Source organism: Mameliella sp. LZ-28 (assembly GCF_012274245.1).
Taxonomy (GTDB): domain Bacteria; phylum Pseudomonadota; class Alphaproteobacteria; order Rhodobacterales; family Rhodobacteraceae; genus Antarctobacter; species Antarctobacter albus.
This window is the reverse complement of the sequence record NZ_JAANYX010000038.1, coordinates 55,926-111,154: the sequence shown is the minus strand read 5'-3', so window position 1 is coordinate 111,154 and position 55,229 is coordinate 55,926. Positions and strand designations below refer to the sequence as shown.

Annotated in this window: 52 protein-coding genes and 1 riboswitch (2 of these 53 cut by a window edge); of the genes, 30 read left to right on the top strand and 22 right to left on the bottom strand. The window is 65.1% G+C overall.

The window, feature by feature from the left end:
* Both G9Q80_RS27185 and G9Q80_RS27180 read left to right on the top strand, forming a co-directional pair.
* Window positions 1-145 carry the final stretch of a flagellar hook capping FlgD N-terminal domain-containing protein gene (locus tag G9Q80_RS27185; protein ID WP_043142948.1) on the top strand. It extends 530 nt beyond the left edge of the window, so 145 of the gene's 675 nt are visible here — the last part of the coding sequence; its start codon lies beyond the left edge, outside the window; it ends in the stop codon at window positions 143-145.
* Between the two features lie 406 nt (window positions 146-551).
* Window positions 552-737, top strand: a complete 186-nt coding sequence (locus tag G9Q80_RS27180; RefSeq protein ID WP_043142951.1) for a hypothetical protein — start codon at window positions 552-554, stop codon at window positions 735-737.
* A gap of 110 nt (window positions 738-847) precedes the next feature.
* Here G9Q80_RS27180 and ubiB read toward each other — a convergent pair whose 3' ends face one another.
* Both ubiB and ubiE read right to left on the bottom strand, forming a co-directional pair.
* Window positions 848-2,380, bottom strand: a complete 1,533-nt coding sequence (ubiB, locus tag G9Q80_RS27175; RefSeq protein ID WP_088715938.1) for a 2-polyprenylphenol 6-hydroxylase — start codon at window positions 2,378-2,380, stop codon at window positions 848-850.
* A 1-nt stretch (window position 2,381) separates the two neighbouring features.
* On the bottom strand, window positions 2,382-3,134 hold the full coding sequence (gene ubiE, locus G9Q80_RS27170) for a bifunctional demethylmenaquinone methyltransferase/2-methoxy-6-polyprenyl-1,4-benzoquinol methylase UbiE (RefSeq protein WP_074622504.1): 753 nt from the start codon (window positions 3,132-3,134) through the stop codon (window positions 2,382-2,384).
* A 76-nt stretch (window positions 3,135-3,210) separates the two neighbouring features.
* On the opposite strand from ubiE, the gene mutM reads away from it, so the two are divergent.
* The 12 genes from mutM to G9Q80_RS27110 all read left to right on the top strand — a co-directional run bounded on the left by mutM (window position 3,211) and on the right by G9Q80_RS27110 (window position 16,349).
* Window positions 3,211-4,062: a bifunctional DNA-formamidopyrimidine glycosylase/DNA-(apurinic or apyrimidinic site) lyase gene (gene mutM / locus G9Q80_RS27165; RefSeq protein ID WP_088715937.1), complete on the top strand. Its 852-nt coding sequence runs from the start codon at window positions 3,211-3,213 to the stop codon at window positions 4,060-4,062.
* 64 nt (window positions 4,063-4,126) lie between these two features.
* Window positions 4,127-4,903 (top strand): enoyl-CoA hydratase, encoded by a 777-nt coding sequence (locus tag G9Q80_RS27160; protein WP_088715936.1) that lies wholly within the window; start codon window positions 4,127-4,129, stop codon window positions 4,901-4,903.
* A 206-nt stretch (window positions 4,904-5,109) separates the two neighbouring features.
* A complete protein-coding gene (rpsT, locus tag G9Q80_RS27155) occupies window positions 5,110-5,373 on the top strand; it encodes a 30S ribosomal protein S20 (protein WP_043143140.1) in 264 nt (87 codons plus the stop codon).
* A gap of 483 nt (window positions 5,374-5,856) precedes the next feature.
* A complete protein-coding gene (dnaA, locus tag G9Q80_RS27150) occupies window positions 5,857-7,233 on the top strand; it encodes a chromosomal replication initiator protein DnaA (RefSeq protein ID WP_069211196.1) in 1,377 nt (458 codons plus the stop codon).
* A gap of 153 nt (window positions 7,234-7,386) precedes the next feature.
* Window positions 7,387-8,505, top strand: coding sequence for a DNA polymerase III subunit beta (gene dnaN, locus G9Q80_RS27145; protein WP_043142965.1), 1,119 nt, complete (start codon window positions 7,387-7,389; stop codon window positions 8,503-8,505).
* Window positions 8,506-8,542: 37 nt separating this feature from the next.
* Window positions 8,543-9,646 carry a DNA replication/repair protein RecF gene (gene recF, locus G9Q80_RS27140; protein ID WP_088715935.1) on the top strand — a complete coding sequence of 368 codons (1,104 nt, stop codon included), beginning with the start codon at window positions 8,543-8,545 and terminating at the stop codon, window positions 9,644-9,646.
* On the top strand, window positions 9,639-10,160 hold the full coding sequence (locus G9Q80_RS27135) for a GNAT family N-acetyltransferase (RefSeq protein ID WP_088715934.1): 522 nt from the start codon (window positions 9,639-9,641) through the stop codon (window positions 10,158-10,160). The genes recF and G9Q80_RS27135 overlap by 8 nt, the downstream gene beginning before the upstream one ends.
* A 48-nt stretch (window positions 10,161-10,208) precedes the next feature.
* Window positions 10,209-11,018: a nucleotidyltransferase domain-containing protein gene (locus G9Q80_RS27130; RefSeq protein ID WP_088715933.1), complete on the top strand. Its 810-nt coding sequence runs from the start codon at window positions 10,209-10,211 to the stop codon at window positions 11,016-11,018.
* 84 nt (window positions 11,019-11,102) lie between these two features.
* A complete protein-coding gene (gene gyrB / locus G9Q80_RS27125) occupies window positions 11,103-13,520 on the top strand; it encodes a DNA topoisomerase (ATP-hydrolyzing) subunit B (protein WP_043142970.1) in 2,418 nt (805 codons plus the stop codon).
* 242 nt (window positions 13,521-13,762) lie between these two features.
* Window positions 13,763-14,776 (top strand): ABC transporter substrate-binding protein, encoded by a 1,014-nt coding sequence (locus tag G9Q80_RS27120; protein ID WP_198544026.1) that lies wholly within the window; start codon window positions 13,763-13,765, stop codon window positions 14,774-14,776.
* A 26-nt stretch (window positions 14,777-14,802) separates the two neighbouring features.
* Entirely contained in the window at window positions 14,803-15,579 is a 777-nt protein-coding gene (locus G9Q80_RS27115; RefSeq protein ID WP_232788248.1) for an ABC transporter ATP-binding protein, read from the top strand.
* Complete coding sequence (locus tag G9Q80_RS27110) at window positions 15,576-16,349, top strand: ABC transporter permease (protein ID WP_043142976.1); 774 nt, start codon at window positions 15,576-15,578, stop codon at window positions 16,347-16,349. Before G9Q80_RS27115 ends, G9Q80_RS27110 begins: the two co-directional genes overlap by 4 nt.
* Window positions 16,350-16,355: 6 nt before the next feature.
* Here the strand turns inward: G9Q80_RS27110 and G9Q80_RS27105 are convergent, their stop codons facing one another.
* Entirely contained in the window at window positions 16,356-16,799 is a 444-nt protein-coding gene (locus G9Q80_RS27105; protein ID WP_157903858.1) for a rhodanese-like domain-containing protein, read from the bottom strand.
* Between the two features lie 222 nt (window positions 16,800-17,021).
* Between G9Q80_RS27105 and G9Q80_RS27100 the strand changes: the two genes are divergently transcribed.
* The gene (locus G9Q80_RS27100) at window positions 17,022-19,223 is read left to right on the top strand and encodes an NADP-dependent isocitrate dehydrogenase (protein WP_088715930.1); all 2,202 of its coding nucleotides are present in this window, start codon (window positions 17,022-17,024) and stop codon (window positions 19,221-19,223) included.
* Between the two features lie 69 nt (window positions 19,224-19,292).
* Here G9Q80_RS27100 and G9Q80_RS27095 read toward each other — a convergent pair whose 3' ends face one another.
* The 7 genes from G9Q80_RS27095 to G9Q80_RS27065 all read right to left on the bottom strand — a co-directional run bounded on the left by G9Q80_RS27095 (window position 19,293) and on the right by G9Q80_RS27065 (window position 26,673).
* Window positions 19,293-19,679, bottom strand: a complete 387-nt coding sequence (locus tag G9Q80_RS27095; RefSeq protein WP_088715929.1) for a Na+/H+ antiporter subunit G — start codon at window positions 19,677-19,679, stop codon at window positions 19,293-19,295.
* 11 nt (window positions 19,680-19,690) lie between these two features.
* Entirely contained in the window at window positions 19,691-19,960 is a 270-nt protein-coding gene (locus G9Q80_RS27090; protein ID WP_043142987.1) for a K+/H+ antiporter subunit F, read from the bottom strand.
* Window positions 19,957-20,448 (bottom strand): Na+/H+ antiporter subunit E, encoded by a 492-nt coding sequence (locus G9Q80_RS27085; RefSeq protein ID WP_088715928.1) that lies wholly within the window; start codon window positions 20,446-20,448, stop codon window positions 19,957-19,959. The genes G9Q80_RS27090 and G9Q80_RS27085 overlap by 4 nt, the downstream gene beginning before the upstream one ends.
* A 3-nt stretch (window positions 20,449-20,451) precedes the next feature.
* The gene (locus tag G9Q80_RS27080) at window positions 20,452-22,050 is read right to left on the bottom strand and encodes a monovalent cation/H+ antiporter subunit D (protein ID WP_088715927.1); all 1,599 of its coding nucleotides are present in this window, start codon (window positions 22,048-22,050) and stop codon (window positions 20,452-20,454) included.
* Window positions 22,047-22,397 carry a Na+/H+ antiporter subunit C gene (locus G9Q80_RS27075; RefSeq protein WP_043142992.1) on the bottom strand — a complete coding sequence of 117 codons (351 nt, stop codon included), beginning with the start codon at window positions 22,395-22,397 and terminating at the stop codon, window positions 22,047-22,049. Before G9Q80_RS27075 ends, G9Q80_RS27080 begins: the two co-directional genes overlap by 4 nt.
* Before the next feature lies 1 nt (window position 22,398).
* Window positions 22,399-25,263: a monovalent cation/H+ antiporter subunit A gene (locus G9Q80_RS27070; protein ID WP_088715926.1), complete on the bottom strand. Its 2,865-nt coding sequence runs from the start codon at window positions 25,261-25,263 to the stop codon at window positions 22,399-22,401.
* Window positions 25,264-25,644: 381 nt separating this feature from the next.
* Window positions 25,645-26,673, bottom strand: a complete 1,029-nt coding sequence (locus G9Q80_RS27065; RefSeq protein ID WP_088715925.1) for an NAD-dependent epimerase/dehydratase family protein — start codon at window positions 26,671-26,673, stop codon at window positions 25,645-25,647.
* 98 nt (window positions 26,674-26,771) lie between these two features.
* Between G9Q80_RS27065 and G9Q80_RS27060 the strand changes: the two genes are divergently transcribed.
* The 6 genes from G9Q80_RS27060 (at window position 26,772) to G9Q80_RS27035 (ending at window position 32,360) form a co-directional block, all read left to right on the top strand.
* A complete protein-coding gene (locus G9Q80_RS27060; protein WP_069211207.1) occupies window positions 26,772-27,518 on the top strand; it encodes an HpcH/HpaI aldolase family protein in 747 nt (248 codons plus the stop codon).
* 111 nt (window positions 27,519-27,629) lie between these two features.
* A complete protein-coding gene (gene modA / locus G9Q80_RS27055; RefSeq protein ID WP_088715924.1) occupies window positions 27,630-28,373 on the top strand; it encodes a molybdate ABC transporter substrate-binding protein in 744 nt (247 codons plus the stop codon).
* 4 nt (window positions 28,374-28,377) lie between these two features.
* Window positions 28,378-29,070, top strand: coding sequence for a molybdate ABC transporter permease subunit (gene modB / locus G9Q80_RS27050; RefSeq protein ID WP_043143002.1), 693 nt, complete (start codon window positions 28,378-28,380; stop codon window positions 29,068-29,070).
* Entirely contained in the window at window positions 29,070-30,143 is a 1,074-nt protein-coding gene (gene modC, locus G9Q80_RS27045; RefSeq protein WP_088715998.1) for a molybdenum ABC transporter ATP-binding protein, read from the top strand. The genes modB and modC overlap by 1 nt, the downstream gene beginning before the upstream one ends.
* A 31-nt stretch (window positions 30,144-30,174) precedes the next feature.
* Entirely contained in the window at window positions 30,175-30,840 is a 666-nt protein-coding gene (locus tag G9Q80_RS27040) for an SDR family NAD(P)-dependent oxidoreductase (protein ID WP_088715996.1), read from the top strand.
* The gene (locus G9Q80_RS27035; protein ID WP_184757176.1) at window positions 30,837-32,360 is read left to right on the top strand and encodes a cryptochrome/photolyase family protein; all 1,524 of its coding nucleotides are present in this window, start codon (window positions 30,837-30,839) and stop codon (window positions 32,358-32,360) included. The genes G9Q80_RS27040 and G9Q80_RS27035 overlap by 4 nt, the downstream gene beginning before the upstream one ends.
* 117 nt (window positions 32,361-32,477) lie before the next feature.
* Here G9Q80_RS27035 and G9Q80_RS27030 read toward each other — a convergent pair whose 3' ends face one another.
* The 4 genes from G9Q80_RS27030 to G9Q80_RS27015 all read right to left on the bottom strand — a co-directional run bounded on the left by G9Q80_RS27030 (window position 32,478) and on the right by G9Q80_RS27015 (window position 37,471).
* Window positions 32,478-32,936, bottom strand: coding sequence for a DsrE family protein (locus G9Q80_RS27030; protein ID WP_088715923.1), 459 nt, complete (start codon window positions 32,934-32,936; stop codon window positions 32,478-32,480).
* Between the two features lie 126 nt (window positions 32,937-33,062).
* Window positions 33,063-34,370 (bottom strand): PhnD/SsuA/transferrin family substrate-binding protein, encoded by a 1,308-nt coding sequence (locus G9Q80_RS28525; RefSeq protein WP_088715922.1) that lies wholly within the window; start codon window positions 34,368-34,370, stop codon window positions 33,063-33,065.
* Complete coding sequence (locus G9Q80_RS27020; RefSeq protein ID WP_043143008.1) at window positions 34,367-35,800, bottom strand: MORN repeat-containing protein; 1,434 nt, start codon at window positions 35,798-35,800, stop codon at window positions 34,367-34,369. Before G9Q80_RS27020 ends, G9Q80_RS28525 begins: the two co-directional genes overlap by 4 nt.
* Window positions 35,801-35,947: 147 nt before the next feature.
* Complete coding sequence (locus tag G9Q80_RS27015; protein WP_088715921.1) at window positions 35,948-37,471, bottom strand: MORN repeat-containing protein; 1,524 nt, start codon at window positions 37,469-37,471, stop codon at window positions 35,948-35,950.
* A gap of 142 nt (window positions 37,472-37,613) precedes the next feature.
* Between G9Q80_RS27015 and G9Q80_RS27010 the strand changes: the two genes are divergently transcribed.
* Complete coding sequence (locus G9Q80_RS27010) at window positions 37,614-39,272, top strand: NAD+ synthase (protein ID WP_088715920.1); 1,659 nt, start codon at window positions 37,614-37,616, stop codon at window positions 39,270-39,272.
* Between the two features lie 6 nt (window positions 39,273-39,278).
* Here the strand turns inward: G9Q80_RS27010 and G9Q80_RS27005 are convergent, their stop codons facing one another.
* The 3 genes from G9Q80_RS27005 to G9Q80_RS26995 are packed head-to-tail and all read right to left on the bottom strand — an operon-like array spanning window position 39,279 to window position 41,133.
* Window positions 39,279-39,662 carry a metallopeptidase family protein gene (locus G9Q80_RS27005; protein WP_088715919.1) on the bottom strand — a complete coding sequence of 128 codons (384 nt, stop codon included), beginning with the start codon at window positions 39,660-39,662 and terminating at the stop codon, window positions 39,279-39,281.
* Window positions 39,659-40,192, bottom strand: coding sequence for an RNA 2',3'-cyclic phosphodiesterase (gene thpR, locus G9Q80_RS27000; protein WP_083342279.1), 534 nt, complete (start codon window positions 40,190-40,192; stop codon window positions 39,659-39,661). Before thpR ends, G9Q80_RS27005 begins: the two co-directional genes overlap by 4 nt.
* Window positions 40,192-41,133 carry a 1-phosphofructokinase family hexose kinase gene (locus G9Q80_RS26995; protein ID WP_088715918.1) on the bottom strand — a complete coding sequence of 314 codons (942 nt, stop codon included), beginning with the start codon at window positions 41,131-41,133 and terminating at the stop codon, window positions 40,192-40,194. The genes thpR and G9Q80_RS26995 overlap by 1 nt, the downstream gene beginning before the upstream one ends.
* 159 nt (window positions 41,134-41,292) lie before the next feature.
* Here G9Q80_RS26995 and gltX point away from each other — a divergent pair, with 159 nt between their 5' ends.
* The gene (gene gltX / locus G9Q80_RS26990; protein WP_088715917.1) at window positions 41,293-42,627 is read left to right on the top strand and encodes a glutamate--tRNA ligase; all 1,335 of its coding nucleotides are present in this window, start codon (window positions 41,293-41,295) and stop codon (window positions 42,625-42,627) included.
* Window positions 42,628-42,736: 109 nt separating this feature from the next.
* Here the strand turns inward: gltX and G9Q80_RS26985 are convergent, their stop codons facing one another.
* Window positions 42,737-43,303: a gamma-glutamylcyclotransferase gene (locus G9Q80_RS26985; RefSeq protein WP_088670059.1), complete on the bottom strand. Its 567-nt coding sequence runs from the start codon at window positions 43,301-43,303 to the stop codon at window positions 42,737-42,739.
* Window positions 43,304-43,396: 93 nt separating this feature from the next.
* Here G9Q80_RS26985 and G9Q80_RS26980 point away from each other — a divergent pair, with 93 nt between their 5' ends.
* The 5 genes from G9Q80_RS26980 (at window position 43,397) to gcvP (ending at window position 48,971) form a co-directional block, all read left to right on the top strand.
* Entirely contained in the window at window positions 43,397-43,873 is a 477-nt protein-coding gene (locus G9Q80_RS26980; protein ID WP_052244537.1) for an RrF2 family transcriptional regulator, read from the top strand.
* Between the two features lie 103 nt (window positions 43,874-43,976).
* A riboswitch (glycine riboswitch) is annotated at window positions 43,977-44,057 on the top strand.
* Between the two features lie 68 nt (window positions 44,058-44,125).
* Window positions 44,126-45,256, top strand: a complete 1,131-nt coding sequence (gene gcvT, locus G9Q80_RS26975; RefSeq protein ID WP_088715916.1) for a glycine cleavage system aminomethyltransferase GcvT — start codon at window positions 44,126-44,128, stop codon at window positions 45,254-45,256.
* A 15-nt stretch (window positions 45,257-45,271) separates the two neighbouring features.
* On the top strand, window positions 45,272-45,631 hold the full coding sequence (gene gcvH, locus G9Q80_RS26970; RefSeq protein ID WP_043143024.1) for a glycine cleavage system protein GcvH: 360 nt from the start codon (window positions 45,272-45,274) through the stop codon (window positions 45,629-45,631).
* A 144-nt stretch (window positions 45,632-45,775) separates the two neighbouring features.
* Window positions 45,776-46,108 carry a hypothetical protein gene (locus G9Q80_RS26965; protein WP_133066168.1) on the top strand — a complete coding sequence of 111 codons (333 nt, stop codon included), beginning with the start codon at window positions 45,776-45,778 and terminating at the stop codon, window positions 46,106-46,108.
* Window positions 46,109-46,124: 16 nt separating this feature from the next.
* Window positions 46,125-48,971 carry an aminomethyl-transferring glycine dehydrogenase gene (gcvP, locus tag G9Q80_RS26960; RefSeq protein ID WP_088715915.1) on the top strand — a complete coding sequence of 949 codons (2,847 nt, stop codon included), beginning with the start codon at window positions 46,125-46,127 and terminating at the stop codon, window positions 48,969-48,971.
* Window positions 48,972-49,038: 67 nt separating this feature from the next.
* Here gcvP and G9Q80_RS26955 read toward each other — a convergent pair whose 3' ends face one another.
* On the bottom strand, window positions 49,039-49,647 hold the full coding sequence (locus G9Q80_RS26955; RefSeq protein WP_088715914.1) for a glutathione S-transferase family protein: 609 nt from the start codon (window positions 49,645-49,647) through the stop codon (window positions 49,039-49,041).
* 64 nt (window positions 49,648-49,711) lie between these two features.
* Between G9Q80_RS26955 and G9Q80_RS26950 the strand changes: the two genes are divergently transcribed.
* On the top strand, window positions 49,712-50,401 hold the full coding sequence (locus G9Q80_RS26950) for a helix-turn-helix transcriptional regulator (protein WP_088715913.1): 690 nt from the start codon (window positions 49,712-49,714) through the stop codon (window positions 50,399-50,401).
* Between the two features lie 8 nt (window positions 50,402-50,409).
* Here the strand turns inward: G9Q80_RS26950 and G9Q80_RS26945 are convergent, their stop codons facing one another.
* The 3 genes from G9Q80_RS26945 to G9Q80_RS26935 all read right to left on the bottom strand — a co-directional run bounded on the left by G9Q80_RS26945 (window position 50,410) and on the right by G9Q80_RS26935 (window position 54,644).
* A complete protein-coding gene (locus G9Q80_RS26945; RefSeq protein WP_069211221.1) occupies window positions 50,410-51,354 on the bottom strand; it encodes an inositol monophosphatase family protein in 945 nt (314 codons plus the stop codon).
* Window positions 51,355-51,438: 84 nt separating this feature from the next.
* Window positions 51,439-53,955: an ABC transporter permease gene (locus G9Q80_RS26940; protein ID WP_088715912.1), complete on the bottom strand. Its 2,517-nt coding sequence runs from the start codon at window positions 53,953-53,955 to the stop codon at window positions 51,439-51,441.
* Complete coding sequence (locus tag G9Q80_RS26935) at window positions 53,952-54,644, bottom strand: ABC transporter ATP-binding protein (RefSeq protein WP_088715911.1); 693 nt, start codon at window positions 54,642-54,644, stop codon at window positions 53,952-53,954. The genes G9Q80_RS26940 and G9Q80_RS26935 overlap by 4 nt, the downstream gene beginning before the upstream one ends.
* A 15-nt stretch (window positions 54,645-54,659) precedes the next feature.
* Between G9Q80_RS26935 and G9Q80_RS26930 the strand changes: the two genes are divergently transcribed.
* Window positions 54,660-55,229, top strand: the 5' portion of a protein-coding gene (locus G9Q80_RS26930; RefSeq protein WP_074622474.1) for an arylesterase. The gene runs 102 nt beyond the window's last position; 570 of the gene's 672 nt are visible here — the first part of the coding sequence; the start codon lies at window positions 54,660-54,662; its stop codon lies off the right edge, out of view.

Sequence of the window (55,229 nt, the reverse complement as noted above, 5' to 3'; positions counted from 1 at the left end):
GGCCAAGCTCGATACCATCGTGGCCCAGGCCTACAGCCGGGTGGCTGAGGTGAGGCAGGATGGTGAAACGCTTGTTCTTCGCATGGCGGATGGTACGGAACTTGACCCCGGGCAGATCGACGGATTGCGCGCGCCGATGAATTGACCGACGCCCTCATGGCGTCGGTTCAGCGCCGCATGGAAGACTGCTGCACTGCGACGGGCCAAGACCGTTCTCGGCCGTCTGCATGTGAATTGGGCGGTCTTTACGGCAACATCTGGCGAATCATCGCCGATCCGGGAAGTCGCCGACTATGCTGACTGTACGACAAAACCAACCACCTGAAAAAAATCAGAAAATTGTGGCGTTGATGGAAAGATGAGGTTAAGCTCAAACCAGTCGCAACGAGGCCGCTTCAGGCTGTTGTTGCTGATTTGACGCGCATTTACGCAAGTGCAGCAATGATTTCAGGTTCGTCGGTTATTTGTCATTTGAACGCGAAACGGTTTGTGTGTACGTTCACTCGTGTCGGGCGCGACGCGTCCAAGCCTGTACAGATTTGGAGAGAAACATGAAAAAGCTTTCGATCATTGCTGCCTCTGCAGCGATCGCAGCTGCAGCAGCCGCCCCGGTGGCCGCTCAGGAAAACACCCAAGACCCGTTCGTTTCCTCGGCTGGCGACGATGTTATGCCGCTCGTCGTGATCGGCGGCATTGCAGCTATCATCGCCATTGCTTCGGCTTCGGGCACCGACTGATTTCGTCGGACAGAGTTTCATGGAAAACGGCGGCCTTTGGGCCGCCGTTTTTCTTTTCCGGGTCTTTCTGGTCGATGCAGCGTCGGTCCACGCCCAACCGGTAGCCAAAGTCAGCCGAGCAACGTCCAGCTCAGAACCGCTGCAGCGCCGATCAGGACGCCGATCCCGGTCCAGCCAAAGCGTGAGGGCCAGGGATTTCGCGCCGGGGTGGCTTCGGGCTGTGATTGCCGGATAAGGGCGGCCTCTACCAGTGTAGGCAACCTTGGGCCGAAGCGGGCCATGACCAAGGCAGTTTTCCACAGATCCTTGGCCGCGGCCCGCGGGCCGATCGACTTCTTGATGTAGGCCTCGACAACCGGCTGCGCGACCTTCCAGATGTTCATGCGCGGGTCGAGCGAGCGCGCCACACCCTCGACCACCACCATCGTCCGCTGCAGGAGGATCAACTCGGTTCGGGTTTCCATTCCGAACCGCTCTGTCACCTCAAACAGGTAGGCCAGCAGCTTGCCCATCGAGATGCGCGTCGCGTCCATCCCGAAGATCGGCTCTCCGACCGCGCGCAGGGCGCGGGCGAATTCATCCACGTCGCGATCCGCGGGGACATAGCCGGCCTCGAAATGGACCTCGGCAACGCGCAGGTAATCGCGCTGGATAAAGCCGAAGAGGATCTCGGCGTAAACCCGGCGTGTATATTCATCGATATGCCCCATGATGCCGAAGTCATAGGCAATGATGTCCCCGTTCGCCGCGACCTTGAGATTCCCCTGGTGCATGTCGGCGTGAAAGAACCCGTCGCGCAAGGCGTGGTTCAGGAACAGCTGCAACACTCGTTCCGACAGGTTCACCCTGTTGTGTCCGGCGGCGTCCAGCGCGTCGTTGTCGCCCAGTGCCACGCCCTCGACCCAGCCCATCGTCATCACACGGCGTCCGGACCAGGCCCATTTGACCTCGGGCAGGGCAAAGCCCTCGTCATCCTTTGTATTGGCTTCGAACTCGCTGGCCGCCGCGGATTCCAGGCGCAGGTCCAGCTCGCCCATGACCACGCCCTCGAAATGGGCGATCACGTCCGTCGGCCGCAGGCGCCGCGAGGCGGGCGAGAGCAACTCGATCATGTTGGCGGCAAAGTAGAAGGCGTCGATGTCCTTGCGAAAGGCGCGTTCGATCCCCGGCCGCAGCACCTTGACGGCCACGGTTTCGCCAGTGTCCGCCAGTGTTGCCTTGTGCACCTGCGCGATCGAGGCCGCGGCGACGGGTTCGCTGAAGGCAGAGAAAATTTCGTCGACCGGCAGACCCAGCTCTGCTTCGACCTGCGCCTTGGCGGCCTCGACGGGGAAGGGGGGCAGCTTGTCCTGAAGGACGCGCAGCTCTTGTGCCATCTCGTCGCCGACCACGTCGGGCCGGGTCGACAGGATCTGGCCGAACTTGATGTAGGCGGGGCCCAGCGCGGTCAGTGCGCGGACCACCGGGGGCATCGCCGGATCGCCCTCGTCGCCCAGCCAGCGGAAAGGCCGGCCAAGAACGCGGGCGGCCACGCGCAGCGGCGCGGGGGCCTCCAGCGCGTCAAGAACGGCCCGCATCGCGCCGGTGCGTTCCAGGGTGGCGCCGGTGCGGATCAGGCGCCAGATGTTGTGGGGGCCGCGCACCTCAGATTTTCCAGCCGGAGTGCAGACAGGCGACACCCATCGTCAGGTTGCGGTACTTGGCATTCTCGAATCCCGCAGCCTTGACCATGTCGAGAAAGGTATCCTGGTCGGGAAAGCGGCGGATCGATTCCACCAGGTACTGATAGCTGTCGCGATCCTGCGCGATCACCTGCCCTAGGCGCGGGATGATGTTGAACGAGTACAGGTCATAGGCCCATTGCATCAGGTCGTTGGGAATCTGGGAAAACTCAAGCACCATCAGCCGTCCGCCGGGCTTCAGCACGCGGAAAGCCTCGTTCAGGGCCTCTTGCGGGCGGGTCACGTTCCGGATGCCGAAAGAGATCGTGTAGACGTCGAATGTGTTGTCGGAAAAGGGCAGGGCCATCGCGTCGCCCACCACCCAGTCGAGCGAATCGACCATCGCCTCGGCCTCGGCCCGCTTGCGGCCCTCGACCAGCATGGGTTCGGTCAGATCCAGCACCGTGGCATGTCCGCTGCCGGCGCGTTTCAGGAACCGAAAGGAGATGTCCCCGGTCCCGCCGGCCACGTCCAGCAGACGTTGGCCCGGACGCGGGGCCAGCCAATCCATCATCGCATCTTTCCAGATCCGGTGGATGCCAAAGGACATGGCGTCGTTCATCACGTCATACTTGGAGGCAACAGAGCTGAAGACCCCCTGGACCCGTCCGGCCTTCTCGCTTTCGGGCACCTCGGCATATCCGAAATGCGTCGTTTTTCCGGTCTCTTCGCTCATGGCCCTTGCCGTCCTCGATTGCATTGCTTTCTTATAGGGCGCCGCCGGGGCGATACAACGCGAAGGACCATACCCGATGCCCGAATTGCCCGAAGTCGAGACAGTCCGTCGCGGGCTGGCCCCGGTCATGGAGGGGCAGGTGATCGCACAGGCTCGCGTCAACCGCCCCGATCTGCGCTGGCCCTTCCCCGAGAACATGGCGGACCGGCTGACCGGCACCCGGGTCGAACGCTTGCGACGCCGGTCAAAATACATCCTGGCGGACTTGTCGAGCGGTGAGACGTTGCTGATTCACCTGGGCATGTCGGGGCGGATGCTGGTTTCGGGCGATCCGCTGGGCACATTCGTGCATGACCACCCGGCGCCCGAGAAACACGATCACGTCGTGTTGGACATGGGACAGGGTGCGCGTGTCACCTTCAACGATCCACGCCGCTTCGGGGCGATGGACCTGATGGACACCGCAGAGGCAGAGCGGCACCCGTTGCTGGTCAGCCTCGGCCCCGAACCGCTGGGCAACGGGTTCAGCGAATCCTACCTGTCGGGGATGCTGAAGGGGCGCAGGACGCCGATCAAATCGGCCCTGCTCGATCAGAAAATCATCGCCGGACTGGGCAACATATATGTTTGCGAGGCTCTATACCGGGCCCGCATCCACCCGGCACGCAAGGTCAACCGGATCTCCAAAGCGCGGCTAGGAGCGCTGGTTCCGATCATCCGCGAGGTGCTGCAGGATGCCATTGCCGCAGGTGGGTCGTCCCTGCGGGATTTTCGCCAAGCCGATGGAGAACTTGGATATTTCCAGCACAGTTTCGATGTCTACGGGCGTGAGGGTGCGCCCTGCCGCAGCGAGGGCTGCGCCGATACGGTGCGCCGGATCGTGCAGTCGGGGCGGTCGTCCTTCTATTGTGCAAGCTGTCAAAGATAACTTGAACCATGTGAATGAAATGCTAAGGCTTGGCCCTTGACGGAACCGGACGGAGCCCAAACACATGGCCTATGAGACGATCATCGTCGAAATAGAAGACCACGTCGCCACCATCAAACTGAACCGCCCCGATGCCATGAATGCGCTCAACTCTCACCTGCTGGGAGAGTTGTCCGAGGCGCTGGCCGAGGCGGACAAGAACGACAAGGTGCGCTGCATCATCATCACCGGCTCGGCCAAGGCCTTTGCCGCCGGTGCCGACATCAAGGAGATGTCGGAGAAAAGCTACGTCGAGATGTTCCTGTCGGACTTCTTCGGCCGCGAGGGCAACGCCATCACCTCGACCCGCAAGCCGATCATCGCGGCCGTCGCGGGCTATGCCCTGGGCGGTGGCTGCGAGCTGGCCATGATGTGTGATTTCATCATCGCCGCCGACAATGCCAAGTTCGGCCAGCCCGAAATCAACCTGGGCGTCATGCCCGGCCTGGGCGGTACCCAGCGCCTGACGCGCTTTATCGGTAAGTCCAAGGCGATGGACATGAACCTGACCGGGCGCTTCATGGATGCCGATGAGGCAGAGCGCGCCGGGCTGGTCAGCCGGGTTGTCCCCGCCAAGCAGCTGATGGAAGAGACTCGCAGCGCGGCCGAGAAAATCGCCGAAAAGTCGATGATCTCTGCCATCGCCTGCAAGGAATCGGTGAATCGGGCTTACGAGACGACACTCTCCGAAGGCCTGCTCTTCGAACGTCGCCTCTTTCACGCGCTGTTCGCGACTGACGACCAGTCCGAGGGCATGGCCGCCTTCGCTGAAAAGCGTACCGCGCAGTTCCGCGACCGCTGAGTCGCGCGCTGCCCGATTCCCCCGGGAAACGGGCAGCCGGGAAGAAAGACCTTGCCCGATGATGGGCGCTCTTGTATAGGCGCCCGTCATACATGCGCGTGATGCCCGCTTGGCAAGAATCGGTTCGGCACGGGATGCCGTTCGTCGGCGTTGCGCAATTCTTGAACACATCATCGTCGGCAGACGACAACAGCAGGATCGATCACATGGCAAACACGCCCCAGGCCAAGAAACGCGCCCGTCAGAACGAAAAACGCTTCGCCGTGAACAAGGCGCGTCGCTCGCGCATCCGCACCTATTTGCGCAAGGTCGAAGAGGCCATCGCATCGGGTGATCGCGACGCCGCAACCGCCGCCCTGAAAGCCGCCCAGCCCGAGCTGATGCGCGGTGTGACCAAGGGTGTTTTCCACAAGAACACTGCCTCGCGGAAGATTTCGCGCCTCGCATCGCGGGTCAAGGCACTGGGCTGAGCCCAATCACCATCTGGTATGCCAATGAAAGGACGCCACTATATGTGGCGTCCTTTTTGCGTCTATAACCATTTGATCACACACGGGATTCTTTTCGGCGAAAGACCGAGTCAAGCTGTAGTTTCGGTTGCCGGTTCTTCACGAAGATTGCTAATTTCAGCAGGCGAGCACGACTCGCAGGGGGGACAAGGCTGCCGGTTGCACTGCGCCGATTGGGGTGTGTGCAAACCTGTTTGTCAGGGCGTTGGGTCGCTTCTGTCAAACGATCGGGGAAAATCCCCGGCCGTGTCCAAGGAATAGACATTGCGGGTCGCTGCACAGCGCGCCGAACGGGACTGCCGGGGCGTTTTTGCGACCGAAACCAGGGGTCACTCCCTCACCTTTGCGTCTGCGCAAGGGACGGTTTCGCTGTTCCTCCTGCAAGCAAGCCCGCCGCCGACAGGCGTTCGGTGTGGGGATCGAGGAACGAGGACAAAACGGCAGATGACCGAAGAGCAATGGGGGGTCTTGCAGGACCAGATCTGCAAGGCTATCGGGCAAAACAATCATAAGACATGGATCGTACCGCTGCGTTTCGCGGGTTCGACCCCCGAAGGAACGGTGACGCTGCAGGCGCCCACCAATTTCTTCAGCACCTATGTCACGCAGAATTACGGCGACCAGCTGTTGGAGCACATCATGTCGGTGTCGCCCCGCGTGCGTCGTCTGGACATCAAGGTGGCCTCGGCGATGACCGAGACCGAGACGCGTGCCGTTGCGCAACAGGCGCCCGCCAATGCCGAGCCGGCTGCCGCGCCTCAGCCCGCGGCCCGTGGGCATCTGCCCGGCGCGCCTCTGGATGCGCGTTTCACCTTTGACACCTTTGTTGTCGGCAAGCCGAACGAGCTGGCCCATGCCGCGGCCAAGCGCGTGTCCGAAGGCGGCCCGGTCACCTTCAACCCGCTGTTCCTTTATGGTGGTGTCGGCCTTGGTAAGACTCACCTCATGCACGCGATTGCGCATGAGCTAACCCAGCGCAATCCGCACCTGGCCGTTCTATATCTTTCGGCGGAACAGTTCATGTACCGCTTCGTGCAGGCCCTGCGCGAACGCAAGATGATGGACTTCAAGGAGATGTTCCGCTCCGTCGACGTGCTGATGGTCGATGACGTTCAGTTCATCGCCGGCAAGGATTCGACCCAGGAAGAGTTCTTTCACACCTTCAATGCGCTGGTCGACCAGAACAAGCAGATCATCATCTCGGCCGACCGTGCCCCGGATGAGATCAAGGACCTGGAAAACCGCATTCGCTCGCGCCTGCAGTCCGGCCTTGTCGTGGATCTGCATCCGACGGACTACGAACTGCGCCTTGGTATCCTGCAAAGCAAGGTCGAAGGTTATCGCGCCATGCACCCGGACCTGGTGATCGACGATGGCGTTCTCGAATTCCTCGCCCACCGGATCAGCACCAACGTCCGCGTGCTCGAAGGTGCCCTGACCCGCCTGTTTGCCTTTGCCAGCCTTGTCGGCAAGCCGATCAACATGGACCTTGTGCAGGACAGCCTGGCTGATGTGCTGCGCGCCTCCGAACGCAAGATTTCGATCGACGAGATCCAGCGCAAGGTGGCCGAGCATTACAACATTCGCCTCAGCGACATGATCGGCCCCAAACGGGTGCGCAACTTTGCCCGTCCGCGGCAGGTGGCCATGTATCTCTGCAAGCAGCTGACCTCGCGGTCGCTGCCGGAAATCGGCCGCCGGTTCGGTGGGCGCGACCACACCACGGTGATGCATGGCGTCAAGCGGATCGAAGAGCTGCGCCTGCAGGATGGACAGATCGACGAGGACGTCGAGATGCTGCGCCGGGCGCTCGAAGCCTGACAGGCTGTGGAAAAAATGCGGCGCGCCGGAACTGGTGCGCCGCAACGCCTTGACGCCTAGGCAAAAGCGCAAGACAAATCGTGAAAACCGACTTGGAGTGCGGGCCGGCGCAGGCTAGGCTGCGCCCCCGGGCGTTGCGGAGAGGGTAGGGCGATGAAATTCAGCATGGAACGGGCGGCGCTCTTGCGCGCGGTCGCGCAAGCGCAATCGGTCGTGGAGCGGCGCAACACGATCCCGATCCTGGCCAACGTCCTGATCGAGGCCGAGGGCGAAAACGTCACCTTCCGCGCCACCGATCTGGACATCGAAGTGCTGGACCGTGCCGTGGCGCAGGTCGAAAAGGCCGGGGGCACCACGGTTTCCGCCGTGACGCTGCACGAAATCGTCCGCAAACTGCCCGATGGGGCGCTTGTGACACTAGCTGCCGACCCGGGTTCGGGCCGCCTGTCGGTCTCTGCGGGACGGTCGCATTTCTCGCTGGCAACCCTGCCCAAGGAAGATTTCCCGGTCATGGCGACCTCGGAATACGACTGCAATTTTTCGGCCAAGGCCGAGGTGCTGCGTCGTCTCTTCGACAAGTCGAAATTTGCCATTTCGACCGAAGAAACCCGCTATTATCTGAACGGTGTCTACATGCATGTCGCGGACACGGCGGACGGCAAATCGCTGCGCTGTGTCGCGACCGATGGCCACCGCCTGGCCCGGATCGACGCGCCCCTGCCCTCCGGTGCCGAAGAGATGCCGGGCGTCATCGTCCCGCGCAAGACCGTGGGCGAGCTGCGCAAGCTGCTGGACCAGGACGACATGGACATCGCCGTGTCGGTTTCGGAAACCAAGGTCCGGTTCGCCACGCCCGACATCACCCTGACGTCCAAGGTGATCGACGGCACCTTCCCGGATTACACCCGCGTGATTCCCAGCGGCAACACCCGCCAGCTGGAGGTGGATGCGACCGAGTTCGCCAAGGCCGTGGATCGCGTGGCCACCGTGTCCTCGGAACGCTCGCGCGCGGTCAAGATGCAGCTGGACGAGGATCGGCTGATCCTTTCCGTGAATGCGCCCGACAGCGGTGCTGCCGAGGAAGAACTGGCCGTGTCCTATGGTGATGAGCGGTTGGAAATCGGGTTCAACGCCAAGTACCTGCTGGAAATCGCCAGCCAGGTGGACCGCGAGAATGCCGTGTTCCTGTTCAACTCCTCCGGCGACCCGACCCTGATGCGCGAAGGCGGCGACGAAAGCGCGGTTTACGTCGTCATGCCGATGCGGGTCTGACGAGAGACGATTTTTCGCCGAAAAATCGTCTCGTCTCATGCCGCTCGCCCTGACCCAGCTGACCCTGTCGCATTTCCGCTCGCACCGCATGGCGCGGGTGGCGGTGGATCCGCGTCCGGTGGCGATCTTTGGCCCGAACGGCGCGGGAAAGACCAACCTGATCGAGGCGGTTTCGCTGTTCTCTCCGGGGCGCGGGATGCGCCGGGCCTCGGCCGCGGAAATGGCGCGGCGGCCCGAAAGCCTGGGATGGAAGATCTCCGGGCAGTTGACCGGCCCCGAAGGCCAGCACGAGATTGCCTTTACCTCGGAAAACGGCGGTGCGCGGCAGGTCACGATCAACGACAAGTCCGCCAGCCAGATCGCGCTGGGCCGGATCGCCCGCACCGTCTGGCTGATTCCGGCGATGGACCGGCTGTGGATCGAGGGGGCCGAGGGGCGGCGGCGGTTTCTCGACCGGCTTACGCTGTCTTTCTATCCCGATCATGCGCAGGCGTCTCTGGACTATGAAAAGGCCATGCGCGAACGCAACCGTCTGCTCAAGGAAGAGGTGCGCGATCCGCACTGGTACATCGCGCTCGAATCCCAGATGGCCCGCGCAGGGGCTTTGCTGACGTCCAACCGGCAAGAGGCCCTGGCCCGGTTGCAGGCGGCCCAGGCCGAGGCAGAGACCGCCTTTCCCGCCGCCGACCTGGAGTTGGTGCAATCCGAGGGCAGCCTGCCGCAGACAGAGGCCGACTTGCGCGATGCCCTGGCCGAAAGCCGGTTCCGCGACATGTCTGCGGGGCGCGCTCTGGTCGGCCCTCATCGCAGTGACCTTTACGGTGTGTTTGCGGCCAAGGGCGTGCCCGCGTCGGAATGTTCCACGGGTGAGCAAAAGGCCCTGTTGATCTCGCTGATCCTGTCCAATGCACGGGCTCTGGCGCAGGATTTCGGAGCCGCGCCGATCCTTTTGCTGGACGAGGTCGCGGCGCACCTGGACGCGACCCGTCGCGCCGCGCTTTACGACGAGATCTGCGGGCTGGGCGCACAGGCCTGGATGACCGGCACCGGGCCGGAACTCTTTGCCGAGCTGGGCGACCGCGCGCAGCATTTCGAGGTCACGGAAGAGGGGGGCGAAAGCCTGGTGCGGCGCCATGATTGAGGTTGTCGCGGAACATGCGTTGACCGGAGAGGACGAGGCGCAGATCGCCGCGTTGCTCCGCGCCTCTTTCCCGACGGATTTTGGCGGACGCAGCTTTTATCAGCAGCGGCCACACCTGAGGGTTGTCTGGCGCGATGGCATGATCCTGGGCCATGTCGCGCTGTTCTACCGTGCCATACGTGTCGACGGGCAGCTGATCGACGTCATCGGGCTGGGGGATGTCGCAACGGCCCCGCAGGCGCGCGGACGGGGCATTGCTACGGCCCTGTTGGACCGCGCCCTGGCCATCGGCAAGGGCAGCAACGCCCAATTCGCGCTGCTCTTCGGGGAACGCAGGCTTTATGACCGGGCCGGGTTCCGTCTTGCCGCGAACACGTACATCCGCATCGACATGACCGGCGCCCGGACCGGCGATGTCGCCCGAGTCCAAAGCCGATTTCTGCGCGTTCTTCCGCTGACCGGTGCCGCCTGGTCCGATCGCGCAGAGCTTGACCTGCTGGGACCGCTGTTCTGACGGTCGAAATCCTGTAGAAGTTGCGGGATACCCCTGTCGGAGACCCCCATGATCGACCCGGTCGATGCCAAGATGAAGGCCCTGATCCGGGCCAAGCTGGACGAGATCGCCCGCGAAGAGGCGGTGCACATCCTGCTTGCGGTGGAAAGCGGGTCGCGCGCCTGGGGCTTTCATTCGCCCGACAGCGATTACGACGTACGGTTCATCTATGCGCGCCCGATCGACTGGCACCTGAAACTGGGCAAGAAACGCGACGTGATCGAAAGGCCCATCGACGATGAGCTGGACATCTCGGGTTGGGAGCTGTCCAAGGCACTGACGCTGGCGCTGGGGTCCAACGCGGTCATTGCCGAATGGCTGCAATCCCCGGTGGTCTACGGGGCGGATGATGAGGCCGTGCAGCGCCTGTCGGATTTCGCGGCCCAGGTACTGGACCGGAAATCGGTCAGTTGGCACTATCTGTCGCTCTTGCGGCGGCAGGAGGCGCGCTTGATCGGCCCGGACGGACGGCCGCGGCTCAAGCGATTCTTCTACATCCTGCGCCCGGCCCTGGCCCTGCGCTGGATGCGGCTGACCGGGAAACCCATGCCGCCGATGGACATGGCGCGCCTCCGTGCGGGCTGTGATCTGGACCGCGAGGCCGAGGCCGCAATAGATGATCTGATCGTCGAGAAGATGGCCGCGCCCGAAAGCGCCACCTCCCACGATCCGGACCCGCACCTGACCGATCTGATCGCCGCGGAAACCGGCATGGCTGAGCAATGGCTGGCCTCTGCGAGTAGCGCGGAAAAACGCCCGCTGCGCTCGACGGCGGACGCGCTGCACCGGGATCTGACGCTGTCACGATTCCCCCTTTAGGGGATTACCAAATATTGTGTCCGTCGCGTGACAATCCCCCGCTAAACCTCTATAACTTGGGCCAAAATAACAAAGGATCAGGCGATGTCCGACCAGCCCGCGGCGCCGAGTGAGTACGGCGCCGATTCCATTAAGGTTCTCAAAGGCTTGGAGGCGGTGCGCAAACGCCCGGGCATGTATATCGGTGACACCGATGACGGCTCGGGCCTGCACCACATGGTCTACGAGGTGGTGGACAACGGCATCGACGAGGCGCTGGCCAAACATGCCGACTATGTCCATGTGAAAATCCATGCCGACAGCAGCGTGTCGGTGCGGGACAACGGGCGCGGGATTCCCGTCGACATCCACTCGGAAGAGGGGGTTTCGGCGGCCGAGGTCATCATGACCCAGCTGCACGCCGGCGGGAAGTTCGACCAGAACTCCTACAAGGTGTCGGGCGGTCTGCACGGCGTCGGCGTTTCGGTCGTCAACGCGTTGTCCGTCTGGCTGGAGCTGCGCATCTGGCGCAACGGCAAGGAGCACTTTGCCAAGTTCGAGCACGGCGAGACCACCGAGCACCTGCGCGTTGTCGGCGATGCCGAGGGCGAGACCGGGACAGAGGTCCGCTTCCTGGCCTCTACCGACACGTTTTCCAACCTCGATTACAGTTTCGAGACCCTGGAAAAGCGCCTGCGCGAACTGGCTTTCCTGAACTCCGGCGTGCGTATCATCCTGGAAGATGAGCGCCCCGCCGAACCGATCAAGACCGAGCTGCACTACGAGGGTGGCGTGCGCGAGTTCGTCAAGTATCTCGACCGGTCCAAGCAGGCCGTGATGACAGAGCCGGTCTACATGGAAGGTGAAAAGGACGGCATCGGGGTCGAGGTCGCTATGTGGTGGAACGACAGCTACCACGAGACGGTGCTGCCCTTCACCAACAACATCCCGCAACGGGACGGCGGCACGCACCTGGCCGGGTTCCGTGGCGCGCTGACCCGCACAATCCAGAAATACGCCCAGGAGTCGGGCATCGCGAAGCGCGAGAAGGTGAATTTCACCGGCGACGACGCCCGCGAAGGGCTGACCGCGGTGCTGTCGGTCAAGGTGCCGGATCCCAAGTTCAGCTCGCAAACCAAGGACAAGCTGGTCAGCTCCGAAGTGCGCCCGGCGGTCGAGGGGCTGATGAACGAGAAACTGGCCGAATGGTTCGAAGAGAACCCGCAGCAGGCCAAGCAGATCGTCGGCAAGATCATCGAGGCCGCGCTGGCCCGAGAGGCGGCGCGCAAGGCCCGAGAGTTGACCCGGCGCAAGACCGCGATGGACGTCAGCTTCAACGCGGCCAAGCTGAAGGACTGTTCCGAAAAGGATGCCTCCAAGACCGAACTGTTCCTGGTCGAGGGGGATTCAGCCGGTGGATCGGCACAGACCGGGCGCGACCGGCGCAACCAGGCCATCCTGCCCCTGCGCGGCAAGATCCTGAACGTGGAACGCGCGCGCTTCGACCGGATGCTGGGCAGCCAGGAGATCGGCAACCTCGTGATGGCCTTGGGCACCGGGATCGGGCGGGATGAGTTCGACGTCTCGAAGCTGCGCTACCACAAGATCATCATCATGACCGACGCCGACGTCGATGGCGCGCATATCCGGACGCTGTTGCTGACCTTCTTCTATCGGCAGATGCCGGAGCTGATCGAGGGCGGATACCTCTACATCGCGCAGCCGCCTCTGTATAAGGTCGCGCGCGGCAAGTCCGAGGTCTATCTCAAGGACCAGACCGCGCTGGACGACTACCTGATCCAGCAGGGGATCGAGAATGCCCAGCTGAACCTCAGTTCGGGCGAGGTGATCGTGGGCCAGGACCTTGTCCGCGTGGTCGAGGAAGCACGCCAGCTGAAGCGCGTTCTGGATGCCTTTCCCACCCATTACCCGCGCCATATCCTGGAACAGGCCGCCATCGCAGGCGCCTTTGTCCCGGGCGCCGTGGATGCCGACCTGCAAGGCGTGGCCGACAAGGTCGCTGCCCGGCTGGACCTGATCGCGCTGGAATACGAACGTGGCTGGAACGGTCGGATTACCCAGGACAAGGGCATTCGCCTGGCGCGTATCCTGCGCGGTGTCGAGGAGGTTCGCACGCTGGACGGCCCGATGCTGCGCTCGGGCGAGGCGCGCAAGACCGGCAGCTTTACCGAGAGCCTGCAGCACATCTATGGCACACCGTCCACGCTGGAACGCAAGGATCGCCGCCAGTTGATCCACGGACCGCTCGACCTGCTCAAGGCCATCCTTGACGAGGGCGAAAAGGGCCTGACCCTGCAGCGTTACAAGGGTCTGGGGGAAATGAACCCTGATCAGTTGTGGGAAACCACGCTGGATCCGGATGCACGGACGCTGTTGCAGGTCACGATCGACGACATGGCCGAAGCGGATGACCTGTTCACCAAGCTGATGGGTGATGTCGTGGAGCCGCGCCGAGAGTTCATTCAGCAAAATGCTCTGACGGTCGAGAACCTCGATTTCTGAGGTTTCCTTGCCTCCGGACCGGGGAATCACCCTGGTCCGGAGCGATGCTCAAACCCATAAACGACCAAAAATGAACATTTTGTTCAAACTGGACCACCCACGAGACGGCGAACCCTATGATTATTGGCTTTGTAAAGCCTTGTAGCAACCGGTTTTGCCTATAAAACAGCTAATTGTGGGGCAACCGTGCATCTTTAACGTGGCCGGGATCACAACACCGATCCGCACAGGAGAGCCACGAAATGACCCGTTCACAGTTCAACCGCCGCACATTCCTGGGGGCATCCGCAGCCGGCATGGCCTATCTGTCGGCCGGAGGACCGGCGGCGGCTCAGGACCGGACGTTCCGGTTTATCACGCCCTTCAGCTTTTCCCTGTCCTTTGCCTCGGTCCTCTACGGTGACGCGGCCGGGTATTATGCCGACGAAGGACTGGACATGCAGATCCAGGCGGGCAAAGGCGCGGCCATGGCCGCCCAGATGGTGCTGGCGGACCAGATGGATTCCGGCCGGACCGGCGGCACCAACTACATCCTGTCGCGGGTCAACAACGGCGCGCCTCTGATCTCGATCGCGACCATCGCCCAGCTTTCGCCCTTCTTCCTGATCTCGTCGTCGGAAAACCCCGTCAATGCCGTGACCGATCTTCCGGGCCGTACGGTGGGTATGGCCTCGCTGGGCGGTTCGATGGAAGGCACGCTGGATCTGCTCATGCTCAGCGGCGGCGCCTCGCCGGATACCGTCGAAAAGGTGAAGGTTGCGGACACCGCGGCATCTTTCGCTCTGATCGAGGCGGGCCGTGCCGGTGCCTTCATCGGCAACACTTCGTCGATGATCAAGGCCAAGGCGGCGCGCGACAACGTCGTGGCAATCCCGATGGATGACGGTATGCCCGGGCAGGTCTACGTCGGCCGCCCCGACGACGTCGAGGCGAACGTGGACAAATACGCAGCATTCCTGAAAGGGACCCATCGCGCCGCACTGGAAATCGCGCAGTCCGACGATCTTGAACCGATCCTCAAGGCCATCGGCGACGCGCATAGCGTCCGGGGGCTGGACGATGTCGAGGTCGCCAAGCTCGACCTGGCCACAAACGCCCAGAACTGGGTCGCCAAGGGTGAGGAAAACCTCCTGCGCAACATCCCCGAGGTCTGGGAAAACGCCGTCAACCTTCTCGGCTCTGCCGGAATGATCGAAGGCAACCCCGATCCCAAGTCGCTTTACACGAACGCGGCGCTCGACAAGGCTATCGGGTGATGCCCTTTGACGCGAGACAGGACAGGATGGAAATCAATGTTTCCGGTCTGACCAAGGTGTTCGGTGACGGCCCCAGTGCCGTCACCGCCATCAAGGATGCCGACCTGACTATGGAACGGGGCGAATTCGTCTCGCTCCTCGGGCCGTCCGGTTGCGGCAAGACCACGCTCTTGCGCATCGTCGCGGGACTGGAATCGCCGACCGAAGGTACCGTTGAAATCCGCGGAAACGCGGTCTGGAACGGCACTCGCCGGTCTGCCGCAGCAACGCGGCCCGTGTCGATGATGTTCCAGGAGGCACGGCTGTTCCCCTGGTTCACCGTGGTCGAGAATGTCGCCCTGCCATTGCGGATCGCGGGCGTCGGCCGCAAGGAGCGCCTCGTACGCGCAACCGCGATCTGCGAGACCGTCGGCCTGAAGGAGTTTCTCCATCACCGGCCCAATGCGCTGTCCGGCGGGATGCGTCAGCGGGCCTCTCTGGCGCGTGCGCTGGTGACGGAACCGCAACTCTTGCTGCTGGACGAACCCTTTGGCGCGCTCGATGCCATGACGCGCGACGCGCTCAACATCGAGTTGATGGATGTCTGCGCCCGGGCCAACGTGACGACGATCCTCGTCACGCACTCGATCTCTGAAGCCGCCTTCCTGTCGGATCGCGTGGTTGTCCTGGCGCCGCGTCCGGCACGGATCACGGCGATGATCGAGATGCCGTTCGACCGCCCGCGCGGCTTGGAACTCCAACAGTCGATGGCATTCCAGAACATGGTCGGCGAATTGCGCCAAAAGCTGAGTGAGGGCGAATGATGTCGGAACGCACGCTCAAGATCGCACTGCCCGCGATTTCCGTCTGCCTCTTTCTGGTTGGCTGGTCCTTTTACGTTCGCACAGCGGAAGTGTCTGCTTTCGTTCTGCCACCGCCTGAGGCCATCCTCGTGGCACTGATAGAAATGGTGCAGACGCGCGAACTTTGGGACCATGCGCTTGTGACCGTGACAGAGGCGGTTTCCGGCTTCCTGATCGCCGTGGGCCTTGGCATCAGCCTGGGGTTCATCATGGCGCGGGTTCCTCCGGTGGAATGGGCGGCCAAGCCCTTTATCGTGCTGCTGCAGCTGATCCCCAAGATCGCGCTGGCGCCGCTGTTCATCCTGTGGTTCGGATTTGGGCTGGAATCCAAGATCGTCATCGCGGCGGCCCTGGCCTTTTTCCCGGTCTTTTCCAACGCGCTGCAGGCGTTCAAGTCGGTCGAACCGGGGGACAAGGACGTCTTCACCATCCTGCAGGCAAACCCGGTGCAACGGTTCTACCTGCTCGACGTGCCCTCTGCCCTGCCGGTGATCCTGACCGGGACAGAGGTCGCCGTGGTGCTGGCGATGATTGGCGCCATCGTGGGTGAGTTCATCGGCGGGAACGAAGGCTTGGGCTACCTGGCCGTGGCGCACCTGCAGAACCTCGCGGTCCCCGAGCTTTTTGCCGTCATTGTCATCCTGGCGATGGTCGGCCTGCTGCTCTACACGTTGATCGGCCGTTTGCGGCAGAGCTTTTCGGCCTGGCACGTCTCGTCCGAGACGGCCTGAGCCATATCAGCAGACGGGGCAGCCCATCTTTCGGGTGGGCGCCACCACCTGCGCCTGGCCTTCGCGGGCCAGGCGGATCATCCCCCCGGCCACGTCGATGACCTCTCGGTCGATATGATCGGCCAAGGCCCTTGCGGCGCGGCTGGACCTGTTGCCGGACCGGCAGACGATCAGGATTTCATCCGCCTTTTCCAGATCCTTGCCCAAGGCCGATACGAACTCTTCCGCAGACCGCCAGGAATGCAGGCGTGCGCCCGGCAAAACCCCGGTGTCCTTCCACTCGTCAGGTTCCCGTATATCCACCACGAGCCGCCCGTCGCGTGGGGCAAGATCCGCCACAGGGCGGGCTTCGGACACCGCCTTGCTGTCACCGCTGCTGCGGGCCCAAAGGCCAAAGGCGAGGGAGGAAAACAGGATGGTCAGGCCGGCGATGGTTGTGCGTCGGGACATGTCGATCTCATACATATCTTAATTTATAGATATGATATGGCCCAAATCCGATAAAGTCCAAGCCTGTTGGACCAATCACGCTGACCCAAGGTCTGACACATGGCCGCAGGCAGGGCCTTTCCCGGCAATGCGGCACTGTATACGGCTGCATACTGTAGACGCGCCCCTCTGCTTCGCCTATGGAGGGGCCAACCGTCACCTCTGCTGAGAAAGGCCGGACACATGTCTGATTCCACTCCCGACATCATCTACACCAAGGTCGACGAAGCACCCGAGCTGGCCTCGGCCTCTCTGCTTCCGATCATCCAGAAATTCGCCGCCGCCGCTGGCGTTTCCGTGGGCACCAAGGACATCAGCCTGGCCGGCCGGATCATCGCCACCTTCCCCGAGGTTCTGACAGAAGACCAGCGCCAGTCCGACGACCTGGCCGCATTGGGCGAACTGGTGAAAAAGCCCGAGGCGAACGTCATCAAGCTGCCGAACATCTCGGCCTCGGAACCGCAACTTGTCGCCGCGGTCAAGGAACTGCAGTCGCAGGGTTACGCGCTGCCCGACTACCCCTATTCCCCGTCCACCGACGAGGAAAAGGCCGTTCGCGCAAAGTATGACACCATCAAGGGCTCCGCCGTGAACCCGGTGCTGCGCGAAGGCAACTCGGACCGCCGCGCCGCCGCGGCCGTCAAGAAATTTGCGCAGAACAACCCGCACCGGATGGGGGACTGGACCGCCGACAGCAAGACGCGCGTCGCCTCGATGCCCGGCGATGACTTCTTTGCCAACGAGGTGTCCGCCACGCTGCCCAAGGCCGCGACCGCGAAGATCGTCCTCGAGACCGCCGCAGGTGAGACCGTTCTGAAAGAGGGCGTGTCCTACCCCGAGGGCACCGTCGTCGACGCGACCTTCATGTCGGCCGCCGTACTGGATGATTTCCTGGCGCAGGAGATCGAGAAGGTGAAGGCCGACGGCACGCTGTTTTCGCTGCACATGAAGGCCACGATGATGAAGGTCTCTGACCCGATCATCTTTGGCCACGCGGTCAAGGCATGGTTGGCACCGGTGTTCGAAAAATACGGTGACGAGATGAAGGCGCTGGGCGTGAACCCGAACGCCGGCATGGGCGACCTGCTGAACCGTGTGAAGGACAATGCCGAGATCATGGCGGCCATCGAGGCCGTGCGCGCCGAGCGTCCCCCGATGTACATGGTCGACAGCGACAAGGGCATCACCAACCTGCATGTTCCGTCCGACGTCATCATCGACGCGTCCATGCCCGCGCTGATCCGCGCCGGCGGCAAGGGCTGGGGCCCGGATGGCAAGGAACACGACACCACCTGCGTGATCCCCGACAACTGCTATGCACCGGTCTATGACGAGGCGATCGAGTTCTTCAAAGCCAACGGCAAGCTGAACCCGGCCACCGCCGGCACGGTGCAGAACTTGGGTCTGATGGCGCAGAAGGCCGAAGAATACGGCAGCCACCCGACCACCTTCGAGATTCCGGAAGACGGCACCGTCAAGATGGTCCTCGACGACGGCACCGTGCTGCATTCGCACGCCGTCAAGGCGGGTGACATCTGGCGGTCGGCCTCGGCCCGCAAGGCGCCGATCGAGGACTGGGTGAACCTGGCCATCGAACGGCAGAAGGCGACGGGCTATCGCGCGATCTTCTGGCTGGACGCAACCCGCGCGCATGACGCCGAGCTGATCGCCTACGTCAAGCCGATCCTCGAAGCGAAGGGCGTGGCCGACAAGTTCGAGATCATGGCCCCGCGTGAGGCAACCCGGGCCAGCCTTGAAACCATCACCAAGGGCGAGAACACCATCGCCATCACCGGCAACGTGCTGCGCGACTACCTGACCGACCTCTTCCCGATCCTCGAACTGGCGACCTCGGCCAAGATGCTGTCCATCGTCAAGCTGATGAACGGCGGCGGCCTGTTCGAGACGGGTGCCGGCGGTTCTGCCCCGAAGCACGTCCAGCAGCTGCAGGCGGAAAACCACCTGCGTTGGGACTCGCTGGGCGAGTTCTGCGCGCTGGGTGAAAGCTTCAAGTTCCTGGCCGATGCGCGTGACAATGCCAAGGCGCGCGTGCTGGGCGATGCGGTGGAAACCGCGACGCAGGGGATCCTGGACAACGACCGCAGCCCGTCGCGCAAGGTGGGTGAGCCCGACAACCGCGACAGCCACTACTGGTTCGCGCGCTACTGGGCCGAGGCGCTTGCGGCACAAGATGACGATGCCGAGCTGGCCGCGCATTTCGCACCCATCGCCAAGGCCTTGGCCGATGGCGAAGCAGCGATCACCGGTGAACTGGCGGCGGCGCAGGGCAGCGCGGCGGACCTGGGCGGCTACTACCACGGTGATCCGGCCAAAACCGCATCCGTGATGCGCCCCTCGGCTACGCTGAACGCGATCATCGGCTAAGGCACTGACATGTAAAATGAAAACGCCCGACGGAGCGATCCGGCGGGCGTTTTTCTTTGCGCGATGCGGTCAGGACTGAGGCCGATCCGCGTCCTGTGGATCCTGTTCCGGCGGATCGTCGTAGATCGACCAGTCATGCTCGCCTCCGGTCGGGGGCAGGTCGCTGCGCCGCAGCCCCATCAGGATATGCGTCTGCGCGATGAACAGGGCCGTGACCGGTGCGGTCAGGAACAGGAAAAGGGTGATCAGCAACTCGTGAAAGGACAGGTCGTCCTTGACCAGCAGGAAATACAGCATCGAGGCGATGAGAACGCCCCCCACGCCCAGCGTCGTGGCCTTGGTGGGCGCGTGCAGCCGCTGCATCGTGTCGTTCAGTTTCAACAGGCCCAGCGACCCGACAAGGCCAAAGATCCCCGCGATAATGAGGAAGGCCGAAACAAGGACTTCTGCAAACATGGGCTTCCTCCCTACTCGATGATGTCGCCGCGCAAGAGAAAGCGGCAATAGGCGACGGTGGACACGAAACCGACCATCGCGACCAGCATCGAGGCTTCGAAATAGATGGCTGTGCCCTGCAGGATTCCGTAGAGGACCAGCAGTGCGATGATGTTGATGACCATCGTGTCCAGGGCAAGAACCCGGTCGGCCTGTCCCGGTCCGGTAACGATGCGCCAGAGGTTGAACAAGAGCCCGAGGCCGAAACAGCCGATCGCGAAATACAAAGCGTAGGTGATCATCCGAAAATCTCCTTCAGCCGGGCTTCGTAGCGCGTCTTGATCTCATCCCGGACGCCGTCGGGATCGTCGGTGTGCAGGCAATGCACCAACAGCGACGTCCCGTCCGAGGACAGCAGCGCGGACACGGTGCCGGGGGTCATGGTGATGGTGCCGGCCAGAACGGTGATCGCCTCGGGCGAGGTCAGGTCCAGCGGGACGACGACCCATTGCGAATGGATCTTCGCGCGCGGCTTGAACAGGATGATCAGGGCCACCTGGATATTGGCGACGATGATGTCCCAGATCACCAGCAGGACATAGGGCACCGTCATGACGGGCCGTTTCAGCCGCGGCCGACCGGGCCAGTAGGGCGAGGTCAGGATCGGGACCACGATCCCCAGGAAACCGCCCAGCAGGATATTGCCCGTGGTGACCTTGTTGACCAGCATCAACCAGACCAGCAACAGGGTCAGGCTCAGCAGAGGGTGCGGAAAGATGCGTTTCAGCATGGCTTAATGCTCCTCTTCCGCAAGGGGGTCGGCGGCGTCGTGCTGCGGATCGGCCTCGGGTTTCTCGGGCTTTTCCACCGGCGCCAGAACGGCGTCGATATAGCCCGAAGGTTCGAACAGCTGGTTTGCGGCGGCGCGCATGTAGCCCGTGGCTGGACCAGCCAGGACGGCCAGCCCCACCAGCAGCGCCAGCAGCATCATGACCGGTGCCAGTTCGGTCCCCCGTGCGGGGGCAGGCGGCGGGTCGGACTGGATCGCCTCTGTGCCCTCGGGCACTTTCAGCGCGGTCGACTTCCAGAAGATCATGCTGCCCGCGCGGGCAAAGCCGACGATAGTCACAAGCGAGCCGACAAGAATACCGGTCCAGGCCCAGGGCATCAGGTCCGGTTCACGCAGCGCGTCGAGGATCAACAGCTTGCCCAGGAAGCCCGACAGCGGCGGCATCCCGGCCATCGCGATTGCACAGGCAAAGAAGAGCCCGGCAAACAGCCCGTTCTGCAGAACCGGCGGGCGCGCATCCAGCACGTCCGAGCCGCGACGGCTGACCACCAGGTCCGCCAGCAGGAACAGGGCGGCCGCCGAGAAGGTGGAATGTACGAGGTAGTAAAGCGCGGTTTCGGTCGCATAGGCATCGACCGGTGCCACCGCCAGCATCATCGTCCCCATCGACCCGATCACCGAGAAGGAGAGCAGGGGCATCAGCCGCCGCGCGGCCAGCACCCCCAGCGCGCCCAGCGTCAGGGTGACCATCGCAGCAGGGAACAGCCAGGTCGTCACCACGTCCTTGGTCGGCTCCGCCCCGGGATGGAATGCCAGCGTGTGCAGGCGGATGATCGCGTAGGCGCCGACCTTGGTCATGATCGCGAACAGCGCCGCGACCGGGGCAGGGGCGTTGGAATAGGTGCCCGGCAGCCAGAACTGCACCGGGAACAACGCCGCCTTGATCATGAAGACGATCAGCAACAGCACCGCCGCAACGCGCACCATGCCCGAATCCTCTGCCGCGATCTGCGGCACCTTCACGGCAAGATCGGCCATGTTCAGCGTGCCGGTCGTGGCGTACATCGTGCCCAGCGCGAACAGGAACAGCGTCGATCCGGCGAGGTTCATGACAACGTATTGCAGACCCGCCTGCATCCGCACCTTGCCGCCCGAATGCACCATCAGGCCATAAGAGGCGATCAGCAGAACCTCGAAGAAGACGAACAGGTTGAAGGCGTCGCCGGTCAGGAAGGCGCCGCAGATGCCCATTAGCTGGAACTGGTAGAGCGCGTGGAAATGGCGCCCCTTCGCGTCCCACCCCGTCGCGATGCTGTGCCAGAGCACGATCAGCGCCAGCGAGGCGGTCAGCAGCACCATCATGGCCGACAGCCGGTCCAGCACCAGCACGATGCCAAAGGGCGCGGGCCAGTCGCCAAGGCGATAGACATGGGTGCCGCCATCGGCGGCCCAGAACGCCAACCCCAGGGCAATGACGAAGAGGGCCACGGTAGAGGCCGCCGAGGCGACCCGGGCCAGCACGATGTCGTGCCGCATCACGTAGCCGATGAGCGGCGCCATCATGGCAGGCAGAACGACGGGGGCGATGATCCAGTGACTCATGCCGCGTCGTCCTTCTCTTCGGCGTCTTTCATGTCGATGCTGTCATCCCCGGCCTCCAGGTAGGCGCCGAGGGCGAACATCACCAGCACCGCCGTCATCCCGAACGAGATCACGATCGCCGTCAGAACCAGCGCCTGGGGCAGCGGATCGGTATAGGGGACATCGGCGTATTTGTTCAGGATCGGCGGCGCGTTGATGGCCAGCCGCCCGGTCGAGACCAGGAAGATGTTGACCGCGTAGCTGAGCAGGGACAGCCCGAGGATCACCGGGAAGGCGCGCAGCCGCAGGATCAGGTAGACCCCGCCCGCCGTCAGCACGCCGATGGCGCTTGCGACAAGCAATTCCATGTCACGCCTTTCCTTTCTCGACCATCTTGCGCGGGCGAGATGGGTCATAGTCCATTGGTTCGGGATTGACGGTTTCGCCCGCGTGGCGCGCCATCCGGCTGAGGCTGTAGAGCATCAGCATCACGGCCCCCAACACGCAGAGGAACACGCCAAGGTCAAAGAGCGCGGCGGTGGCCAGCTCGAACTCCTCGATCGGGGGCAGGTGGACATAGCCGAAGGCCGAGGTCAGGAAGGGTGTCCCCGAGAGCCAGGCGCCCATGCCGGTCAGCCCGGCGATCACGACGCCCCAGCCGATCATCGCGTGATATTCGAACTGTTGCCGTCGCGAGGTCCATCCGAAACCGGACGCCATGTACTGCATCAACAGCGCGATAGAGAACACCAGCCCGGCGACAAAGCCACCGCCCGGCTGGTTGTGACCACGCAGGAAGATGTAGACGCCGACCATCAGCGCGATGGGCATCATCACGCGGGTTGCGATCACCATCATCAGCGGATGGCGGTCATGCGACCGGTCGAAGTTGTAGCCGGAGTTGCGCAGTCTTGCGCCCGCCGGGCCACTCAACAGTGCCTCCATCAGGGCAAAGATCACCAGGCCCGCGATGCCCAGGACGATAATCTCGCCGTAGGTGTCGTAGCCCCGGAAATCCACCAGGATCACGTTGACGACGTTGGTGCCGCCACCGCCCTTGTAGGAGTTGGCCAAGTGGAAGTCCGAGATCGAGCTGAAGTCCCGTGTCATGAAGGCAAAGGACAGCGCGGCGACGCCGACACCGGCGGCCACGGCGATCACCCCGTCCAGCGCACGGCGTCCGGCGGTGTTTTCCTGCGGCGTGGTCTTGGGCAGGAAGTGCAGCGCCAGGAGCAGCAGCATGATCGTCACCGTCTCGACCGAGATCTGCGTCAGCGCAAGGTCGGGGGCCGAGATGTAGATGAACCCGGCCGAGATCATCAGCCCGATGACCCCCAGCACCACCAGCGCGCGGTAGCGCATGTGGTGCTGCATGACGATGACCGCCGTGGCGCAGACCAAAAGGACCCAGCCCACCGCGACAACCGGCGGGATCGGCAGCAGGTCGCGCGTGGCGGGGGCAATCTCGCCTCGCAGGAAGGCGGCGTAACCGACCGCCACCGTGGCGGCAGTGAAGATCGCCAGGTACCGGCTGATCGATCCGTCGTGCAACGTGTCCGAAATGGCGCGGGACAGGCGCACGCAGCCCGCGATCACCGCGTCGAAGACAGCCTTGGCGTAGAAGGGCCCGGCCTTGATCCAGGCGGCATCCAGCGGGCGGTGCAGCAGCAGCAGAACGGCGCCCCCGGCAACGGCGGCAATCGACATGTAAAGCGCCGGTGTCATGCCGTGCCAGATCTTGAGATGGGCATGGGTTTCATGCCCCGTGACAGCGGTCGCGGCCATGTTCACCACGTCCTCGGCCAGGAAGGGCGCGATACCGATCAGCACCACAAAGATGCACAGAAAGGCCGGCGAGAGCCACATGCCGGCGGGCGGATCATGCGGCTTGTGGGGATAGTCGTCGCGCACCGGGCCGCCAAAGACGTGAAAGATGAACCGAAGCGAATAGGCGACAGAGAAAAGCGCCCCAAAGGTGGCCAGCGCGGGCACGATCCAGGGGTTTTCCCACCAGTAGGTGTGGCTTGCTTCCTCCAGCATCATTTCCTTGGACAGGAAGCCGTTGAACAGCGGGATACCGGCCATCGACAGGGCGGCAACCGTTCCGATGACGGCGGTGATCGGCATCAGTTTTGCAAGGCCCCCCAACCGCTTGATGTCGCGGGTGTGCGCCTCGTGGTCGATGATGCCGGCGGTCATGAAGAGCGCCGCCTTGAAGGTCAGGTGATTGAGGATGTGGAACACTGCCGCAATCGCCGCGGCCTCTGTGCCAAAGCCCAGCAGCATGGTCAGCAGGCCCAGGTGCGACACGGTCGAGAAGGCCAGCAGACCCTTGAGGTCGTCCTTGAACAGCGCGATCACCGCTGCGATGACCATCGTGACCAGCCCCGTGGTCGCCACGGCGTAGAACCACAGTTCCGTGCCCGACAGCGCGGGCCACATGCGGGCCATCAGGAAAACCCCGGCCTTCACCATCGTGGCCGAGTGCAGGTAGGCCGAGACCGGTGTCGGCGCGGCCATCGCGTGCGGCAACCAGAAGTGGAAGGGGAACTGCGCCGACTTGGTGAAGGCCCCCAGCAGGATCAGGATCACGGCGGGCGTGTACCAGTCCGACGCCTTGATCGCGTCCCCGGCGGCCAGGATGTCGGTCAGGTTGTAGCTGCCCGCGATATTGCCCAGGATCAGCATCCCGCCGATCATCGCCAGACCCCCGGCGCCGGTCACCGTCAGTGCCATCCGGGCGCCCTGGCGGCCTTCGGGCAGGTGTTTCCAGTAACCGATCAACAGGAAGGAGGACAGCGAGGTCAGCTCCCAGAAGATAAGCAAAAGCAGGATATTGTCCGAAATCACGATGCCCAGCATCGCGCCCTGGAACAGCAGCAAATAGGTATAGAACTGCCCCACCGGATCCTCTCCGGACAGGTAGTAGCGCGCGTATAGCGTGATCAGCAGGCCGACGCCCAGGATCATGCAGGCGAACATCAGACCCAGACCGTCGAGGAAAAAGGCAACCTCGAGCCCCATTTGAGGCAGCCAGGGGATCGACATGGTGTAGACCGTGCCCTCCATCACGCCGGGGGCCAGCGTGCCCAGCATGACCAGCGCAAGCACGGTCGGCACGGCGGTGAAGGTGGCGGTGGCGGTTCGGCCGGCCCGGATCATGATGCCGGGCACAAGAGCGCCCAGGAAGGGCAGCAGCGCGATGATGGGCAGAAGACTGCTCTGGGTGGTCATTCGCGTCTCCGCAGGGTCAGGAAATTGACGTTTTTTCCGAAAAGACCGCGAAGATTGCAATGATTATTCCAGAAAAAGGAACCATTGCCGCGGATACAGAACGGGGTCGGCGCGGCCTCAGAGGCCGGAGGCAGGGCACCACGGATCACGCAGGCCACACGGACAGAAGCGGAACAACCTCGACACCCCCCAAGAGAGGCCGTTGTTCGATCTGATCCCCTGTTGCGGCACTCTGCGGCCCGTCCCCCCGTGTCTTCCGCCCCTGGCGGTTCCCGACCCTTATTGTGGGCCAAGAGCGCCCCGGTGCAAGGTCAAAGATGACGATTTCCATCATGTTTCCGGCTTTTGACCGGGATACGCGCCGCCCTTTGGTGTTCCGTGTCAGGCGGACTCGGTGCTGTTGCGCAGGTAGTAGTCGCGATACCAGGCGACGAACTTCGCCACGCCCTCGCGCACCGAGGTGCGGGGGCTGTAGCCGGTCAGGGTCTGTAACAACGTGGCATCCGCCCAGGTCGCGGGCACGTCGCCGGGTTGCATCGGCATCAGGTTGCGGGTCGCGTTCAGGCCCGTGGCCTCTTCGATGGCCTCGATGAACTCGGTCAGCTGCACGGGTTCGGAATTGCCGATGTTCACGACACGAAAGGGGGCCACCGGCGACAGGCTGTCGCCCTCGGGCACGTTCCCGTCGGCAGGCCGCTCCGGCGCCGCGTCTATCAGCAGGCGGATGCCGTCTACGAGGTCGTCGACGTAGGTAAAGTCGCGCTGCATGTCACCGAAGTTGTAGACGTCGATGGGCTGGCCCTGAAGGATGGCCCTGGTGAACTTGAACAGCGCCATGTCCGGCCGGCCCCAGGGCCCGTAGACGGTGAAAAAGCGAAACATCGTCGTCGGCACATCAAAGAGATGCGCATAGCTGTGCGCCATCGATTCGGTGCTTTTCTTCGTCGCCGCGTAAAAGGACATCTGGTAATCGGCGCGGTCGGTTTCCCGGTAGGGCATTTCGGTATTCGCGCCATAGGCCGAAGAGGTCGAGGCCAGGAGCAGGTGGCGCGGCGGATGCGCGCGGGCCGCTTCGAGGATCTCGAATGTGCCGATGATGTTCGATTCAAGGTAGGACCGGGGGTTCTCGATCGAGTAGCGCACGCCCGCCTGCGCGGCGAGATGGATCACCACCTCGGGCTTTTCCCGGGCAAAGAGGTCCGCCATGCGCCCCGGATCCTCGACCCGGCCAATCTCGGGCACGAAGTCGCCCAGAGGGGCCAGGCGCGCGTGCCGGTTCTGTTTCAGCGACACCTCGTAATAGTCGGTCAGCGCGTCCAGCCCGATCACGCGCCAGCCTTCACTCAAAAGCCGCGCGCAGCAATGATAACCGATGAAGCCGGCGGAACCGGTGACAAGAGCGGTGGGCATGACGCAGAGTCCTGAGAATTCGTGCCTGTTACGGGGAGTCGTTTGCCTGATCCCCGGCGATGCGTCTAGTGTTTGCGCGAACGGATAGAGGGACGACGATGGAACTGAAGAAAAACGCCTTCAAGGCAGGCTTGCAGGAGGGCCGCCTGCAGCGCGGCATCTGGTGTTGCATGACCGATCCGCTGGCCGCCGAGATGATGGCGACCTGCGGATACGACTGGATGCTCTTCGACTGCGAGCATTCGCCGATGGACCCGATCCGCGTGCTGCCGATGCTGCAGGCGGTGGCGCCCTATCCGGTGTCGGCCCTGGCACGGCCTGCCTCGTTGAATGCGCCCGAGATGAAACGGCTGTTGGACATCGGGGCGCAGACTTTGGTCGTGCCCTATGTACAGAACGCCGAAGAGGCCGCCGAAGCTGCGGCTGCAGTCGCCTATCCGCCCGCGGGTATCCGGGGCGTCGCGGGGATGACGCGGGCCAGCAGCTTTGGCCGGATCGCGGACTACCACGCCACTGCGCGCGACGAGTTGTGCCTGATCGTCCAGGTCGAAACGGTCGAGGCGATGGCCCAGATCGAGGCAATCGCCGCAGTGCCCGGCATCGACGGCATCTTTATCGGCCCGGCGGATCTTGCGGCCTCGATGGGGTATCCGGGCAAACCGACGCACCCCGAGGTCCAGGCGGCGGTTGTCGACGGGATCAAGCGGATCACGGCGGCGGGCAAGCCGGCGGGCACGCTGACCACCGACCCAGAGTTCGGCCAGAAGGCGATCGACGCCGGTGTGGGTTTCATCGCACAGGATCTTGACCTGGTGGCCCTGCGCAAGGGGCTGAGCCGCAGCTAGGCCGTGACGCCTGTCAGGACGCCCTGCCTGCGAGCAGGGCGCCTTTTGCCCCATCCGTAGGGAGATTGTGTGGTGACAGTCGTCGCGGCGCGTGCCAGAACCTGCCCTGACATGAGAAAATTCTTTACATACCTGTGCTTCGCCCTCGCTCTGGCCCGGCCCGTGTCCGGGGAAGAGCAAGTGACCGTCTTCGCTGCCGCCAGCCTCAAGACCGCGTTGGACGAGATCGCCAAGGTCTATGACGGTGACCTTGTCCTGTCCTATGCCGGGTCCTCGGCGCTGGCGCGCCAGGTCCAGCAGGGGGCACCTGCGGATGTGGTCTTTCTGGCCAATACCGACTGGATGGATGTGCTGGACCGCGATGGGCTGATTGCCCGGGAAACACGCACCGAACTGCTGGGCAACCGGCTGGTGCTGGCCGGACCGGCGGGTGCGGACCCGGTCGAGATCGGGCCGGACCTGGACCTGCCCGCGATGCTGGGTGAAGGCCGCTTGGCGATGGCCCTGGTCGAGGCGGTTCCGGCGGGCATCTACGGCAAGGCGGCGCTGGAAACGCTGGGCCTGTGGGAGGGTGTGGCACCCCGCGTAGCCCAGGCCGACAACGTGCGTGCCGCGCTGGCGCTGGTTTCTTTGGGACAGGCGCCGCTGGGCGTGGTCTACGCCACCGACGCGGCCGCCGATCCGGCCGTCGATGCCCTTGGCCTCTTCCCCGAGGACAGCCACCCGCCGATCCGCTACCCGGTTGCCGCCGTCGAAGGCCGCGCCGACGTCGCGGCTCCTTTCCTGGCCTTCCTGCAAACGCCAGAGGCGGCGGCACTTTTTGTCGCGCAGGGATTCGCCGTCCTGGGCGACTGACGCGATGGATTGGCTCAGCCCGGCAGAGTGGGAGGCGGTCAGACTGTCCCTCCGCGTGTCGTTCTGGGCCACCGTTGCGGCGCTGCCTTTCGGGTTGTTCATTGCCTACGCGCTGGCCCGTTGGCGGTTTCCGGGCAAGCAGATCCTCAACGGGCTGGTCCACCTGCCCCTGATCCTGCCGCCTGTCGTGACCGGCTACTTGCTGTTGATCACCTTCAGCCCGCGCGCGCCGGTGGGTGGCTTCCTGAAATCCATCGGGATCAGCTTTGCCTTCAACTGGACGGGCGCGGCGCTGGCCGCCGGGATCATGGGCTTTCCGCTGATGGTGCGCGCCATGCGCCTGTCGATCGAGGCGGTTGACCCGAAACTGGAACAGGCCGCCGCCACGCTGGGCGCCTCGCGTCCCTGGGTCTTTGCCACCGTGACCTTGCCGATGGTGCTGCCGGGTGTTCTGGCGGGGGCTATCCTGGGCTTTGCCAAGGCAATGGGAGAGTTCGGCGCCACGATCACCTTCGTCTCGAATATCCCGGGCCAGACACAGACGCTGCCCTCGGCGATCTACGCCTTCCTTCAGGTGCCGGGCGGAGAGGCCTCTGCCCTGCGGCTGGTCGCGGTGGCGGTCGCCGTGGCGATGCTGGCGCTGCTTTTGTCGGAATGGATCTCGCGCCGGGTGGCGGCACGGGTGGGGGGCGCGTGATGCTGGAGGTCGCGGTGCATCACCGGCTGGGCGCCTTCACGCTGGACGCGGCGTTCGAGGCACCGCCGGGTCTTTGCGTGCTCTTTGGCCGCTCGGGCTCCGGGAAAACCAGCGTTATCAACGCGGTGGCCGGGTTGATGCGGCCCGATGAGGGGCGTGTGCGGGTCGGCAAAAGGATTCTGGGCGACACCGCGCAGGGGATCTGGCTGCCACCGCACAAGCGCCGCCTGGGTTATATCTTTCAGGAAGGCCGCCTGTTCCCGCATCTCTCGGTCCGGCAAAACCTGCTGTACGGGCGCTGGTTCGCCGGATCTCTCTTGCCGCTGGACCCGGTGGTCGAGATGCTGGGCCTTGGACCTCTGCTGACCCGCCGCCCCGGTGCCCTGTCGGGGGGGGAGAAACAGCGCGTGGCGATCGGGCGCGCGCTTTTGGCCGATCCGGGGCTGATCCTGGCCGATGAACCCCTGGCGGCCCTGGACGAGGCCCGCAAGCGCGAGATCCTGCCCTATTTCGAACGGCTCAGGGACGAGGCGCGCTGCCCGATCCTTTATGTCAGCCATTCCGCCGCCGAGGTCGCGCGGCTGGCGACGACCGTCGTTGTGCTGCAGGATGGCCGTGTCGTGCGGCAAGGCAGCGCCGCAGAGGTGCTGAGCGACCCGGCGGTGACGCCCGCGGGCATTCGGGCCGTCGGAGCCGTGCTGGAGGTGCGGGTCGCCGCCCACCATGACGACGGTCTGACGGAACTGGATGCCGGGGGGTTGCCGCTCTATCTGCCGCGTGTTCCGCAGGCCGTGGGCGCGCCCTTGCGGATCCGGATCGCGGCGCAGGAGGTCATCCTGGCGCGGCAAAGGCCCGAGGGGCTGTCCGCGCTCAACATCCTGCCGGGCAAGGTGGATTCCATCCGCGAGGGCGAGGGGCCGGGGGCGCTTGTCTCGCTGGACACGGCGGCCGGCCGGGTGCTGGCGCGGGTCACGCGGCGGTCGGCGGAGGGGCTGGGCCTGGCGCCCGGCGTGGATTGTTTCGCCGTGGTCAAGACGGTGGCCATCGCGCGTGAGGATGTCGGCACCGCTTGAAGCCATGCCCGCCGCCGCTAATTGGCGCTGCATGAAAAACGCATTGATCATCGGGGACAGCGGCGGCATCGGCGGGGCGGTGGCGGCGCATCTGCGCGAACTGGGCATGGCCGTCACCGGCCTGTCGCGGTCGCGCGACGGGCTGGACGTGACGGACGAAGCCAGCCTGAGCGCCACCCTTGGCGCGCTGGAGGGTCCTTACGATCTTGTCTTCGTGGCCACCGGCGCGCTGGAGATCGAAGGGGCGGAGCCGGAGAAGACCTTGAAATCATTGGATGCCAAGGCGTTGGCGGACCAGTACTTGCTGAATGCCATCGGTCCGGCGATGGTCCTGAAACACGCGCTGCCGCTGTTGCCGCGACGGGACCGGGCGGTCTTTGCCGTTCTGTCCGCGCGGGTGGGTTCGATCGGGGACAACGGTTTGGGCGGTTGGTACAGCTATCGCGCTGCCAAGGCGGGGGTGAACCAGTTGATCCACACGGCGGCGGTGGAACTGGCGCGCTCGCACCGGCAACTGGCCTGTGTCTGCCTGCATCCCGGGACGGTCGAAACTGCCTTCATCGCGAAATACGCCAGCCGCTATCCCACCGTGACGCCCGCCTATGCGGCCGAACGTCTGGTCAAGGTCGTTCAGGGGCTAAACCCCGAGGATACAGGGAAATTTCTGGACTACGCAGGCCGGGAGATCCCCTGGTGAGCCGGCTGATCCTGGTGCTGGGCGACCAGTTGAGCGAGGGGCTCGCGGCGCTCAAGGCAGCGGACAAGGCGCGTGACGTGGTGGTCATGGCCGAGGTCGCGGATGAAACCGCCTATGTGCCGCATCACCCCAAGAAGATCGCGTTGATCCTTGCGGGAATGCGCAAGTTCGCCGCGCGCCTGCGCGAGGACGGCTGGGAGGTGCGCTACACCGAGCTGGACGACACGCAGAACGCCGGGTCGATCTGTGGGGAACTGCTGCGCCGGGCCGAAGAGACGGGGGCCACCGAGGTGATCGCCACCGAACCCGGGGAATGGCGCCTTATCAATGCCTTGCGGCACTGCCCGCTCAAGGTACATCTGCTGGAAGATGACCGTTTCATCGCCTCGCACGCGATGTTCGACAACTGGGCCAAGGGCCGCAAGGCGCTGCGGATGGAGTATTTTTATCGCGAGATGCGGCGCAAGACGGGTCTCTTGATGGAAGGCGACGACCCGGCCGGGGGGCAGTGGAACTTTGACCACGACAACCGCAAACCGGCGCCTGATGCGGTCACGCACAGGCCGATCTGGTTCGAGCCGGACACGGTGACGGAGGACGTCCTGGACCTGGTAGAGGCAAAGTTTTCCAATAATTTCGGCAGGTTGCGCCCTTTCGGCTTTGCCACCGACAGGGCGCAGGCACAGCAGGCGCTGGCGCATTTCATCGACCATGCGCTGCCCCGGTTCGGGGACTACCAGGACGCGATGCTGGACGAGAACCGCTTTCTCTATCACTCGCTTCTGTCGGGCTACATGAACATCGGGCTACTGGACCCGCTGGAGGTCTGTCAGGCCGTTGAAAAGGCGTATGAAAACGGGGATGTTCCGATCAATGCCGCCGAAGGCTTCATTCGCCAGATCATCGGCTGGCGGGAATACGTCCGGGGGATCTATTTCCGCGAGGGGCCAGAGTATCCTGGGCGCAACGTATTGAAACACAAAAGGAAACTGCCCTGGTTCTATTGGAGCGCCGAGACCGACATGCGCTGTATCGCCAAGGCGGTGGAGCAGACGCGGGACGAAGCCTATGCCCATCACATCCAACGGCTGATGGTGACGGGGAATTTCGGGCTGCTGGCGGGGGTCGACCCGCAGGCGCTGCACGAGTGGTATCTGAGTGTCTATATCGATGCCTTTGAATGGGTCGAGGCGCCCAACACCGTGGGGATGAGCCAGTTTGCAGATGGCGGGATCATCGCCTCAAAGCCTTATGTTTCCTCGGGAAATTACATCAACAAGATGTCGGACCACTGTAAGCCCTGCGCCTATTCGGTGACGGTCAAGACCGGGGAAAACGCCTGCCCCTTCAACCTGCTCTACTGGCATTTCATGGACAGGCACCGGGACTGGTTCGAGGGCAATCCGCGCATGGCACAGATGTACCGGACCTTTGACCGGATGGACCCGGACAAGCGCGAAACCATACTGCGCGAGGCGCAGGACTTTCTTGACCGGATGGAGGCGGGTGAGCGGGTCTGACCCTTGTACAAAACGTACGTTTTGTACGTCGAAATCCGCATTTTGTACAAAGCGGTCACACCGCGTTAACGAATGGATGTGCCGCCGCCCGTGACGGGCGGCAGCGGGCCCGGTCAATCAGGGCTTGATATAGGTGAACCCCTGCTGCTGCAGTTTCGACAGTTCCGCCACGCCCGAGGGCACGATGTCATCCTCCCAGACATCGTAGAGGTCGTTCGAATAGTCGATGTTGCGGCCCTTCAGGGTGTTGTTGCAGACATGAAAGGCCACGTTCTGACCCTTGAGACTGGCGACGGTGGTTTTCATCGTGTCGTCGCCGTTGGCGGCTGCCAGCAGGCCCAGGCCGTTGCCGTGCATGACGACCTTGATTTCCATGTTCTCGGCGCCGACCGCATTGATGTGGTTCTGGATGTTGCGCATGGCGCCCTTGTAGGCCTTGTTGCCCTCACCCCCATCGTAGTTGATGTGATAGACGACCTTCTGCTTGCCATAGCCTTCGGCCTGCGCGGCGCCGGTCATGGCGAAGGCGGTCAGGGCCAGGCCCAGGATCGCGATCAGGCGGATGAAATGGGTCATTGTCTTTGTCTCCTCCCTTGGGGGCGGTCTGGTGCGCCCCGGTCTGGTCAGAGTGACGCAGGGCGACCGCATCCTGACACCCGGCGGATTCCCGTGTTTCCTGCGGGTTTCGACCCCGGGAAAACCCTAGGTTTCGGTTTCAGGGGGTGAAATATGCCGTCCGGCGCGGGCAATCAGCTGGGCCGAGCTGCGGACCTCGAACTTGCGCAGCAGGTTGGCGCGGTGGAACTCGACGGTCTTGGGGCTGATGCCCAGCGCGGCGGCGATCTCCTTGGTGGACTGGCCCTGCCCGATCTGGGTCAGGACCTGCTGTTCGCGCCGGGTCAGGGGCACGTCCCCTGTCGGCACGGGTGCGGCCGCGGGGGCGGGGCGCAGGAGGCGCAGGGCGATGATGGCCAGCGCCCCGGCCAGGGTCAGCGCGGCGAGGGCAAGCGCGACGGTGCCCAGAGGACTGCGGGCGGGTGGCTCTGCCCCGGGTGCGCGGGCGGCAAAGGCGGCCACCAATGCGCGGGCCTCGCCATAGCTGACCGGCGCACCCCACTGATCGGCAAGGTCGCTGTCGCCGGTCCGCAAGAGCGCCAGCGCCACCGCGTCGCGCAGGTCCGGATCGGTGCCGGAGAGGGCGAGGAAGGGCCATTCCGGATAAAGCCGGGTGCTGATCGCCTCGGGGTGGGTATAGGTGACATTGGCATTGAGCGCGCGCAGCACCCCGTCGGGCACGCGGCCTTCGTCGATCAGATGTTCCAGCAAGCCGCTGCGGACGACGCCCGCGTCCAGCCGACCGTCGAGGACGGCCGTGGCGATGTCGTCCTGCGGAAATCCCAGGAAGACCAGTTCTGCGGGGTCCTCGAACAGGTCGACGCCTTGCGCGCGGGCCTCGAACCAGGCGATCTGGAAACCGCCGAAGGCCTGCTGGGCCACGGCGCCCAGCCGGGTGCCGCGCAGGTCGCCAAGGGTGGCCAGCCCGCTGTCGGCCCGGACCAGCACCGTCGAGCCGAACTGGCGGATATGGCTGCCATCGGGCAAGGCCCGTTTGCGCGTGGCCAGCACGCTCATCGGGTAGAGATCGGCAAGCTGGATATAGTGGCCGGGGTTGGTCACCAGGAAGTCGAGCCCACCGGCGTTGATCAGGGGCCCGGCCGAGGTCAGCGTGACAGGCACAAAGCGCACGACATGGCCGGGAAGCTGCCCGGCGAGATAGCGTTCCAGCGTGGTCCACTGGGTTTCGCCCGCGTCCCAGCCGCGATGGGCCAGGATGCCGATGCGCAGGATGGGCGTGTCAGGCCCGTCCTGTGCCTGGCCAGAGGTGGCGACCCCGCAGACCAGCCAGAACGCAATGAGAAGCTGACGAAGCGACCCAGCCCAACCGCCAAGAGAGGCCGGCCGCCGGATGCGGGTCAGGACGGGAAAGCGGCGCGGGCGCCGGGCGATCAATTGTCCGCCGGCTGCTCCGCCGGGTCAGGTGCGGGCGCGGGTGTGGATTTCAGCGCGCCGCCAATCCATTCGCCACTGGCCTCTTCGCCGCTGGCGTATTTCATCGTGCCCTGGCCCTGGCGCTTGCCGTCCTTGAACTGGCCTTCGTAGATGTCGCCATTGGCATAGACCGCCACGCCTTTGCCGTTGATCTCTCCGCGGACCCAGTCACCCTCGTAGCGAAAGCCCGAGGCCATGACGATGGTGCCCTTGCCGTGGCGCTGGCCCTCGCGGAACTGGCCTTCGTAGACGGTGCCGTCGGGATAGGTGGCCTTGCCCTCTCCGTGGCGCTGACCGTCCTTCCAGTTGCCCTCGTAGCGGTAGCCGTCGGGGTAGGTCATCACGCCGAAGCCGTCGTTGCGGGCGTTGTCAAAGCTGCCCTCGTAGACGAGGCCGTTGGGATAGACCGCGCGGCCCTTGCCCTGGATCACGCCATCGACCCAGTCGCCCTCGTAGGTGGCGCCGTCGGGATAGGTGATCTTGCCCTTGCCGTTGGCGAGGTCGCCCTTGAACTGACCTTCGTAGACAGAGCCGTCGGGGTAGGTGACCTTGCCCTTGCCCTCGATCTGGCCGGTGATCCAGTTGCCTTCGTAGCGATAGCCGTCCTTGCCGATGAAGGTGCCGATGCCGTGGCGCTGGTCGTTGTTGAAGGCGCCCTGGTAGATGTCGCCGTTGTCGTAGATGACCTTGCCGTTGCCCTCGCGGCGGCCATCGACAAGCTGGCCCTCGTAGACGTCGCCATTGGGCTGGATCAGCTTGCCTTCGCCGTCGATCTGGCCTTCGCGCCAGGTGCCTTCGTAGATCAGCCCGTCGGGCATGGTCAGCTTGCCGAAGCCGTCGCGTTCGCCATCGGCGACGCGGCCTTCGTAGACCGACTTGTCGGGATAGGTGATCTTGGCGGTGCCTTCCTTGACGCCGTTCACCCACTGGCCGTCATAGATATAGCCGTTGGGCGCGGTCATGACGCCCTTGCCGTGGTGCAGGGCGTTGCGGAAGGACCCCTCGTAGCGGACGCCGTTGGCGTAGATGGCGACGCCGGTGCCGGTGATCTTGCCGTCCAGCCACTGGCCCTCGTAGGTGCCGCCGTCGGCAAAGACGATCTTGCCCTTGCCCTCGGGTTTGCCCTTGGCGAACTGGCCTTCGTAGACCGAGCCGTTGGGGAAGCGGGCCACGCCCTCGCCCTTGATTTCGCCCTGAACCCACTCGCCGGTGTATTCATAGCCGTTGGGCAGGCGGTAGGTGCCGGTACCGTGCTGCAATCCGTCCTGGAAGGTCCCTTCGTAGACGCCGCCGTCGTCGTACTGTTTTGTCACCACCTCTTCGTCCTGGGCCAGCGCCGCGCCGGCCAGGGCAAAGGGGATGACAAGAAGGAAACTGCCTGCGGATTTCATGCGTTTGCCCGTTTTTTGTCCCTGGGTGTCCGTACCCTGCGGAAACTAAAGGAGGCCGGGGCCGGGGGCAATGCATTTTGCCCCGACGGGCGCGGGCCCGCCGGGGGCCGTGGCCGCCGGATCAGGGTGCCTTGCGCGGGTATTGGGTCAGGGCCTGGCGTCCAGCGACAGGCTGCTGCCTTCCTCGGGTGCGATCCGTTTCGTGGGCAGGGCGCCGGCGATGCCGCCCACGGTCACGTTGCGCCCCTCTGGCAGGTCCGGTTCCGGCGGCAGGCCGGCGGCGTTGCCGTCCAGCGTGCCGTTGCGCCAGATCCCTTCGCGCACCGTGCCGTCGGTATAGAGCAGGCGGCCCTGTCCGTGGCGCTTGCCGTTGAGGAACTGGCCGGAATAGGCGTCGCCGCTGGTGTAGGTGGCGATGCCCTGGCCGGTGATCTCTCCGTTTTCCCAGGCGCCCTGGTACTGGAAGCCGTCGGACATGACGATCCGCCCGTGTCCGTGGCGTTTTCCCGAGACATAAGCGCCTTCGTAGATCGTGCCGTCCGGGTAGGTGGCCTTGCCGCGCCCGTGGCGCTGCCCGTCCTTCCACTGGCCCTCGTAGCGATAGCCGTCCAGGTAGGTCATGACCCCGTAGCCGTGGCTGCGCGCATCGGCAAAGCTGCCCTCGTAGATCTGTCCGTCGGCATAGACGGCCTTGCCCTCTCCGTGGATCACCCCGTCGCGCCACTGGCCCTCGTAGGTGGCGCCGTCGGTATAGGTGACCTTGCCGATGCCATTGGCCAGGTCGCCGCGGAACCGGCCCTCGTAGACGGCGCCATCGGGATAGGTGACGCGGCCCTTGCCCTCGATGCTGCCGTCCTTCCACTGACCGTCGTAGCGATAGCCGTCGGTCCCCGTGAACGTGCCCTGGCCGTTGCGCTTGTCGTTCTGAAATTCGCCGATGTAGATGTCGCCGTTGGCGTAGTTCACCGTGCCTCGGCCCTGGCGTTTGCCGTCTACCAGCGCGCCGGTGTAGGTGTCGCCGTTCGGCTGCACCAGCTTGCCCTGGCCGTTGATCTGGCCCTTGGCCCAGCCGCCTTCGTAGACCAGCCCGTCGGGCATGGTGATCTTTCCGTAGCCGTCGCGCTCTCCGTTCCTGATCTGGCCTTCGTAGACGGCGGTGTCGGGATAGGTGATCCGCGCCTGGCCGTGCTTGGCGCCGTTTTGCCACTGGCCGTCATAGACATAGCCGTTTTCGCCGCGCATGACGCCGCGCCCGTGGTGCTGGGCGTCGAGGAAGTTGCCCTCGTAGGTGACGCCATTGGCATAGCGTGCCTTGCCCTGGCCGGTGATCTTGCCGTTCAGCCAGGCGCCCTCGTAGTGGCCGCCGTCGGGATAGTCGATGCGGCCGGTGCCGTCCGGGCGGCCGCGCTTGAACTCTCCGACGTAGATCGCGCCGTTGGGAAACCGGGCGCGGCCCTTGCCCTGGATCTCTCCCATGACCCAGTTGCCGCTGTATTCATAACCGCTGGGCATCCGGTAGGTGCCCTGTCCGTGCTGGACCCCGTCCACCAGCTGTCCGCTGTAGGTGCTGCCGTCGCTATAGGTCCGGGTCTGGATGTCCTGCGCCGCCGTGAGCTGGGGGAGGGACAGTAGCGCAAGCGCGAGGATCGTCGACGGGCGGGGCAGGGTCATGCGGTTTTGGGCCTCTTGGCGATGGTTTTTCGTTCGGAAACCTAGGTCAGCCGGGCGGGCAGGGCAACGGTGGGGACCGGGTGACTTCCCCTCAGGCGTGGGTCTGCTATGTGGGCGGGAGGACTTGGGAAAGGGCGGCGCGATGAGCGATCGGTTTCGCGTGACACTGGCACAACTGAACCCCGTGGTGGGGGATCTGGCGGGCAACGCGGCAAAGGCAAAGGCGGCCTGGGACGAGGGCCGCGCGCAGGGCGCCGACCTGGTGGCCCTGCCAGAAATGTTCATTGCCGGGTACAACGCGCAGGACCTGGTGATGAAAAAGGCCTTTCACATCGCGGCGATGCAGGCGGTCGACAAGCTGGCCGCCGAGTGCGCCGACGGTCCCGCGCTGGCCATCGGTGGCCCCTACGTCGAGGGGACAGAGCTGTTCAACGCCTATTTCATCTGCAACGGCGGCAAGGTCGTCACGCGGGTGCTGAAGCACGAATTGCCCAACGAAAAGGTGTTCGACGAGGTCCGCATCTACGACAGCGGTCCCATTGGCGGGCCTTATGCTGTAGGCAACACGCGCATCGGCTCGCCCATCTGCGAGGATGCCTGGCACCCCGACGTGGCCGAGACGCTGGCCGAAACCGGGGCCGAGTTCCTGCTGGTGCCCAATGGCTCGCCCTACTACCGCAACAAGTACGAGACCCGGCTGAACCACATGGTTGCGCGGGTGGTCGAGACGGGGCTGCCGCTGATCTATCTCAACATGGTGGGCGGGCAGGATGACCAGGTGTTCGACGGCGGGTCCTTCGTGTTGAACCCGCATGGCGGGATCGCGGTGCAACTGCCGGTCTTCGAGGAATGCGTGGTGCCGGTGGACATGGTGCGCGGCCCCGATGGCTGGCATTGCGAGGACGGCCCCTTCGAGGTGCATCCCGACGACTGGGAGCAGGATTACCGCGTCATGGTCGAGGCGGTGCGCGACTACCTGCGCAAGGCCGGGTTCGCCAAGGTGCTGCTGGGCCTGTCTGGGGGCGTGGATTCGGCGCTGGTGGCGGCGATTGCGGTGGATGCGCTGGGCGCGGACAACGTGCGCTGCGTGATGCTGCCGTCGGAATATACCTCGTCGCATTCGCTGGAGGATGCCGAAGCCTGCGCCAAGGCGCTGGGCTGTCGCTATGATTACGTGCCGATCAAGGGACCGCGCGACGCGGTGACAGAGGCGCTGGCGCCGCTTTTTGCGGGGCTGGAACCGGACCTGACAGAGGAAAACATCCAGTCGCGGCTGCGCGGGCTGCTGTTGATGGCCTTGTCGAACAAGTTTGGCGAGATGCTGCTGACCACCGGCAACAAGTCCGAGGTCGCGGTGGGCTATGCCACGATCTACGGCGACATGGCCGGCGGCTATAACCCGATCAAGGATCTCTACAAGACGCGGGTATTCGAGACCTGCCGCTGGCGCAACGCCAACCATCGCCCCTGGATGAAGGGCCCCGAGGGCGAGGTGATCCCCGAGCGGATCATCACCAAGCCGCCGAGTGCCGAGCTGCGCGAGGACCAGAAAGACAGCGACTCGCTGCCCGATTACCCGGTGCTGGACGCGATCCTGCAGATCCTGGTGGATGACGACGGGTCCATCGCCGATTGCGTGGCGGCGGGCTATTCCCGCGAGGACGCCAAGAAGGTGGAGCACCTGCTGTACATCAGCGAGTACAAGCGGTTCCAGTCAGCTCCCGGTGCGCGCCTGACGAAACGGGCGTTCTGGCTGGACCGGCGTTATCCCATCGTCAACCGCTGGCGCGATCCGAACTGAGGGTGCCTATTCCCACCACCGGTCTATAGCGGCGATGTCACCGTCGGACCAGCCGAAGTGATGGGCAAATTCATGCACGGTGACATGGGCGATCAGGTCGTCCAGCTCGACATTGCCACGCGCGCGCCATTCGTCGAGGATCGGTTCCCGGAACAGCCAGACCGTGTCGGGAAAGGGCGCCGGGTCGGCAAAGCTTTTCTCCGTCATGGGGATGCCGTCATAAAGCCCGGTCAGGTCGCGGGGATCGTCAATCTGCATCTCGTCGAGGATGTCCCGGGGCGGCCAGTCGACCACCTGAAGGATCACCGCTCGGGCGCTGCCCAGGAAGGGTTCGGGGAACGTCTCGATGGTGCGTTCGGCCACCGCGTAGAAATGCTGGGTATCGCTCATCGGGGCGGGCTCAGCGGGTAGCGGGCCAGTTCCTCGTGCAGGGCGCCGTCCTGGTGCAGGGTCGAGGCAAAGAGGCTGAAGCTGTTGCAGGCAAAGGGGCCGATGCTGGCGCTGGCCAGCACGGCCAGGAGCGGCGAGGCATCGGCCTGACCCCTGAGCCGGGCCAGCGTGACATGCGGACGGAACCGGCGCCGTTCGGGGGCGACGCCGACGCTGCGCAGCCGGGCCAGCACGCGGTCGCGCAATTCGTTCAGGGGCGCGTTGCCATCGGCCTCGAGCGCGACGGCCTGCCCGTGGCGCCCGCCGAAGATCGACGCCCCGGTGAGGGTCAGGTCCAGCGCGGGCGCCCGCAGGGTCTGCAGCGCGTCATGCACCGCCTCTGTCGTCTCTTCGTCCTGTTCGCCCAGAAAGGCGAGCGTCAGGTGCAGGTTTTCGTAGGGCGTGGGGCGACCGATGGGAAACCGCGATTGCAGGTCGTCCAGCGCGTCGCGGGCCTCTTCGGGCAGCGAAAGGGCGATGAAGAGCCGCATCAGAGCGCGGTCAGGTCTGTGCGGGGCAGGGCGTCGGCGAAATCCCCGGGCAGGCACAGCTGGGTGCCGGGGGATATGACCGCCGCCGCCGCCGCTGCCGCGCCGTGGCGCAGGGCCTCCGGGTGGTCCAGCCCTTCGGCCAGCGCCTTGACGAAACCGCCGACGAAACTGTCGCCGGCGCCGATGGCGCTGACGACGGTTTCGTTCGCGGCCGTGACATGCCAGCGGCCCTTGTCCGTGGCCATGACCGATCCGTCCTTGCCGCGGGCGATGATGACGATTTCGGCGGCGCCGCGGGCCCGCAGGGCCTCGGCAAAGGCGGCGCTGTCGGCGCGGGTTTCCAGCCCGAGGCCCGAGAGGTCGCGCGCCTCGGCGCTGTCCATGCGCAGGACAAAGGGCGCGGGGCCGGGGGCCGTGGCCTGGTGGTGCAGATGCGCGCCCGAGGTGTCGACGACCACGCGGCGCCGGGAGAGGCGGTCACAGGCGCGGGTGATCCAGCCCGGTGCGCAACCCGGCGGCATGCTGCCCGAGAGCACGATATAGTCCCCCTCGCCGGCCTCGGCTGCGAGCCTGTCGAGAACGGCGTCAAGCTGGGTCTCGGTCCATTCCGGGCCGGAGAGGACGAAACGGTACTGGGCCCCGGTCGACTCGTCCGTGACGGAAAAGCTGTGCCGGGTCTGGCCCGGCGCCTCGTGCCGGATCAGGTCCAGCCCACGTTCCTGCAAGAGCCGTTCCAGCGCGTCGCCGTTGGCGCCGCCCAGAGCCACCAGCGCGCGGGCCTGGCCGCCCAGCTGGACCACGGCGCGGGCCACGTTGACCCCGCCGCCGCCCGGTTCCGCCGTTTCCGGACCGCAGCGCAGCTTCGGCCCCGGCGAGACGCTGGGACAGGAGGTAGCGAGGTCGAGCGCCGGGTTCAGCGTGACGGTGAGGATCTCTGTCATGGGCGCGGTTCCTTTGGGGCGATCGGGGCCACGGGCCCCTTGCCTAGCATCGGGGCGGGACGCGGGCCAGCATCACCGCGCGTCGCGCCGTGACATGCGCGGGAACTGGACAAATCCCGCGCCTTGTGAAAACACGCCGCCCTGACAGGAGGCCACGTCATGACCGTCACCCGCTTTGCGCCCTCGCCTACCGGCTATATCCATGTCGGGAACCTGCGCACCGCGCTGTTCAACTACCTGATCGCCCGCAAGAGCGGCGGTGAGTTCGTGCTGCGCATCGACGACACCGACCCGGAGCGGTCGAAAGAGGAATATGTCGACGCCATCAAGCAGGACCTGGAATGGCTGGGCCTGACCTGGGACCGCATCGAACGGCAGTCGCAGCGGCTGGACCGTTACGAGGCCGCGGCGGAGAAGCTGCGCGGCATGGGCCGGTTCTACGAGGCTTTCGAGACACCGACCGAGCTGGACCTCAAGCGCAAGAAACAGCTGAACATGGGCAAACCGCCGGTCTACGACCGTGCGGCGCTGGACCTGTCGGACGCGGACAAGGCCGCACTGCGGGCCGAGCGCGGCGATGGTGTCTGGCGGTTCAAGCTGGATCACGAACGCATCGCTTGGGAAGACGGGATCCTGGGCGAGGTCTCGATCGACGCGGCAAGCGTGTCGGACCCGGTGCTGATCCGTGCCGACGGGCAGTTCCTCTATACGCTGGCTTCGGTCGTCGATGACATGGAAATGGGCATCACCCACGTGGTGCGCGGCAATGACCACGTCACCAATACCGCGACGCAGATCCAGATGATCCGCGCGCTGGGCGGCGAGCCGCCGGCCTTTGCACATCACTCGCTGTTGACCGGGCCGCAGGGGGAATCGCTGTCGAAACGGCTGGGCACGCTGGCCCTGCGCGACCTGCGCGAGAACGGCGTGGAACCCGAGGCGCTGCTGAGCCTGATGGCGCGGCTGGGCTCGTCGCAGCCGGTCGAGCTGCGCCTGTCGCTGAACGAGATCGCCGAGGGGTTCGAGCTGGAGCAGTTCGGTTCGGCCCCCACCAAGTTCGACGTCGAGGACCTGTATCCGCTGACCGCGAAAAAGCTGCACGGGCTGGAGCTGGAGGCTGTGGCCGACGAGGTGCGTGCGCTGGGCGTGCCCGACGACAAGGCCGCGGCTTTCTGGAAGGTGGTGCGCGAGAACATCACCACCCGCAAGGAGATGGCGGGCTGGTGGGCGCTGTTCCGTGACGGGGCAGAGCCGCTGGTGGATGAGGAAGACCAGGACTTTGTGACCGAGGCCTTGTCCATGCTGGGCGAGCCGCCCTATGACGCGGAGACCTGGGGCACCTGGACCACGGCGGTCAAGGAAGCCACGGGGCGCAAGGGCAAGAAGCTGTTCATGCCGCTGCGCAAGGCGGTGACCGGGCTGCAGCGCGGGCCGGAAATGGCCGAGGTGATGCCGCTGATGCAGGTCAAGCCAGGCGGCAAGGCCGGGGCGTAAACCCCGCCTGGGCCTGTTTGCGCGGTCGGAGGGGGCGCTGCCCCCGCGCCTTCGGCGCCCCCCGAGGTATTTTTCAAACCAAAGAAGCCAGGCGGTTTTCGCCTGAGGCTCAGGCGGCGGCGATGATCCGGCTGCCCAGGGCGGCCAGGCCGGCGTCGGTCAGGGTGCGGATCTCGTCCGTCAGGGGCCGGGCGCGGGCATAGCGGGGCGCGGCGCGGTCATCGAGGATCGGCGCCTGCCAGCCCAGGGTGGAGTCGAAGAACTGCGCCGGGCCGCCGGGGCCGTATTCCGCCAGGTAGCCCGCCACCACCACATCGAGATAACTGAGCAGGATCGGGTTGTCCGGACCCGGATCGCTGTGGCGGCCGGGGTCGATCGCATAGACGACGACGGCGCGCGCGTCGCTGTCATGGGTCAGGCTTTGGGTGGCGTCATGGCGGTCATAGGCGCCTTCGCGGCGGTCGAGCTCTGCCCAGCTGTCGCCGGGGACCGGGGCGATCAGCCCGTCGATATGGGCGTCCGGATCGCGGACGGCGGTCAGATAACAGAGCGCCCGTTCGGGCACTGCGCGCCAGGCCCGGCGCCAGCCGTGCAGGCGGGCGCGGTGTGCGGGGGTGTGTTCATGGGTCGTGCGGTTCACCAGCGACCCGTAGCCAAAGAAATATACATGCTCCATGTGCGAAATATTCGCCGGTTTTGACGCATGTCAAACCCCGAAGGCCCGCCGCGTGCGAGATAGGTGTCTGATCAATGTATTTTGGAGATCCGCATGCGGGTAACGAAAAGAACCAATATCGCGATGCGCGTGCTGATGTTTTGCGCCGCGAACCCGGGGCGGCTTGTTACCAAGCACGAGATCGCCCAACGCTGCAATGCCTCGGAAAACCACCTGGCGCAGGTCATCAACCAGCTGGCCCAGATGGGGTTCCTGCACACCCAGCGGGGGCGCAACGGCGGGCTGGAACTGGGCCGGCCGGCCGAGGATATCGTCATCGGCGACATTTTCCGGGCGCTGGAACAGCCGGTGCCGCTGGCCGAATGTTTCGCCGACGTGGACAACACCTGTCCGCTGACCGATGCCTGCCGGCTGCGCAGCGCGCTGACCCGGGCCGCCAATGCCTTTTACGAGACGCTGGACCCGATCACGCTCGATTCGCTGGTCTGTGACAACGCCGCGCTGATGAACATCATCTCTGGCGATGGATGCCGCGCGGGGCGGCTTGTCAACGCCGGGACGATGGACTAGCGTCTGCGCATCTTCGACGGGAGAACCGGGGAGGGCCTTGGCCCGGAGCCGGTGCCGAAGGCGCAACCGCCCCGGAAACGCTCAGGCCGCATGGACCGCGAAGAGGCAAGACTCTGGAGAGAGGCGCCGGATGCGCGTCCGCCGAAGGGATAACGATCTCAGGCCGAAGGACAGAGGGGGCAGTGGGGCTGCGGAATTGGTCCGTGGCGGAACTGCCCGGACGCGCTGTGCGTCATGGGCAAAGGGGAGCGCATGACGGACGAGCCGACCGAGCTGAAGACAACCGTTCTGAACGAGCTGCACCACGCGCGCGGCGCGAAAATGGTGGGATTCGCCGGCTACGAGATGCCGGTACAGTACAAGCTGGGCGTGCTGAAAGAGCACCTGCACACCCGGGGCCGGGCCGGGCTGTTCGACGTCAGCCACATGGGCCAGGTGATCCTGCGCGGGCCGAAGGTGGCAGAGGCGCTGGAACGGCTGGTGCCGGTGGACGTGGCGGGGCTGGCCGAGGGGCGGCAGCGCTATGGTTTCTTTACCAATGACGCGGGCGGGATCGAGGACGACCTGATGATCGCCAACCGGGGCGATCACCTGTTCGTGGTGGTCAACGCGGCCTGCAAGGAGGCCGACGTGGCCCGGATGCGCGCGGCGCTGGAACCCGATGGCATCACCGTGAAACTGCTGGAAAACCGTGCGCTTGTGGCGCTGCAGGGGCCCGAGGCCGAGGATGTTCTGGCCGAGCATTGCCCCGCGGTGCGCGACATGCGTTTCATGGACGTCGAGACGTTGCCCATCGCGGGCGCGGAATGCTGGGTCTCGCGGTCGGGTTATACCGGCGAGGACGGCTTCGAGATCTCGGTGCCCAATGTGGCAGCCGTGGATCTGGTGAAATCGCTGCTGGCGGATGCCCGGGTGGAACCCATCGGGCTGGGCGCGCGGGACAGCCTGCGGCTGGAAGCGGGCCTGTGCCTCTACGGGCAGGACCTGGACCCGGAAACCTCGCCGGTCGAGGCGGGGCTGACCTGGGCGATCCAGAAGGTCCGGCGCGCCGGTGGCGCGCGCGCGGGCGGCTATCCGGGCGCGGAGCGGGTGCAGCGCGAGATGGCCGAAGGCGCGGCGCGCAAGCGCGTGGGCCTGCGCCCCGAGGGCCGGGCGCTGATGCGCGCGGGCGTGGTGCTCTACGATGCCGAGGAGGGCGGGGCCGAGGTCGGCGCCGTGACCTCGGGCGGCTTCGGCCCCTCGGTCGAGGGGCCGGTGGCCATGGGACATGTGTCGGCGGCAAGCGCATCAGAGGGCACACCCCTCTGGGGCGAGCTGCGCGGCAAGCGGGTTCCGGTGCGGGTGGCAGCGCTGCCTTTCGTGCCGGCTGGGTTCAAACGGTGAAACAGGGAGACTTACATGAAATTCACCGAGGAACATGAATGGCTGCTGGTCGAGGGTGACCTGGTCGTTGTGGGCATCACCAATCACGCGGCGGAACAACTGGGCGACATCGTCTTTGTCGAACTGCCCGAGGAAGGCCGCGAGGTCACCAAGGACGAGGAAGTCGTGGTGATCGAATCGGTCAAGGCCGCCTCTGACATCCTGGCGCCGCTGGACGGCGAGATCGTCGAGGTGAACGAGCCCATCGTCGAGGAACCGGGCAAGATCAACGAGGACCCCGAGGGCGAGGCCTGGTTCTTCAAGATGAAGGTCGAGGACCTGTCGGCGTTGGACGACCTGATGGACGAGAAGGCCTACAAGGACTTCATTTCCTGATCGTGGCGGCGGGGTGATGCCCCGCCCTGCGCCCATTCCGGCGGAGCGGTGATCGGCGGCGGAAAGGGGGCTCTGCCCCCGTCTCCCTGCGGTCGACTCCCCCGGGGTATTTGGACCAAGAAGAAGCCCGGGAGCGGTGCCCCGTTGAGAAAGCTTGTAAAGATAACCGGTGAGCGCGGACGATGGACCGCAGAGGTGGAAGGCAAGCGTCTGGCCGTCATTCACAATACCTGGCGTGTTGGCGAGACCGGATACGCGGACCCGATGGAAGGCATCGATCGGAACGGAAAGCGTTTCATGGAATACGCGGAGGCCCTGCGCGACCATGATCTCGTGGTGATGCAGAGGGATGTGGGCGGGGGTGATCTCGCGCGCGACGGTTATATCGGCGTTTTTTCGTTCGACAGTTTGGATTTGACGGAAGGGGCGCCTGTCCGGCTTCGATTGCTGGATCGTGTCGCGGACCCGAAGCGTTGAGAAGGAAGGCACAGGAATGACCTACGAGCCCATCGACTATCTTCCCTATGATTTCGCCAACCGGCGCCACATCGGCCCGTCGCCCGAGGAAATGGCGAGCATGTTCAACGTGCTGGGCGTTTCGGGGCTGGATCAACTGGTGGACGAAACCGTGCCGAAGGCAATCCGGCAGGAAAAGCCGCTGGATTTCGGCAAGCCGCTGTCCGAGCGGGAGCTGATCTACCGGATGCGCGAGGTGGCGTCGAAGAACAAGGTGCTGACCTCGCTCATCGGGCAGGGCTATCACGGCACGGTCACGCCGCCGGCGATCCAGCGCAACATCCTGGAGAACCCGGCCTGGTACACCGCCTACACGCCCTACCAGCCCGAGATCAGCCAGGGCCGCCTGGAGGCGCTGCTGAACTTCCAGACCATGATCTGCGACCTGACCGGGCTGGAGATCGCCAATGCCTCGCTCCTGGACGAGGCGACCGCCTGCGCCGAGGCGATGACGATGGCGCAGCGGGTGGCGAAATCCAAGGCCACCGCATTTTTCGTCGACGAGAACTGTCACCCGCAGAACATCGCGGTGATGAAGACCCGGGCCGAGCCGCTGGGGATCGAGGTGATCGTGGGTGCGCCCGAGACGCTGGAGGCCGACAAAGTCTTCGGCGCCATCTTCCAGTATCCCGGCACCTACGGCCACCTGCGCGATTTCACCGCCGAGATGGAGGCGCTGCACGGTGCCAACGCGGTGGGCATCGTCAGTGCCGATCCGCTGTCGCTGTGTCTGCTGAAGGAGCCGGGCGCGATGGGGGCGGATATCGCCGTGGGCTCGACCCAGCGCTTTGGCGTGCCGGTAGGCTATGGCGGGCCGCACGCGGCCTACATGGCCTGCAAGGACGCGATGAAACGCGCGATGCCCGGGCGGATTGTCGGTGTTTCCATCGACAGCCACGGCAACCGCGCCTACCGGCTGTCGTTGCAGACCCGCGAACAGCATATCCGGCGCGAAAAGGCCACGTCGAACGTCTGTACCGCGCAGGCGCTGCTGGCGGTCATGGCCGGGTTCTACGCGGTGTTCCACGGGCCCAAGGGGCTGCGCGCCATCGCGCAGCGCATCCACCGCAAGACCGTGCGCCTGGCCAAGGGGTTGGAGGCGGCGGGCTTCAAGGTGGAGCCGTCGGAGTTCTTTGACACGATCACCGTGGACGTGGGCCTGTTGCAGCGTGGTGTCCTGCAGGCCGCCGTGCAGCAGGGGCTGAACCTGCGGCGCGTGGGCAAGACCCGCGTCGGTATCACGCTGGACGAACGCACCCGGCCCTCGACCATCGAGGCGGTCTGGCGCGCCTTCGGGCTGGTGAAGAAGGACGATCCGGCGGAGTCCGGTTATCGCCTGCCCGATGGGTTGATCCGGCAGTCCAGCTACCTGGAACATGACGTGTTCCACATGAACCGGGCCGAGACAGAGATGATGCGCTACATGCGCCGCCTCGCCGACCGTGACCTGGCGCTGGACCGGGCGATGATCCCACTGGGGTCCTGCACGATGAAGCTGAACTCGGCGGCGGAAATGATGCCGGTCAGCTGGCGCGAGTTCTCGATGATCCACCCCTATGCGCCCAAGGACCAGGCGCGGGGCTATGCCGAGCTGATCGAGAATCTGAACGCCAAGCTGTGCCAGATCACCGGCTATGACGCGATTTCCATGCAGCCCAATTCTGGCGCGCAGGGGGAATACGCGGGCCTGCTGACAATCCGGCGCTGGCAGATGGACCGGGGCGAGGGGCAGCGCAACGTCTGCCTAATCCCGGTCAACGCGCATGGCACCAACCCGGCTTCGGCGCAGATGGTCGGCTGGAAGGTGGTGGCGGTGAAATGCGACGCGCAGGGGTCCATCGACGTGGCGGATTTCCGCGCCAAGGCCGAGAAGCATTCCGATGCGCTGGCGGCCTGCATGATCACCTATCCGTCCACGCATGGCGTGTTCGAGGAGACGGTGAAGGAGGTCTGCGCGATCACCCACGAACACGGTGGGCAGGTCTATATCGATGGCGCCAACATGAACGCGATGGTGGGGCTGAGCCGTCCCGGTGACCTGGGCGGGGATGTCAGCCACCTGAACCTGCACAAGACATTCTGCATTCCGCACGGCGGCGGTGGCCCCGGCATGGGGCCGATCGGGGTCAAGGAACACCTGGTGCCGCATCTGCCCGGCAATCCGCAGGAGGCAGAGGGCGGCGCGGTCAGCGCGGCGTCGTTCGGCTCTCCCTCGCTGTTGCCGATCAGCTGGGCCTATTGCCTGATGATGGGTGGCGGCGGGCTGACGCAGGCGACGCGGGTGGCGATCCTGAACGCCAACTACATCGCCAAGCGGCTGGAGGGCGCCTATGACGTGCTCTACCGTGGGTCGAACGGCTGGGTGGCGCATGAATGTATCCTGGACACGCGGCCTTTCGAGAAATCGGCGGGTGTGACGGTCGAGGACATCGCCAAGCGGCTGATGGATGCTGGCTTCCACGCGCCCACGATGAGCTGGCCGGTGGCGGGCACGCTGATGGTGGAGCCGACGGAGTCGGAGACCAAGGCCGAGCTGGACCGGTTCTGCGATGCGATGCTGGCGATCCGCGAGGAAATCCGGGCCATCGAGAACGGCGACATGGACCGCGAGCAGAACCCGCTGAAACTGGCACCGCACACGATGGAGGACCTCGTGCGCGACTGGGACCGTCCCTATAGCCGCGAGCAGGGCTGTTTCCCGCCGGGCGCTTTCCGGGTCGACAAGTACTGGCCGCCGGTGAACCGGGTGGACAACGTCTATGGCGACCGGCACCTGATCTGCACCTGCCCGCCGATGAGCGATTACGCCGAAGCGGCGGAATAGGCTGATCGCGCCACTGCACGAGAAAATGCCCTCGCAGGGAGCTGCGAGGGCATTGTCGTTTGTGGAGTCAGGCCTGCACCTCGGCGCTTTCGCGCTCCGCGATGGCCTTCATCGTCGGACGGTCGGCACAGCGGTCGATCCAGGCCTTGACGGCGGGGTTGTCCGGCGCGGCGTCCGGCAGCCATTGGAAGGGGCTCGACAGCAGCAGGTCCACCGCCGAATAGTCGTCCCCCAGCAGGTAGGGCTGGCCGTCGAGTGCCTCGGCCAGGCGGGTCACGACGGTTTTCATGTCGCGAAAGGTCGCCTGCACGATAGGATGGTCGATCTTTGCCCAGTCGAGGACAAGCAGCGGTTCCATCACGCCCTGGTAGAAGAACAGCCAGCTGAGGAAGGCCCCGCGCTGCGGATGGCCGACGGGACGGCCAAAGCCCGACTCGGGGAACCTGTCGGTCAGGTAGGCGATGATGGCGCCGCGTTCGCGCACAGTGTCGGTGCCGTCGGTCAGGTAGGGCACCTTCTTTTCGGGGTGGGGGTTCTTTGCGTCCGGGGCGCCGCTGCCATCGCCACGGGCGACAGTGACCTCGATGACCTCGATCTGGTCGGCAATCCCCATCTCCTCGATCAGCACCATGATGGAGGTCGAGCGTGAGCGCGGGGCGTGGTAAAGCGTGAGCATGGGTCTCTCCTGTTACTCGGGAATGCCTTGCTTTAGCGCCCACCTGCTGACAGATGCTGTCAGCATGGCCCGGACCGATCGCCTCTTTCGCCTCATGGACGCGCTGCGCCGCCTGCCTGCGCCGGTCACGGCCACGCGGCTGGCCGAGGAAACCGGTGTCTCGCGGCGCCAGCTGTACCGCGACATTGCCACGTTGCGCGCGGGGGGCGCCCTGATCGATGGTGAGGCCGGGGTGGGCTATCGGCTGACCGAGGATCCCGCCCTGCCGCCGCAGAGCTTTTCCCGGCTGGAGATCGAGGCGCTGGTGCTTGCGGTCGGAGAGCTGCGCCAGACAGGTGACTCTGCGCTGGAGGCGGCGGGACAATCCGCCCTTGCACGGATCATCGCCACGCTGGCCGACGGGCAATCGCGGCAGGCCATGCACACGGCCCTGCGCAGCTTTCGCGCGCCGCCAAGGCCGGTGGATTTTACCGTGGACATGGCGATGTTGCGGCAAGCCTGCTGGGAGGAACTGGCGCTGGACGTGCGCTATCGCGACCTCAAGGACCAGGTGACCGAGCGCGAGGTCTGGCCGTTGGGGATCAGCTATTCGGATGGCACCCTGATGGTGTTGGTCTGGTGTTGCCTGCGGCAGGACTGGCGCCTGTTCCATGCCTCGGGGATCGAAAGCGCCGCCCTGAACGGGCGCAGCTTTCGCCCCAGGCGCGTGCCCTTGCTGCGCGACTACGCGGCCCGCTGCAAGGGCAGGGCCTAGGGCGTGCCTCAGGCGTCGCTGTCGACGGCCAATTCACCCGGATAAGCGTTTTTCTCGGGCGCCGGGGCAGGGTCGGGCGCTGGGGCGTCCAACAGAAAGGCAAAGGCGTCGCGCACCTTGTCCCAGGTTGCCTTGTCGCTGGCCGCCAGCAGGTAGCCCGAGCTGGTGTCGCCGGCGTATTCCGATCCGTCCAGCATGGCGACATGGCCGCCCGCCTGCCGCGTCACGACGACGCCCGCGGGCTGGTCCCATGCGGTGAGTTTCGCGAACAGCACGAAGTCGACCTCACCCTGTGCCAGCGTGCGGAATTCATGGCACGCACAGCGCAGCGACCAGACCCGCCCGAATTTCGGCAGGGTTGCGGCGGCTTCGGCGCGCTTGTCCTCGGGGATCAGGAACAGCGGCACGAAGCCGTTGAGCTGGTCCAGTGGCTTGTTCTGGTCATGATCCGTGTTGACGAAACGGCTGTCACGGCGCGGTAGCTGCATCTGGGCGGGATGTTCTGTATCGGCCCAGACGATGTCGTTCAGCACCGGATCGTAGAGCAGGCCAAAGACCGGGCGGCCAAAGCGCAGCACAGAGACCATGACCCCGAACAGCGGCAGGCCCTTGGCAAAGTTCCAGGTGCCGTCCACCGGGTCGATGGTAAAGCAGAGTTCCGCCTCGGGGATCTTTTTCACCAGGTCGGGATTGGACGAGGCCGCCTCTTCGCCGACGATCACGGCAGAGGGAAAGAACCGTTGCAGGCCCCGCGTGATCATTGCCTCGGCGCTGGTGTCGGCCTCTGTCACCAGGTCCTGCGGGCCGGTCTTTTCGCCGATCTGATGGGTGCCAAGCTTGCGGAAACGCGGCATGATCTCGGCCTTGGCGGCGCGGCGGACAAGGTTGAAAAGCTGCGTGCGCTGGGCGGAGGTCAGCGGCGCCGTGACCGGCATCGGCAGGGAATCACTCATGGGACAGATCCGGCGATGGTTTCGGTTGCTCCCGGTGGTGCCAGTCCGGGGCACGGGATGCAACGTGACAGCCTGTCCGGATCGTCATTCCCGTGCGCGCAGCACCCCCGCGGGCCGGGCCGCCAGCGGACGCCAGGCAAAGCCCAGGCCGGCCAGCAGCGTCGCCAGCACCCCGCCGGTGACGATCCCGATGGCCGAGGGCCAGATCACGGCGAAATCGGTTTCCATCACGAAGGTCATGACCGCCCAGGCCCCTGCGATGCCCGCGCCCAGCGCCACGGCACCGGCCGCCCCGCCCAGCAGGGCAGACCGCAGGGCAAAGCTTTGCAGAATGCGGGCGCGGGTGGCGCCGAGGGTCTTGAGCACCGCCGCCTCGTAGGTGCGCGCGCCCTGGCCCGCTGCCGCCGCGCCGATCAGCACCAGGAAACCGGTCAGCAGCGTTGCCGCCGCGCCCCAGCGCACCGCCAGGCCGATCCCGTCCAGCAGTTCGCTGACCCGGTCGATGGCGTCGCGGACGCGGATGGCGGTGATGTTGGGGTATTGCCCTGCGAGATCGCGCAGGATCTGCGCCTCTGCCGCTTCCTCGGCGTAGACGGTCGAGATGAAGGTATGCGGCGCGGCGGAGAGCGCGGCGGGGTTCATCGTCATGACAAAGCCGATCCCGGCGGTCGAGAAATCGACCTCTCGGAACGAGGTGATGGTGGCGGTGATGTCGCGGCCCAGGATGTTGACGGTCAGCGTGTCGCCAAGTTTCAGGCCCATTTCCTCGGCCTCTTCGGCGGCAAAGCTGACCTGCGGCGGGCCGCTGTAGCCCTCTGGCCACCATTCTCCGGCGGTGACGGTGGTGCGTGCGCCCGGTGTTTCGGAATAGGTCACGCCCCTGTCGCCGCGCAGGACCCAGTGTCCGCCCACGACCTCTGTCGCCGGCTGGCCGTTGATCCGGGTGATGATGCCGCGCAGCATGGGCGCGCTGTCGATGCGGCTGACCGCGGGATCGTTTTCCAGCCGCTCGAGGTAGCCGGGCATCTGGTCCTTCTGGATGTCGACAAAGAAATACGAGGGCGCGACCTCTGGCAGGTCGCGCTGGATCGCGCTTTGCAGGTTGCCGTCGATCTGCCCGATGGAGGCCAGCACCGTCAGGCCCAGGCCCAGCGACAGCACGACCGACCCGGCGCTTTCGCGTGGTCCGCCGATGGCACCCAGCGCCCAGCGCCATGCAGGTCTGCCGCGCGTCGCCGGCGTGGCGAGGCGCGCCATCCAGCGGATCGCCCAGGCGGCGCCCAGCAACACCAGCAGCGCCCCGGCGATCCCGCCCGCGATCCAGAGCGTCAGCCCGGGCCGCCCGGCAAAGAGCGTCGCGCTGCCGACCAGCAGGGCAACCAGCACCAGCGTTGCCAGCACGTACCGCCAGGCGGGCAGCAGGCGCGCGCTGTCCAGCGCGTCGCGAAAGAGGGTCGCGGCGCGCACCTCCTCGGCCCGTGCCAGCGGCCAGAGCGTGAACAGCAGCGCAGTCAGCACCCCGTAGAGCGCCGCCTCTCCCAGCGCGCCGGGGTAAAGGGTAAAGACGGTTGGGACGGGCAAGGCGCCCGCGATGAGCGGGGCAAAGAGGATCGGCACCAGCGCGCCCAGGACCAGGCCCAGCGCGATGCCGACAAGGCTGAGCATGCCGATCTGGATGAAATAGGTCTGGAAGATGGTGCTGCGGGTGGCCCCCAAAGTGCGCAGCGTGGCGATCACGCTGGTCTTGCGCGCAAGATAGGCGCGCACCGCCGCCGACACACCGATGCCGCCGACGGCAAGACCGGACAGTCCGACGAGGACGAGGAAACTGCCCAGCCTCTCGACGAAACGGGCGATCCCGGGGGCGCCGTTGCGCGCGTCACGCCAGCTGAGGCCCTTGTCCTCGAACCGCTCCAACGCCCCGGCGCGAGCGGTGTCGAGGTCGGTGCCCGGCGGCAGGAGCATCCGGTATTCAGTCTCGAACAGGGACCCTTCGCTAAGCAGGCCGGAGCCTTTCAGGTCGGCGGTTCGGACGATTGTGCGCGGGCCAAGGCCGAACCCGTCCCCGGCGTCGTCCGGTTCGACGGCGATGGTGGCGCGCAGGGTGAACTCTCGTGTGCCCAGCCGGAACGTGTCGCCGGGTTGCAGCGCCAGGCGGTCAGCGAGGATCGGGGCCATGACGGCACCGTGATCCGCCAGCGCCTCGGCCAGCGGCATCGGCGGCTCCAGCACCATCTCGCCCAGCAGGGGATAGGCGGCGTCCACGGATTTCACCTGTGTCAGACCGCGTTCCGTGGTGCCGTCGCGCGTCACCGTGGCCATCGAGCGGAAATCCGTCACCTCCGAAACCGCGGTCGCGGTCTCCTGCATCCAGGTGCGTTCGTCCTCGGTGGCAAAGCGGTAGGTGAACTCGGCCAGGGCATCGCCGCCCAGCAGGACGGCGCCCTGGTCCTCCAGCCCGGTCTGGATCGCCGAGCGCACGGAGCCGACGCCGGCAATGGCGGCCACGCCCAGGGCTAGACAGGCCAGGAAGATGCGGAATCCGCGCAGGCCCCCGCGCAGCTCGCGCCGGGCAAAGCGCGCCGAAGTCGCAAGGCTCATTCCGCGGCCCTCAACTCGGTCGAGGCGACGCGGCCGTCGTCCAGGTGCACCACGCGGTCGCAGCGCGCGGCGAGGTCCGGCGCATGGGTGACCAGCACCAGCGTCGCGCCGTGTTCCCGTGACAGGCCGAAGAGCAGGTCGACGATGGCCGCGCCGTTGGCCCCGTCGAGGTTGCCGGTGGGCTCATCGGCCAGCAGGATGTCCGGTTCCGGTGCCAGCGCGCGGGCCAGCGCGACGCGTTGCTGCTCGCCGCCCGACATCTGGGCAGGGTAATGATCGGCACGCGCGGCCAGCCCGACCTTGTCCAGCATCTCCCGCGCGCGGTCGAACGCCCGCCGGTCGCCTGCCAGCTCCAGCGGCGTGGCGACGTTTTCCAGCGCGGTCATGGTCGGGATCAGGTGGAAGGACTGGAACACCACACCCATGTGGTCGCGGCGAAACCGGGCCAGGGCATCCTCGCTCATCGTGGTCAGGTCGTGGCCCAGCGCGTGCACCTGCCCGGTGCTGGCCCGTTCCAGCCCGCCCATGATCATCAACAACGAGGATTTGCCCGACCCGGACGGCCCGACAAGGCCCAGGGTTTCGCCCCGCGTCACGTCCAGCGAGAGTCCATGCAGGATTTCCACAAGTCCGGCATTGCCCCTGAGGCTGAGGGTGACATCTTGGAGCGAGAGAACGGCATTGGACACGGGGGGCCTCGGAACATGTTGCACTGGGTCAGATATGGGCTGTTGGGCTTGCGCAACAAGGCATTGGCGGTGGTCTTGCTGTTGCTGGCGACCGGCGCGGCGGCGGAGCGTGTGCATATCCTGGCACTGGGCGACAGCCTGACCCAGGGTTACGGGCTGATCGAACAGGAAGGGTTCGTGCCACAGTTGCGGGCCTGGCTGGCCGAACGTGGACATGAGGTGCGGATCGTCAATGCCGGGGTGTCGGGGGATACCACGGCGGGCGGGCTGGCGCGGGTGGAGTGGTCACTCACGCCCGAGATCCAGGCGATGATTGTGGCGCTGGGCGGCAATGACCTGTTGCGTGGCATCGACCCGGCGGCGGCGCGCGCCAATATCGAGGGCATCCTGAAGGTCGCCGAGGCGCGCGGGTTGGAGGTTTTGTTGATCGGGATGTCGGCGCCGGGGAACTACGGTCCCGACTACAAGGCACAGTTCGACGCGATCTATCCCGAGCTGGCCGAGGCCTATGACGCGCTGTACCTGGAGAGTTTCTTTGCAGGTCTGATGCAGGACGGCGAGATGCCGGCTGACCTTGGCCGTTAC

What these genes read in the sequence shown, in the direction of transcription:
- G9Q80_RS27120 (WP_198544026.1), top strand. Translation starts at nt 13,763, where the DNA reads ATGACCCGTTCACAGTTCAACCGCCGCACATTCCTGGGGGCATCCGCA.
- rpsT (WP_043143140.1), top strand. Translation starts at nt 5,110, where the DNA reads ATGGCAAACACGCCCCAGGCCAAGAAACGCGCCCGTCAGAACGAAAAA.
- G9Q80_RS27095 (WP_088715929.1), bottom strand. Translation starts at nt 19,679, where the DNA reads ATGTTTGCAGAAGTCCTTGTTTCGGCCTTCCTCATTATCGCGGGGATC.
- G9Q80_RS27005 (WP_088715919.1), bottom strand. Translation starts at nt 39,662, where the DNA reads ATGAGCGATACCCAGCATTTCTACGCGGTGGCCGAACGCACCATCGAG.
- G9Q80_RS26980 (WP_052244537.1), top strand. Translation starts at nt 43,397, where the DNA reads ATGCGGGTAACGAAAAGAACCAATATCGCGATGCGCGTGCTGATGTTT.
- G9Q80_RS27015 (WP_088715921.1), bottom strand. Translation starts at nt 37,471, where the DNA reads ATGACCCTGCCCCGCCCGTCGACGATCCTCGCGCTTGCGCTACTGTCC.
- G9Q80_RS27115 (WP_232788248.1), top strand. Translation starts at nt 14,803, where the DNA reads ATGGAAATCAATGTTTCCGGTCTGACCAAGGTGTTCGGTGACGGCCCC.
- thpR (WP_083342279.1), bottom strand. Translation starts at nt 40,192, where the DNA reads ATGCGGCTCTTCATCGCCCTTTCGCTGCCCGAAGAGGCCCGCGACGCG.
- gyrB (WP_043142970.1), top strand. Translation starts at nt 11,103, where the DNA reads ATGTCCGACCAGCCCGCGGCGCCGAGTGAGTACGGCGCCGATTCCATT.
- G9Q80_RS26995 (WP_088715918.1), bottom strand. Translation starts at nt 41,133, where the DNA reads ATGACAGAGATCCTCACCGTCACGCTGAACCCGGCGCTCGACCTCGCT.
- G9Q80_RS26955 (WP_088715914.1), bottom strand. Translation starts at nt 49,647, where the DNA reads ATGCTCACGCTTTACCACGCCCCGCGCTCACGCTCGACCTCCATCATG.
- G9Q80_RS26950 (WP_088715913.1), top strand. Translation starts at nt 49,712, where the DNA reads ATGGCCCGGACCGATCGCCTCTTTCGCCTCATGGACGCGCTGCGCCGC.
- G9Q80_RS27030 (WP_088715923.1), bottom strand. Translation starts at nt 32,936, where the DNA reads ATGACCCATTTCATCCGCCTGATCGCGATCCTGGGCCTGGCCCTGACC.
- G9Q80_RS27010 (WP_088715920.1), top strand. Translation starts at nt 37,614, where the DNA reads ATGAGCGATCGGTTTCGCGTGACACTGGCACAACTGAACCCCGTGGTG.
- G9Q80_RS26940 (WP_088715912.1), bottom strand. Translation starts at nt 53,955, where the DNA reads ATGAGCCTTGCGACTTCGGCGCGCTTTGCCCGGCGCGAGCTGCGCGGG.
- G9Q80_RS27135 (WP_088715934.1), top strand. Translation starts at nt 9,639, where the DNA reads ATGATTGAGGTTGTCGCGGAACATGCGTTGACCGGAGAGGACGAGGCG.
- G9Q80_RS27100 (WP_088715930.1), top strand. Translation starts at nt 17,022, where the DNA reads ATGTCTGATTCCACTCCCGACATCATCTACACCAAGGTCGACGAAGCA.
- G9Q80_RS26985 (WP_088670059.1), bottom strand. Translation starts at nt 43,303, where the DNA reads ATGGAGCATGTATATTTCTTTGGCTACGGGTCGCTGGTGAACCGCACG.
- G9Q80_RS27180 (WP_043142951.1), top strand. Translation starts at nt 552, where the DNA reads ATGAAAAAGCTTTCGATCATTGCTGCCTCTGCAGCGATCGCAGCTGCA.
- G9Q80_RS27130 (WP_088715933.1), top strand. Translation starts at nt 10,209, where the DNA reads ATGATCGACCCGGTCGATGCCAAGATGAAGGCCCTGATCCGGGCCAAG.
- mutM (WP_088715937.1), top strand. Translation starts at nt 3,211, where the DNA reads ATGCCCGAATTGCCCGAAGTCGAGACAGTCCGTCGCGGGCTGGCCCCG.
- G9Q80_RS27105 (WP_157903858.1), bottom strand. Translation starts at nt 16,799, where the DNA reads ATGTCCCGACGCACAACCATCGCCGGCCTGACCATCCTGTTTTCCTCC.
- dnaN (WP_043142965.1), top strand. Translation starts at nt 7,387, where the DNA reads ATGAAATTCAGCATGGAACGGGCGGCGCTCTTGCGCGCGGTCGCGCAA.
- G9Q80_RS27090 (WP_043142987.1), bottom strand. Translation starts at nt 19,960, where the DNA reads ATGATCACCTACGCTTTGTATTTCGCGATCGGCTGTTTCGGCCTCGGG.
- gcvP (WP_088715915.1), top strand. Translation starts at nt 46,125, where the DNA reads ATGACCTACGAGCCCATCGACTATCTTCCCTATGATTTCGCCAACCGG.
- modB (WP_043143002.1), top strand. Translation starts at nt 28,378, where the DNA reads ATGGATTGGCTCAGCCCGGCAGAGTGGGAGGCGGTCAGACTGTCCCTC.
- modC (WP_088715998.1), top strand. Translation starts at nt 29,070, where the DNA reads ATGCTGGAGGTCGCGGTGCATCACCGGCTGGGCGCCTTCACGCTGGAC.
- G9Q80_RS27110 (WP_043142976.1), top strand. Translation starts at nt 15,576, where the DNA reads ATGATGTCGGAACGCACGCTCAAGATCGCACTGCCCGCGATTTCCGTC.
- G9Q80_RS26945 (WP_069211221.1), bottom strand. Translation starts at nt 51,354, where the DNA reads ATGAGTGATTCCCTGCCGATGCCGGTCACGGCGCCGCTGACCTCCGCC.
- G9Q80_RS27040 (WP_088715996.1), top strand. Translation starts at nt 30,175, where the DNA reads ATGAAAAACGCATTGATCATCGGGGACAGCGGCGGCATCGGCGGGGCG.
- G9Q80_RS27085 (WP_088715928.1), bottom strand. Translation starts at nt 20,448, where the DNA reads ATGCTGAAACGCATCTTTCCGCACCCTCTGCTGAGCCTGACCCTGTTG.
- G9Q80_RS27065 (WP_088715925.1), bottom strand. Translation starts at nt 26,673, where the DNA reads ATGCCCACCGCTCTTGTCACCGGTTCCGCCGGCTTCATCGGTTATCAT.
- G9Q80_RS27070 (WP_088715926.1), bottom strand. Translation starts at nt 25,263, where the DNA reads ATGACCACCCAGAGCAGTCTTCTGCCCATCATCGCGCTGCTGCCCTTC.
- recF (WP_088715935.1), top strand. Translation starts at nt 8,543, where the DNA reads ATGCCGCTCGCCCTGACCCAGCTGACCCTGTCGCATTTCCGCTCGCAC.
- gcvH (WP_043143024.1), top strand. Translation starts at nt 45,272, where the DNA reads ATGAAATTCACCGAGGAACATGAATGGCTGCTGGTCGAGGGTGACCTG.
- G9Q80_RS27020 (WP_043143008.1), bottom strand. Translation starts at nt 35,800, where the DNA reads ATGAAATCCGCAGGCAGTTTCCTTCTTGTCATCCCCTTTGCCCTGGCC.
- gcvT (WP_088715916.1), top strand. Translation starts at nt 44,126, where the DNA reads ATGACGGACGAGCCGACCGAGCTGAAGACAACCGTTCTGAACGAGCTG.
- ubiE (WP_074622504.1), bottom strand. Translation starts at nt 3,134, where the DNA reads ATGAGCGAAGAGACCGGAAAAACGACGCATTTCGGATATGCCGAGGTG.
- G9Q80_RS27160 (WP_088715936.1), top strand. Translation starts at nt 4,127, where the DNA reads ATGGCCTATGAGACGATCATCGTCGAAATAGAAGACCACGTCGCCACC.
- G9Q80_RS27060 (WP_069211207.1), top strand. Translation starts at nt 26,772, where the DNA reads ATGGAACTGAAGAAAAACGCCTTCAAGGCAGGCTTGCAGGAGGGCCGC.
- modA (WP_088715924.1), top strand. Translation starts at nt 27,630, where the DNA reads ATGAGAAAATTCTTTACATACCTGTGCTTCGCCCTCGCTCTGGCCCGG.
- gltX (WP_088715917.1), top strand. Translation starts at nt 41,293, where the DNA reads ATGACCGTCACCCGCTTTGCGCCCTCGCCTACCGGCTATATCCATGTC.
- G9Q80_RS27080 (WP_088715927.1), bottom strand. Translation starts at nt 22,050, where the DNA reads ATGAGTCACTGGATCATCGCCCCCGTCGTTCTGCCTGCCATGATGGCG.
- G9Q80_RS27075 (WP_043142992.1), bottom strand. Translation starts at nt 22,397, where the DNA reads ATGGAATTGCTTGTCGCAAGCGCCATCGGCGTGCTGACGGCGGGCGGG.
- dnaA (WP_069211196.1), top strand. Translation starts at nt 5,857, where the DNA reads ATGACCGAAGAGCAATGGGGGGTCTTGCAGGACCAGATCTGCAAGGCT.